The sequence below is a fragment of the Dichotomicrobium thermohalophilum genome (assembly GCF_003550175.1).
Taxonomy (GTDB): domain Bacteria; phylum Pseudomonadota; class Alphaproteobacteria; order Rhizobiales; family Rhodomicrobiaceae; genus Dichotomicrobium; species Dichotomicrobium thermohalophilum.
Genome location: NZ_QXDF01000004.1, coordinates 55,550 through 110,540, shown reverse-complemented (window position 1 = coordinate 110,540; position 54,991 = coordinate 55,550). Strand labels below are relative to the sequence as shown.

Annotated in this window: 57 protein-coding genes and 1 other RNA gene (2 of these 58 cut by a window edge); 24 read left to right on the top strand and 34 right to left on the bottom strand. The window is 65.2% G+C overall.

Annotated elements, in window-relative coordinates; genetic code table 11:
• The 5 genes from BXY53_RS13165 to meaB all read right to left on the bottom strand — a co-directional run.
• Positions 1 to 140: the beginning of a potassium channel family protein gene (locus BXY53_RS13165; protein WP_119062469.1), read on the bottom strand. It extends 622 nt beyond the left edge of the window; the window shows 140 of its 762 coding nt (coding positions 1–140); its start codon is at positions 138 to 140; its stop codon lies off the left edge, out of view.
• Positions 141 to 226: 86 nt separating this feature from the next.
• Positions 227 to 1,621 carry an SLC5/6 family protein gene (locus tag BXY53_RS13160; protein ID WP_119062468.1) on the bottom strand — a complete coding sequence of 465 codons (1,395 nt, stop codon included), beginning with the start codon at positions 1,619 to 1,621 and terminating at the stop codon, positions 227 to 229.
• 72 nt (positions 1,622 to 1,693) lie between these two features.
• Positions 1,694 to 2,815: a cell division protein ZapE gene (zapE, locus tag BXY53_RS13155; protein WP_119062467.1), complete on the bottom strand. Its 1,122-nt coding sequence runs from the start codon at positions 2,813 to 2,815 to the stop codon at positions 1,694 to 1,696.
• Between the two features lie 13 nt (positions 2,816 to 2,828).
• Positions 2,829 to 3,434, bottom strand: coding sequence for a pyroglutamyl-peptidase I (locus tag BXY53_RS13150; RefSeq protein WP_147361565.1), 606 nt, complete (start codon positions 3,432 to 3,434; stop codon positions 2,829 to 2,831).
• A complete protein-coding gene (meaB, locus tag BXY53_RS13145) occupies positions 3,431 to 4,477 on the bottom strand; it encodes a methylmalonyl Co-A mutase-associated GTPase MeaB (protein ID WP_119062465.1) in 1,047 nt (348 codons plus the stop codon). The genes BXY53_RS13150 and meaB overlap by 4 nt, the downstream gene beginning before the upstream one ends.
• Positions 4,478 to 4,673: 196 nt before the next feature.
• On the opposite strand from meaB, the gene BXY53_RS13140 reads away from it, so the two are divergent.
• Together BXY53_RS13140 and BXY53_RS13135 are read left to right on the top strand one after the other, a co-directional pair.
• Positions 4,674 to 4,904, top strand: a complete 231-nt coding sequence (locus BXY53_RS13140; RefSeq protein WP_119062464.1) for a hypothetical protein — start codon at positions 4,674 to 4,676, stop codon at positions 4,902 to 4,904.
• Positions 4,905 to 5,199: 295 nt separating this feature from the next.
• Positions 5,200 to 5,817 (top strand): hypothetical protein, encoded by a 618-nt coding sequence (locus BXY53_RS13135; RefSeq protein ID WP_147361564.1) that lies wholly within the window; start codon positions 5,200 to 5,202, stop codon positions 5,815 to 5,817.
• 12 nt (positions 5,818 to 5,829) lie between these two features.
• Here BXY53_RS13135 and BXY53_RS13130 read toward each other — a convergent pair whose 3' ends face one another.
• The 3 genes from BXY53_RS13130 to BXY53_RS13120 all read right to left on the bottom strand — a co-directional run bounded on the left by BXY53_RS13130 (position 5,830) and on the right by BXY53_RS13120 (position 9,104).
• Complete coding sequence (locus BXY53_RS13130; RefSeq protein ID WP_170144459.1) at positions 5,830 to 6,402, bottom strand: ActR/PrrA/RegA family redox response regulator transcription factor; 573 nt, start codon at positions 6,400 to 6,402, stop codon at positions 5,830 to 5,832.
• Positions 6,403 to 6,516: 114 nt separating this feature from the next.
• Positions 6,517 to 7,854, bottom strand: coding sequence for an ActS/PrrB/RegB family redox-sensitive histidine kinase (locus BXY53_RS13125; protein WP_119062461.1), 1,338 nt, complete (start codon positions 7,852 to 7,854; stop codon positions 6,517 to 6,519).
• A gap of 35 nt (positions 7,855 to 7,889) precedes the next feature.
• A complete protein-coding gene (locus BXY53_RS13120) occupies positions 7,890 to 9,104 on the bottom strand; it encodes a D-alanine--D-alanine ligase (protein WP_119062460.1) in 1,215 nt (404 codons plus the stop codon).
• Between the two features lie 139 nt (positions 9,105 to 9,243).
• Between BXY53_RS13120 and BXY53_RS13115 the strand changes: the two genes are divergently transcribed.
• From BXY53_RS13115 to BXY53_RS13105, 3 genes are read left to right on the top strand one after another with little or no spacing between them, the layout of a single operon-like run.
• On the top strand, positions 9,244 to 10,008 hold the full coding sequence (locus BXY53_RS13115) for a M15 family metallopeptidase (protein ID WP_170144458.1): 765 nt from the start codon (positions 9,244 to 9,246) through the stop codon (positions 10,006 to 10,008).
• On the top strand, positions 10,005 to 10,802 hold the full coding sequence (locus tag BXY53_RS13110; protein ID WP_119062458.1) for an alpha/beta fold hydrolase: 798 nt from the start codon (positions 10,005 to 10,007) through the stop codon (positions 10,800 to 10,802). The genes BXY53_RS13115 and BXY53_RS13110 overlap by 4 nt, the downstream gene beginning before the upstream one ends.
• Entirely contained in the window at positions 10,799 to 12,403 is a 1,605-nt protein-coding gene (locus BXY53_RS13105; RefSeq protein ID WP_119062457.1) for a Mur ligase family protein, read from the top strand. Before BXY53_RS13110 ends, BXY53_RS13105 begins: the two co-directional genes overlap by 4 nt.
• A gap of 3 nt (positions 12,404 to 12,406) precedes the next feature.
• Here BXY53_RS13105 and BXY53_RS13100 read toward each other — a convergent pair whose 3' ends face one another.
• The 11 genes from BXY53_RS13100 to BXY53_RS13050 all read right to left on the bottom strand — a co-directional run bounded on the left by BXY53_RS13100 (position 12,407) and on the right by BXY53_RS13050 (position 20,013).
• Positions 12,407 to 12,691, bottom strand: a complete 285-nt coding sequence (locus tag BXY53_RS13100) for a DUF6665 family protein (protein WP_119062456.1) — start codon at positions 12,689 to 12,691, stop codon at positions 12,407 to 12,409.
• Positions 12,692 to 12,745: 54 nt separating this feature from the next.
• On the bottom strand, positions 12,746 to 13,123 hold the full coding sequence (locus tag BXY53_RS13095) for a DUF2237 family protein (protein WP_119062455.1): 378 nt from the start codon (positions 13,121 to 13,123) through the stop codon (positions 12,746 to 12,748).
• 24 nt (positions 13,124 to 13,147) lie between these two features.
• On the bottom strand, positions 13,148 to 13,480 hold the full coding sequence (gene hspQ, locus BXY53_RS13090) for a heat shock protein HspQ (RefSeq protein ID WP_119062454.1): 333 nt from the start codon (positions 13,478 to 13,480) through the stop codon (positions 13,148 to 13,150).
• A gap of 40 nt (positions 13,481 to 13,520) precedes the next feature.
• Complete coding sequence (locus BXY53_RS13085; protein ID WP_119062453.1) at positions 13,521 to 14,570, bottom strand: HpcH/HpaI aldolase/citrate lyase family protein; 1,050 nt, start codon at positions 14,568 to 14,570, stop codon at positions 13,521 to 13,523.
• A 43-nt stretch (positions 14,571 to 14,613) separates the two neighbouring features.
• On the bottom strand, positions 14,614 to 15,501 hold the full coding sequence (locus BXY53_RS13080) for a lysophospholipid acyltransferase family protein (protein ID WP_119062452.1): 888 nt from the start codon (positions 15,499 to 15,501) through the stop codon (positions 14,614 to 14,616).
• 80 nt (positions 15,502 to 15,581) lie between these two features.
• The gene (gene recR, locus BXY53_RS13075) at positions 15,582 to 16,190 is read right to left on the bottom strand and encodes a recombination mediator RecR (protein ID WP_119062451.1); all 609 of its coding nucleotides are present in this window, start codon (positions 16,188 to 16,190) and stop codon (positions 15,582 to 15,584) included.
• Positions 16,191 to 16,200: 10 nt separating this feature from the next.
• Positions 16,201 to 16,518, bottom strand: a complete 318-nt coding sequence (locus BXY53_RS13070; RefSeq protein ID WP_119062450.1) for a YbaB/EbfC family nucleoid-associated protein — start codon at positions 16,516 to 16,518, stop codon at positions 16,201 to 16,203.
• The gene (locus tag BXY53_RS13065; protein WP_119062449.1) at positions 16,442 to 18,286 is read right to left on the bottom strand and encodes a DNA polymerase III subunit gamma/tau; all 1,845 of its coding nucleotides are present in this window, start codon (positions 18,284 to 18,286) and stop codon (positions 16,442 to 16,444) included. Before BXY53_RS13065 ends, BXY53_RS13070 begins: the two co-directional genes overlap by 77 nt.
• Before the next feature lie 75 nt (positions 18,287 to 18,361).
• Positions 18,362 to 18,459: signal recognition particle sRNA small type (ffs, locus tag BXY53_RS13060), an RNA gene on the bottom strand.
• A gap of 166 nt (positions 18,460 to 18,625) precedes the next feature.
• Positions 18,626 to 19,447, bottom strand: coding sequence for a nicotianamine synthase family protein (locus BXY53_RS13055; RefSeq protein WP_119062448.1), 822 nt, complete (start codon positions 19,445 to 19,447; stop codon positions 18,626 to 18,628).
• 77 nt (positions 19,448 to 19,524) lie between these two features.
• Positions 19,525 to 20,013 carry a sterol desaturase family protein gene (locus BXY53_RS13050; protein WP_245410474.1) on the bottom strand — a complete coding sequence of 163 codons (489 nt, stop codon included), beginning with the start codon at positions 20,011 to 20,013 and terminating at the stop codon, positions 19,525 to 19,527.
• Positions 20,014 to 20,096: 83 nt separating this feature from the next.
• On the opposite strand from BXY53_RS13050, the gene obgE reads away from it, so the two are divergent.
• The 8 genes from obgE to BXY53_RS13010 all read left to right on the top strand — a co-directional run bounded on the left by obgE (position 20,097) and on the right by BXY53_RS13010 (position 26,359).
• Complete coding sequence (gene obgE, locus BXY53_RS13045) at positions 20,097 to 21,134, top strand: GTPase ObgE (protein ID WP_119062447.1); 1,038 nt, start codon at positions 20,097 to 20,099, stop codon at positions 21,132 to 21,134.
• A gap of 60 nt (positions 21,135 to 21,194) precedes the next feature.
• Positions 21,195 to 22,379 carry a glutamate 5-kinase gene (proB, locus tag BXY53_RS13040; protein WP_119062446.1) on the top strand — a complete coding sequence of 395 codons (1,185 nt, stop codon included), beginning with the start codon at positions 21,195 to 21,197 and terminating at the stop codon, positions 22,377 to 22,379.
• Positions 22,376 to 23,671, top strand: coding sequence for a glutamate-5-semialdehyde dehydrogenase (locus tag BXY53_RS13035; RefSeq protein WP_119062445.1), 1,296 nt, complete (start codon positions 22,376 to 22,378; stop codon positions 23,669 to 23,671). The genes proB and BXY53_RS13035 overlap by 4 nt, the downstream gene beginning before the upstream one ends.
• A 10-nt stretch (positions 23,672 to 23,681) precedes the next feature.
• Positions 23,682 to 24,101: a GFA family protein gene (locus BXY53_RS13030; RefSeq protein WP_119062444.1), complete on the top strand. Its 420-nt coding sequence runs from the start codon at positions 23,682 to 23,684 to the stop codon at positions 24,099 to 24,101.
• Positions 24,098 to 24,784, top strand: coding sequence for a nicotinate-nucleotide adenylyltransferase (locus BXY53_RS13025; RefSeq protein WP_119062491.1), 687 nt, complete (start codon positions 24,098 to 24,100; stop codon positions 24,782 to 24,784). Before BXY53_RS13030 ends, BXY53_RS13025 begins: the two co-directional genes overlap by 4 nt.
• 144 nt (positions 24,785 to 24,928) lie before the next feature.
• Complete coding sequence (rsfS, locus tag BXY53_RS13020; RefSeq protein WP_119062443.1) at positions 24,929 to 25,342, top strand: ribosome silencing factor; 414 nt, start codon at positions 24,929 to 24,931, stop codon at positions 25,340 to 25,342.
• 24 nt (positions 25,343 to 25,366) lie between these two features.
• A complete protein-coding gene (gene rlmH, locus BXY53_RS13015) occupies positions 25,367 to 25,849 on the top strand; it encodes a 23S rRNA (pseudouridine(1915)-N(3))-methyltransferase RlmH (RefSeq protein WP_119062442.1) in 483 nt (160 codons plus the stop codon).
• 132 nt (positions 25,850 to 25,981) lie between these two features.
• Positions 25,982 to 26,359: a hypothetical protein gene (locus tag BXY53_RS13010; RefSeq protein ID WP_119062441.1), complete on the top strand. Its 378-nt coding sequence runs from the start codon at positions 25,982 to 25,984 to the stop codon at positions 26,357 to 26,359.
• Between the two features lie 152 nt (positions 26,360 to 26,511).
• Here BXY53_RS13010 and BXY53_RS13005 read toward each other — a convergent pair whose 3' ends face one another.
• The 6 genes from BXY53_RS13005 to BXY53_RS12980 form a co-directional block, all read right to left on the bottom strand.
• Positions 26,512 to 29,781 (bottom strand): error-prone DNA polymerase, encoded by a 3,270-nt coding sequence (locus BXY53_RS13005; RefSeq protein ID WP_119062440.1) that lies wholly within the window; start codon positions 29,779 to 29,781, stop codon positions 26,512 to 26,514.
• Positions 29,778 to 31,355 carry a Y-family DNA polymerase gene (locus tag BXY53_RS13000; protein ID WP_170144456.1) on the bottom strand — a complete coding sequence of 526 codons (1,578 nt, stop codon included), beginning with the start codon at positions 31,353 to 31,355 and terminating at the stop codon, positions 29,778 to 29,780. The genes BXY53_RS13005 and BXY53_RS13000 overlap by 4 nt, the downstream gene beginning before the upstream one ends.
• Positions 31,252 to 32,112 (bottom strand): ImuA family protein, encoded by an 861-nt coding sequence (locus tag BXY53_RS14190; protein WP_170144455.1) that lies wholly within the window; start codon positions 32,110 to 32,112, stop codon positions 31,252 to 31,254. The genes BXY53_RS13000 and BXY53_RS14190 overlap by 104 nt, the downstream gene beginning before the upstream one ends.
• 146 nt (positions 32,113 to 32,258) lie before the next feature.
• Complete coding sequence (locus BXY53_RS12990) at positions 32,259 to 33,029, bottom strand: SDR family NAD(P)-dependent oxidoreductase (RefSeq protein WP_119062437.1); 771 nt, start codon at positions 33,027 to 33,029, stop codon at positions 32,259 to 32,261.
• 192 nt (positions 33,030 to 33,221) lie between these two features.
• Complete coding sequence (gatB, locus tag BXY53_RS12985) at positions 33,222 to 34,700, bottom strand: Asp-tRNA(Asn)/Glu-tRNA(Gln) amidotransferase subunit GatB (RefSeq protein WP_119062436.1); 1,479 nt, start codon at positions 34,698 to 34,700, stop codon at positions 33,222 to 33,224.
• A gap of 353 nt (positions 34,701 to 35,053) precedes the next feature.
• The gene (locus BXY53_RS12980) at positions 35,054 to 36,079 is read right to left on the bottom strand and encodes a LacI family DNA-binding transcriptional regulator (RefSeq protein WP_119062435.1); all 1,026 of its coding nucleotides are present in this window, start codon (positions 36,077 to 36,079) and stop codon (positions 35,054 to 35,056) included.
• Between the two features lie 144 nt (positions 36,080 to 36,223).
• On the opposite strand from BXY53_RS12980, the gene BXY53_RS12975 reads away from it, so the two are divergent.
• From BXY53_RS12975 to BXY53_RS12945, 7 genes are all read left to right on the top strand, one after another.
• Entirely contained in the window at positions 36,224 to 36,415 is a 192-nt protein-coding gene (locus BXY53_RS12975; RefSeq protein ID WP_119062434.1) for a hypothetical protein, read from the top strand.
• 64 nt (positions 36,416 to 36,479) lie between these two features.
• Complete coding sequence (locus BXY53_RS12970; protein WP_119062433.1) at positions 36,480 to 37,652, top strand: TRAP transporter substrate-binding protein; 1,173 nt, start codon at positions 36,480 to 36,482, stop codon at positions 37,650 to 37,652.
• A gap of 96 nt (positions 37,653 to 37,748) precedes the next feature.
• A complete protein-coding gene (locus BXY53_RS12965; RefSeq protein WP_119062432.1) occupies positions 37,749 to 38,255 on the top strand; it encodes a TRAP transporter small permease in 507 nt (168 codons plus the stop codon).
• Positions 38,256 to 38,266: 11 nt separating this feature from the next.
• Positions 38,267 to 39,595, top strand: coding sequence for a TRAP transporter large permease (locus BXY53_RS12960; RefSeq protein WP_119062431.1), 1,329 nt, complete (start codon positions 38,267 to 38,269; stop codon positions 39,593 to 39,595).
• A gap of 6 nt (positions 39,596 to 39,601) precedes the next feature.
• A complete protein-coding gene (gene hisD, locus BXY53_RS12955) occupies positions 39,602 to 40,915 on the top strand; it encodes a histidinol dehydrogenase (RefSeq protein ID WP_119062430.1) in 1,314 nt (437 codons plus the stop codon).
• Positions 40,912 to 41,667, top strand: a complete 756-nt coding sequence (locus tag BXY53_RS12950) for an SDR family NAD(P)-dependent oxidoreductase (protein ID WP_119062429.1) — start codon at positions 40,912 to 40,914, stop codon at positions 41,665 to 41,667. Before hisD ends, BXY53_RS12950 begins: the two co-directional genes overlap by 4 nt.
• Positions 41,664 to 42,644 (top strand): zinc-dependent alcohol dehydrogenase, encoded by a 981-nt coding sequence (locus tag BXY53_RS12945; RefSeq protein WP_119062428.1) that lies wholly within the window; start codon positions 41,664 to 41,666, stop codon positions 42,642 to 42,644. Before BXY53_RS12950 ends, BXY53_RS12945 begins: the two co-directional genes overlap by 4 nt.
• Positions 42,645 to 42,662: 18 nt before the next feature.
• Here the strand turns inward: BXY53_RS12945 and BXY53_RS12940 are convergent, their stop codons facing one another.
• The 9 genes from BXY53_RS12940 to BXY53_RS12900 all read right to left on the bottom strand — a co-directional run bounded on the left by BXY53_RS12940 (position 42,663) and on the right by BXY53_RS12900 (position 50,665).
• Entirely contained in the window at positions 42,663 to 43,688 is a 1,026-nt protein-coding gene (locus BXY53_RS12940; protein ID WP_119062427.1) for a peptidoglycan -binding protein, read from the bottom strand.
• Positions 43,689 to 43,722: 34 nt separating this feature from the next.
• Positions 43,723 to 44,778, bottom strand: coding sequence for a flagellar motor protein MotA (locus BXY53_RS12935; protein WP_119062426.1), 1,056 nt, complete (start codon positions 44,776 to 44,778; stop codon positions 43,723 to 43,725).
• Between the two features lie 112 nt (positions 44,779 to 44,890).
• Complete coding sequence (locus BXY53_RS12930; protein WP_119062425.1) at positions 44,891 to 45,691, bottom strand: inositol monophosphatase family protein; 801 nt, start codon at positions 45,689 to 45,691, stop codon at positions 44,891 to 44,893.
• A gap of 21 nt (positions 45,692 to 45,712) precedes the next feature.
• Positions 45,713 to 46,153, bottom strand: coding sequence for a VOC family protein (locus tag BXY53_RS12925; protein WP_119062490.1), 441 nt, complete (start codon positions 46,151 to 46,153; stop codon positions 45,713 to 45,715).
• A gap of 36 nt (positions 46,154 to 46,189) precedes the next feature.
• Positions 46,190 to 46,753 carry an elongation factor P gene (efp, locus tag BXY53_RS12920; protein ID WP_119062424.1) on the bottom strand — a complete coding sequence of 188 codons (564 nt, stop codon included), beginning with the start codon at positions 46,751 to 46,753 and terminating at the stop codon, positions 46,190 to 46,192.
• 159 nt (positions 46,754 to 46,912) lie between these two features.
• Entirely contained in the window at positions 46,913 to 48,196 is a 1,284-nt protein-coding gene (locus BXY53_RS12915) for an O-acetylhomoserine aminocarboxypropyltransferase (RefSeq protein ID WP_119062423.1), read from the bottom strand.
• A gap of 98 nt (positions 48,197 to 48,294) precedes the next feature.
• Entirely contained in the window at positions 48,295 to 49,494 is a 1,200-nt protein-coding gene (gene rlmN, locus BXY53_RS12910) for a dual-specificity RNA methyltransferase RlmN (protein ID WP_245410477.1), read from the bottom strand.
• 42 nt (positions 49,495 to 49,536) lie between these two features.
• Complete coding sequence (locus BXY53_RS12905; RefSeq protein WP_119062421.1) at positions 49,537 to 50,040, bottom strand: invasion associated locus B family protein; 504 nt, start codon at positions 50,038 to 50,040, stop codon at positions 49,537 to 49,539.
• A gap of 91 nt (positions 50,041 to 50,131) precedes the next feature.
• Positions 50,132 to 50,665 (bottom strand): RNA methyltransferase, encoded by a 534-nt coding sequence (locus BXY53_RS12900; protein WP_119062420.1) that lies wholly within the window; start codon positions 50,663 to 50,665, stop codon positions 50,132 to 50,134.
• 100 nt (positions 50,666 to 50,765) lie between these two features.
• Here BXY53_RS12900 and BXY53_RS12895 point away from each other — a divergent pair, with 100 nt between their 5' ends.
• The 4 genes from BXY53_RS12895 to pth form a co-directional block, all read left to right on the top strand.
• Positions 50,766 to 51,740, top strand: a complete 975-nt coding sequence (locus BXY53_RS12895) for an NADPH:quinone oxidoreductase family protein (protein WP_119062489.1) — start codon at positions 50,766 to 50,768, stop codon at positions 51,738 to 51,740.
• 238 nt (positions 51,741 to 51,978) lie between these two features.
• Complete coding sequence (locus tag BXY53_RS12890; RefSeq protein WP_425359190.1) at positions 51,979 to 53,610, top strand: DEAD/DEAH box helicase; 1,632 nt, start codon at positions 51,979 to 51,981, stop codon at positions 53,608 to 53,610.
• Between the two features lie 226 nt (positions 53,611 to 53,836).
• Positions 53,837 to 54,466, top strand: a complete 630-nt coding sequence (locus tag BXY53_RS12885) for a 50S ribosomal protein L25/general stress protein Ctc (RefSeq protein ID WP_119062418.1) — start codon at positions 53,837 to 53,839, stop codon at positions 54,464 to 54,466.
• A gap of 47 nt (positions 54,467 to 54,513) precedes the next feature.
• Positions 54,514 to 54,991, top strand: the 5' portion of a protein-coding gene (gene pth, locus BXY53_RS12880) for an aminoacyl-tRNA hydrolase (protein ID WP_119062417.1). The gene runs 221 nt beyond the window's last position; only the first 478 of its 699 coding nucleotides appear in the window; the start codon lies at positions 54,514 to 54,516; its stop codon lies off the right edge, out of view.

Here is a 54,991-nt window from a genome sequence, read left to right as displayed (position 1 = left end):
CGGTAGATGTCTGACGGCGGCAGCGCCGTAACGGCTATGAAATAGATCAGCGTCGCCGTGTCGATCGCCAGCAGCGTGAAGCGAAACGCGCGGGAATAGGGATGCGTCCCGTAATAAAGCTCGCGGATGAATTTTTTCACGGCGGGCTCACCGGCATTGGCTGGATGGCAAAACGCCGCGATCTTTCAAAATCCTGGCCTGCGGCGCAAGCGCAAACCACCGCCTCTCAGGCCGTATCCGCAGGCTTTGCCGTGGCTGGCCGCCTCAACCATGCCCCAAGCGCGAACGCGCCGTTGCCGATGATCATGACGGTCGCGGAGATCAGCAGCAACTTGTTGTATTTGATCGTAATGCCGGTGAGCGGAGCGATGATGTCGGCGTGTCCGCCGCTTTCCGCGTAATAAAGCGCCGCGCCCGCGATCGCCGCAATGAAGGCGGTCAGATAGCTCCACCGCGGGATGGCCATGTTGCCCCAGATCGAGAAGAAGATCACCGGCGCAAGGAATAGTGAGGCCGTGCCGCTGACCGCGACGGCGGCATAGAGGTCGTCGGTCCCGAGCGCGAGAAACACCAACCCGCCGAGCGCGAACAGCGCCATGGCGATGCGCCCGTTAGCGACCGTCGGCTGGCCGATGCGCATGTCGGCCACGGCCAGCTTCGCGGCGCTGGAGAACGTGGAATCGAGCGTGGAGACCGCCGACAGAACGAGCGCGAGGTTGACGAGGGTCATCGTTGTGTCGCCCAGCAGCCTGGCGAGCACAGCCATCATCTCCTCGCCCTGCTGCGCTTCCACGCCGGCGATAACGCCCAGCAGCGAAAAGCCGAGGATACAGATGACGCTGATCCACGCCGCGTGCAGGAAGCTCGCCCGCGTGGTGCGGCGGTCCGCGATGAAGCCGCGATCCATCATCACCGGGTCGTGCATCGGGTAGCTCCACACCTGCAAAAGCGCCACCAGCAGCAGATTCCAGCCGTTTTCGAGGACCAGGGGGCTGCTTGCGCCGATCGCCGCGACGGAGGTCGCGGGAAGATCGATCAGCGCGAACATGATGAGCACCATCAGTGCGAGGAACAGGCTCATTTGCAGAACGTCGGTGCGCAGCGAGGCGCGCAGGCCGCCGATCATCGAATAGGCGAGGGTGACCAGCGTGGTGACGCAGACCGCCAGCAGATAGATGGTCGAGCCGGCGGTGCCGAAGATGATCCCGACGACCAGAAGATTTGCGAAAACCTCGCTGATGAGGCGCAGCGCGATCAGGAAGTTGTAGCTGCTGGTACCCAGCGTGCCGAAGCGTTCGCGCATGAAATCCTGGATGCTGCGCGCGCCGTGGCGAAAGCGGAGTTGGTCAACGATGGCCCAGCCGGTCAGGAACGAAAGGTAATAGGCCGCGTAGGCGATGCCGCCGGCGATGCCGAAATAAAAGCCGAGGATCGCCGCGGTCAGCAGCGAGCGGGCGAAGATCCACGTCGTGACCTGCGAGAAGGTGAGCGTGAGCACGCCCGGCGGGCGTCCGCCTTCGGCCCAGCCGCGATAAAAGCTCTGGCTGTCGCGCGCAAGCGGCGCGACGAAGAAGCTCAGCAGGATCAGCGCGGCCAGCGCGGTCACAAGGATTTCGGTCATGAGGCACACCCTTGCCGTTGGGACCGCTCGAACTTGAGCATGAGCGTCAGTGCGGCGCGAAGTGACAAGTGTTCACGAATGCGTCAGCCGGCGGCCGCGTGAGAGATAATCGCTGGTGCGCATCTCCATCAGACGCGAGACGGTGCGCTCGAAAAGCAAGGCGCCGTCGCCGGCTTCATAGAGCGCTTCGGGTTCCGCGTCGGCTGTCATGATCAGCCCTGTGCCGGCGTCGTACAACGCGTCGATCAAGGTGATGAAGCGGCGGGCCTCGTTGCGCTTTTCCGGCCCCATCACGGGCACGCCTTCAACGAAAATGGTATGAAAGTCGCGGGCCAGCGCCAGATAGTCGTTTGCCCCGAGCGGCTGCTCGCACAGATCAGCAAACGTAAAGCGCGCCGCGCCCATTGCCGCCTCGGGGACATCCAGGCAGCGCCCAGCCACGGCGATCTCGCGGGGCTCGCCGCGTTCCGTACCGGTCAGGCTGATCCAGAGCGCCTCGATCCGTGCGCGCGCGTCTTCATCAAGCGGGTAAAAGTAGAGCGGCGAACCGGACAGCTTTTCCAGCCGGTAATCCCGCGCCGAGGACAGCTCCAGAACCTCCACGCGCTGCTCCAGCTCGGCGATGAACGGCTCGAACAGGTTGCGGTTCAGCCCGTCCTTGTAGAGATCGCGCGGCGGCACGTTGGAGGTCGCCACCAGCACGAGGCCGGTCTCGAACAGCACGTTGAACAGCCGCCCCAGAATCATGGCGTCGGCGATGTCAGTGACGTGAAACTCGTCGAAGCACAGCAGGCGCGTGTCCTTGGCGATCTCCTTGGCCACCTGCTCGATCGGGTCGCCTTTCGCCGTCTTGCGGAAATGCGCGGCACGCTCATGCACTTCGGCCATGAAGGCGTGGAAGTGGTCGCGCCGCTTCTCGCGGATGTCGACGCTGTCAAAGAACAGGTCCATCAGCATCGTCTTGCCGCCGCCGACGCCGCCGAAGATGTAAAGCCCGTAAGGCACTTCGCCGCGCTTGCGGGTGAAGAAAGACAGCGGGTCGGTGCGTGTCGGCCGGCGATAACGCGCGATGCGGTTGGCGAGAAGTTGCAGCTTCTCCACCGCCATCGCCTGCGCAGGGTCGGGCCGGAGCGCGCCGGACTGAAGCATTTCACGGTAGCGCTCGCGAAGTTCTGCCGGCGGGTTTGGTGACATGGTATTCCGTGCTTCAGGCGGTAACGGGTGCGGTTTGCTCGGCACGTGCGGCGGTTTCGACGATGAGCCGCGCGCCTCTCAAGGCCTGAGCGCGCGTGAGTGGCCCCGACTCGGCGATGTGAGGGATATGGACGAAGCCGACGCGGGTTGAGGTGCCGTGCGCCCAGTGCAGGGTATGAAAGAACAGGGCGTTGCACAGGTAGCGGCCTGGATCTTCCGACAGGGCGACGGGAATGTCCGCCGCCGCTACGGTCGAGGCGATCGGCTCAAGCGGCAGCGTCGCGTTGAGGGTCTCGACCGGCGACGGCAGCAATCGGTGATCCTTGGGCGACGCGCCGTCCACATCGGCATGAGGCCCGCGCGCGTTGTAGGCCCGCTTTTCCAGACAGAAGCCGGTTGCCTCCTGCGAGACGCCAAACAGGATCACCTGACGCGGTCGCGCTGCCTCCAGCAGCGGTTCCAGCGCGGCCCAGGCGCTTTGCCAACTCACCGGCAGCACCGCACCCGTCAGCGGGCGCGCATGTGTTCGCGCCAGCGTCTGCACCAGCCAGCCCGAAGGGTTCCACCCCACGCCGGGAAACGGGCCGAACCCGGTGACCAGCATCCCCGACGCGCTCACCTCTCCCCCTCCGCCGTTCCCGTCGCGAGCGCGCTGAGCCCCAGGGCGGACGCAATCTCTTCCGCCGCCAGGCTCGGCACGAGCTCGCCAGCGCGCACGCGCGCCTCCAGGCCCTTCAGTTTCTCGGCAATCGCCGGGTCATCGGTCAGCGCCTGACGCAGGCGCGCCTCGATCAGATCATGCATCCACGCCACCGCCTGTTCCCGGCGCTTCTCCTGCCACTCGCCGGATTTGGTCATCGTGTCGTGATAGCTTTCGATCTGATGCCACAAAGCGTCTAGCCCGATGTTCTGCAGGCCCGATATCGTGATGACCGGTGCGCGCCAGTTCGGGCTTGGCGGGGTCAGAATTTGCAGCGCATTCCGGTAGTCGTTTGCGGTTCGGCGGGCGCGGTCGACATTATCGCCGTCGGCCTTGTTGACAGCGATCATGTCGGCCAGTTCTAGCACGCCCTTCTTCAGGCCCTGCAGGTCGTCGCCGGCGCCAGGCAGCAGCAGGACGAGGAAGAAATCGACCATGTTGGCGACCGCGACCTCCGACTGCCCCACGCCGACCGTCTCGACGATGATGACATCGAACCCGGCCGCTTCGCAGAGCAGCATCGTTTCGCGTGTGGTGCGCGTGACGCCGCCGAGCGTGCCCGCTGAGGGCGATGGACGAATGAAGGCTTGATCATCTGCGGCGAGCCTGGCCATGCGCGTCTTGTCGCCGAGGATCGAGCCGCCGGTGCGCTGCGAGGTGGGGTCGACGGCGAGCACGGCGACGCGGTGCCCCCGTGCAGTCAGGTTGGTGCCGAGCTGGTCGATGGTCGTGGATTTTCCCGCGCCGGGCGAGCCGGTCAGCCCGATGCGATAGGCCCCGCCGGTATGGGGCAGAAGCCTCTGCAACAGCTTGGCCGCGGCGGCGCGGTCGCGCCGTTGGCGGCTTTCGATAAGCGTAATGGCGCGCGCCAGCATGGCGCGGTCACCGTCGCGTACGCCGGTCACGTATGCGTCAAGCCTGGGGCGTGGCCGCGGCGGGGTGCCGGTCTCATTCGATCCCATGGTTTTCGGATACGCGAAAAGCGCCCGGCGTGGCAAGGATGCCGGCCTCGTTCGGGGCAGTCGCGCGGATGCCATGAAAATTGTTCGGAACCGCCATAAATCCGGCCACGTGTCGCCGAAAAGGTCGGTAAAAAACACGTATCAGTTGTGGTGCGTCGGTGATTCGTTTTGAGACAGTGAGAACAGGTGGGACGATATGGAGACCCAACCGTCTGATCAGAAGCGGCATATCCGCCAGGCGCTCGCTGACCTCGTGTTCGGCCTGGCGCTGTTTGCGATCTTCGTCTTGCTGGGTGTCTTCGGCGTCAAGCAGGCCTCCTCCGAAGTGGGCATCCACCCGCCGCCGGCGCAGGAGGCGCCGTTGCCAAAAGACAACCCCGGAAGCGTTGTTCGTGATATCCTGCTTCCTCTCGGCGGAAGAACGTGATAGCTGTATTTTTGTTCTTGTGGTCTGACTGGCCGATGAACGGCGCGCGCAAATGCGCCGGATCGCGGCGGGCATTCCCAAGAACCAGACCCCTGGCGGAACTGGTGTTGCGTACGCCAGGTGGTCCTGCTTTCGGAGCGGTCGCGTCTGTGCGTCTGGCGGCGTTGTTTGTCAAAGTTTCCGCGTTTCTTCACGAAAAGGTCAGATCGTCGCGCTATCCGGGAGGAACCTTTTCCGGAGCGTGCCGGTTACGGTATTATTATCATCGCCGTTGCCGCATCAGGAGACCGATGACATGACGTATCTACGCCGCAGACTGTTCTCATCCAGCCGCGTAATGCGCTGGCGCGGAACGCGGGCGATCCTGTTGGCGGCCGCGGTTGGTTTCAGCGGATGGCAGACGGCGCAGTTTGAGTGGTCTGAGGCAGGCCGCGCGCTCGATCAGGCGCTATGGACCCATGCGCTTGAGGACAGGGCGACGGTCTCCGATTTGCAGGCAGCCGCGCCACTCTGGCGCGAACGGGAAGGGGCCAGCGGCGACAAAATTGTTGAGCGCGTGGACCCTTCCAAGCCAGCGAAATCCAGCGTAGCCGTGCTCGATGAGGTCAGCGGCCACGCGATTCCCGCGCCGGTTCTCGCGGAGCAGGCTGCAGAGAAGAGCGAGACCGCCTCCTTGCCCGTGAAGCCAGCCCGCTTCAACGGTCTCACAGCCGGCGACCGTCTGACGGTCACGACAACCAGCGGCGACGTCTACACCTTCGAAGTCGTCACGGGCCAGGAAGACATAACCGCTGACGGCAAGATCGCCATCCGGGTGATGGCACCCGATGGCGACCAGGGTCCGGTGCTCTATACGGTCCGGCCGGTGACGCCTGGAGAGCCTGGGGCGCTGACTCCACAGCAGGAACTGTAACGCGCACTGCGCTTATTTCGGTGCGCGCTTGGCCAGGATGCGCTGCAGCGTCCGGCGGTGCATGTTCAGCTTGCGCGCCGTCTCCGACACATTGCGATCGCACAGCTCATACACACGCTGGATGTGCTCCCAGCGCACGCGGTCAGCCGACATCGGGTTTTCAGGCGGCGGCGCGTGTGCCTCCTGGGTCGCCATGAGCGCGGCGTAGACGTCATCCGCATCCGCCGGCTTCGAGAGATAATCGACAGCGCCCATCTTCACCGCAGCCACAGCGGTGGTGATGTTGCCATAGCCTGTCAGCACGATCGCACGGCTATCCGGGCGCAACTCATGCAGAAGCTGCACCACATCCAGCCCATTGCCGTCTTCCAGGCGCATGTCGATTACCGCGTAAGCGGGCGGATTCGAGCGGATTTCCTTCATGCCTTCGGCCACGCTTTCGGCGCTGCGCACGTCGAAGCCGCGCGACTCCATGGCTCGCACAAGACGGTTCAGGAACGGCTTGTCGTCATCCACCACAAGCAGGCTGTTCTCTGCCCCGATGTCGACCTTGTTTTCGGGTTCCACGACGGTCATCTCACGCATTCCTTCCATTTGATCTGATAATACGCGAGCTGCCCTATACATGGATTACCCGACCCTCGGGGTAAAGAGCCAGCCGATCGACGCTTCGATGACCGCTGCACGCGAAAAGCCGGCTCAGGCCGTCTCGGCAAGGTCCTTGGCGCGGTAGAAGGCTTCGCGCGGCCAGGTAATTTCCACCACGGCCCCTGTCTTGGGCGGACGGGCATTGCGCAGGGACAGCCGTGCGCCGGAGCGTTCCAGCAGTGTCTTCGCGATGAAGAAGCCCAAGCCAAGACCGGTCTCGGGAACGCCGCCGCGCCGCTGGGCCTGTGGACGGGTGGTGACATAAGGCTCGCCCAGCCGGCCCATGATGCCGGCCTGAAAGCCTGGGCCGTCGTCGCGGATCGTGAGGTAGACGTTGCGGCGGTCCCACTCAGCCGTGATCTCGACCTTTTTGCGGGCAAAATCGACCGCGTTCTCCACAAGATTTCCCAAGCTGTAGATAATGCCTGGGTTGCGCCGCATGACCGGTTCGCCTCCCGCCTTGTCGTCCCCGCCTTCGACCGCGTGCACGTTGACTTCGATGCGTTTGTCGGATTGGCGATAGGGGTCAATGACCTCTTCGATCATCTGGCCGATGGGCATCCGCTCGAACACTTCGTCCTGTTCCTGCGTGCGGCCGGACAGCCGGCCCAGGATTTCGCGGCATCGCTCGGCCTGGCTGCGCAGCAGCGCCACGTCCTCGTAATGCGGCGAGTCCTCCGGCACAGAGCGCAGCAGCTCCTTGGATACCAGCGTGATGGTGCCAAGCGGTGTGCCCAGCTCATGCGCGGCGGCGGCCGCCAGCCCGTCGAGTGCCGAGAGCCGCTGCTCGCGGGCCAGCACCATTTCCGCGGCCGACAACGCCTCGGACATCTGCCGCCGCTCCTGTCCAACCCGCCAGGAATAGACCGCCGAAAACACGATGCAGCTCGTGAGCGCGGTCCACACGCCGTAGATGTAGATCGACGGCAGGACGGGAGCCGGCTGCCCCGACCAGGGGAGGGGGAAATGGAACCAGATCAGGACGGTGGCGCACAGGATCGCAAAACCGGACAGCAGCATCGTCTTGGACAATGGCAGCGACGATGCCGAGACCGCGACAGGCACCACGATCAGCAGCCCAAACGGATTCTGCAGCCCGCCCGTAAGGAACAGGAGCACGCCGAGCTGGAAAATATCGAAGCCCATGAGCCACATGGCCGGGCCTTCGTCCAGGCGCTTGCTGGCCGGATGGCGGGTCAGGAAGAGATTGAGCAGTGCCGAAAGGGCGATGACGATCAGGCAGGCGACGATCGGGAAGTGGAACCCGAGCAGCTGATCGACGAAAAAAACGGTGAGAAGCTGGCCGGCGACCGCAACCCAGCGCAGGCGTACAGTCGTCTGAAGCCGGAGGCCGCTGCTTTCGTGAGCCGGGTTCACGGGGCCTGTCAAAGGGAGTTGGTCCTTAACTTGCAAACGCTGGACGCTCAGCTCCGTCGCGGGAACAAACGCGCGTCTTCCGGTGTCGGATCATCGGGGAGTTCCGCCGCGGCGCGCTGCTCGGCCGCTTCAGAGATGAGATGTTCCAGCAGGTCCGGGAACAGCATTGGCTGCTCCGCCGCTTCCCAGAGAAAATAGCCGAACGAGCCCGGGCAGGGGTTCACCTCGTTCAGCCAGAACTCGCCGGTCGCTTCGTTGCCGATGAAGTCGAAGCGCGGTGCGCCGGTGCCGTGGAAATGGTCGTAGGCTGTGCAAGCCCATGCGCGCAGACGCTCCTCGACCTCTGTCGGCAGTTCCGGATTCAACTCGCGGGTCAGGGAGAGCATGCCCTCGCTTGCGCGTCCGCCGCCGGGCGACTTGCTGCCGGCTTCCTTGCCGCCGCCTGAGAGATACTTTTGCTTGAAGTCCAGTAGCTCCTCCGCGCGCTTCGGCTTTTCGATAGCGGAGGTCCGCAGCTCGCCAGCAATCCGCGCAACCGACAGATTGTATTCAACCATGTTCTCCACAAAAGGCTCAAGAATTGCGGCCGTGTCATACTTGAACAGGCCAGGCAGGACAGCGCTCAATTCCTCCATAGTGTTCACACGTGCCACGCCGATGCTGCTGCCCAGGTGCGAAGGCTTGACGATGCAGGGGAAAGCGAAGTCGCCGACCTGCGCTTTCAGTTCCTCCTCAGCCAGCAGCAGCCCCTGCGCCGGCCGCTTGATCTCGCGGAAGGGGAGCATCGCGATATCGGTGTCGGCGAGGAGGCGCTTGGTCGCAACCTTGTCCATCGTGATGGTCGAGGCGAAGGCGCGCATCCCCGTATAGGCGATATCCGCCATTTCCAGCGCGCCCTGCAGGCGGCCGTCCTCGCCATAGAGCCCGTGAAAGGCGAGCAGCGCCGTGTCAAACTCGATGACTTTCGCGCGCTGGAACAGCGAGCCGCCCGTTGTCATCAGCCGGCCGCGATCGCCCGGTGTCAGGTCGAGACGCACATCGGTCAAGTTAGCCCGCGCGCTCGGGCCGGGGATGTAGGTGTCGCGGCTCAGCAAATCCTGGCCGGTGAGCATCTCGCCGCGCGCGGTGATGTAGACCGGGATGACCTCGTAAAGCTCTGGGTCCAGAGCCTCGGCGGCCTGAAGCCCTGTGACGATGCTCACGTCATGCTCGGGCGAGCGCCCCCCGAAAAACACCGCGATGACTTGCTTTTCCGTCGCCATTTCCGCTACGCCGAATGCTTCTAATGATTGCTCGCGCCGATATTAGAGGGTTGAGCCTGCTTTGCCAGTCCCCGCCTGGACATCGCTGCCCCCGGTGCCCCATGCCTGTTGTAAACTTGATGCGGGCGGCTACGGTAGCGTGGCAGTCGATGAAGCGGATCCGCGGGCAGCCGAGCCGCTTGTCGATCTCAGCGATTATGGCCTCGCCGGGAAAAACTACTATGCCCGCACCGATGGCGGAAATGCGCCGTATCACCGCGCCATTGCCGGGCATATCAACGGCCTATGGGCGCGACGATCGGTTGCAGAAAAACTGGTGCGCGTCAATCGCGGATTGCAGGAGTGGGGCTTTCGCCTTTTTGTCTGGGATGCTTACCGGCCCGCGGCCTGCCAGCAGGGCTTGTGGGCGTTCTGGTGGGAGCAGGCGCGGCAGGACCGACCGGATGCGGATGACGCGAGCATTCGCGCCCGCGTTCTGGAGTTCGTGTCCGATCCCTCGCGTTTCGACCCCGGCGACCCCGCGACCATCCCGACGCACGCGACCGGCGCGGCGATCGACCTGACGCTGCAGCATCTCGATACCGGCGCGCTCGCCGAGATGGGCGCCGGGTTCGACGAGATGAGCCCGCGCGCGGCGAGCGACTATTTTGAGCGCGCGCTGGAGCGCGGCGATATCGCGCCTGACGATCCGCAGCTTTTGCACAGGCGGCTTCTGCATTTTGCTATGCGCGCCGAGGGCTTCGTCAATTATCCGCCAGAGTTCTGGCATTTCGATTGGGGCAATCAGATGTATGTGCGCAACCTCGCCGCGATAGGGGGTGACGCGCCGAGGGCCGCTTGGTATGGCTATGTCCGCCCGCCGGAAGGGGAGAGCCGGACACTATCGGAGCCAGGGGAGAGATGACCGCGCCGATGACGCAAGTCGCGCCGGTGAGCGCCGCGCCATTTGCCTTCGAGGAAATCGGCCTGCCGGCGGATGGCGACACGACGCGCTTCGTCTGGGCGCATGGCTGGGGGCAGAGCCGGCGCGCGCTCGCGCCGCTGGCCGAAGGGCTGTCGGGGCAGGGTACGCATCTGCTGCTGGATTTCCCCGGCTTCGGCGAGTCGCCGCCACCGCCCGATGCGTGGGATACCGGCGATTATGCTGACGCAACGGCCGAGCTTCTGGCGTCGCGTCCGCCGGCCGCGAAGACCATCTGGGTCGGGCATTCCTTCGGCTGCCGTGTCGGGCTGCAGATCGCCGCGCGACATCCGCAGAGCGTGAGCGGGCTGTTCCTGATTGCCGGGGCCGGTCTCCCGCGCCAGCGCAACCTGGGCGAGCGCGTTCGGCTTGGCGCGCGGGTGCGGACCTTCAAGGCGCTGAAGCGCGCTGCGCCGGTCCTTGGTCTCGACGAGGAAAAGCTGCGCCAGCACTTCGGCAGCAAGGACTATGCGAATGCCGGCGAGATGCGCGGGGTGCTTGCGAAGGTCGTGTCCGAGGATCTGAGCGACGTCGCGCGCCAGATCACGTGCCCTGCGCACCTCGTCTACGGCGAAAACGATACGGAGACCCCGCCCGAGATCGGCGAGCGGCTCTCGCGCCTGATCCCGCGTGCGGAATTGACGATCCTGCCACGCCACGACCACTACACGGTACTAACGACCGGGAAGCACCAGGTCCTGAAACGACTGCGCGATTTCGTGGGGACGATCGCATGATTTGGCTCGGAGGAGCGGTGACCGCCGTCGCGTTCCTGTTCTTCGCGCTGCGGCGGCTGCGCCGCTATCTGCACATCTACCAGCAGGAGGAATACGACTCGCTTCGGTTCCTGCGCTGGCTGGTCCGCTCCTTCGCCTTTGACAAGCGCGTGGCGGTGGCGATCGCGGTTATCGCACTTTTCGTGACGCTGGCTGGCCCGATCCTGCCCGCAATCTGGCAGGGCGCGCTTGCCGGCCTTTTCATACTCGCTGCCGTGCTGGAGCCGGACCCGCGCAAGAACGCCAAAAAGAAGCTGGCGATGACGAAGCGCGCGCAGCGCATCTACTGGACGGCGCTGGTGCTGACGGTCCCCGTCGCTGGAATTGCGGCCTTCGCACCCGCGCCGCTCTGGTGGGTGGCGCCGCTCTGGGCGCTGCCGCTCGTTCTGGTGCTCGGCAACCTGATCCTCATGCCGCTGGAGAGCCGGACGCAGCGCAAGTTCTGGAACGAGGCGCACGCCAAGTTGAAGCGCCTTCGTCCGACCGTCATCGGCATCACCGGGTCATTCGGCAAGACCTCGGTGAAGCACATCCTTGGCCACATTCTGAGCATGCACGCCCGCACGCTGTATACGCCTGGCAGCGTGAACACGGTGATGGGCAATACGCGCATCATCCGCGAGCAGCTCAAGCCCGGTACACGCTACTTCATCGCGGAGATGGGCGCTTACGGCATCGGCTCGATCAAGCGCCTGTGCGACCTTACGCCGCCGGACCTCGGCATCCTCACGACGATTGGGGAAGCCCATTACGAGCGCTTCAAGTCGCTGGAGACTGTCGCGCAGGCCAAATTCGAGCTGTCCGAAGCGGTGGTCGCCAAAGAGGGCAAGATGATCGTCGGCGAGGAGGTGCTCGCGCAGCAATACGCCGTCGATTACATGAATGCGCACCGCGACAATTTCATCATCTGCGGTGAGGGCGAGTTCGCGGACCTCAAGATCCTGAATGTCGAACAGAGTAAGGACGGGCTGAAAGTCAGGGTCACATGGCCGGAGATGTTCGGCGCCGAAGAGTTCGCGTTGTTTGCGCCGCTTTATGGTCTGCATCACGGGACCAACATGGCCCTGGCATTCGGCGCAGCGGTGCTGGCGGGGGTACCGGCGAAAAAGGCCATCGCGGCGATGGCGACTGTACCGCAGATCGAGCACCGGCTGGAGGTCAAGCCGCAGGGCGACGGCAGCATCCTGATCGACGATGCCTACAATTCGAACCCGTCGGGTTTCGCGGCGGCGCTGGAACTGACGGACAAGCTGCGCAACGGACGCGGCCGGCGCATCCTCATCACCCCGGGCATGGCCGAACTGGGCGAGCGCCACGATCAGGCGCATGCTGAGTTGGGCCTCAAGGCGGCGCAGTGTATCGACGTGGCGCTGGTGGTGCGGCCGGACCGCATCCCCACTTTTGTCGATACCTTTGAGCGGCGCGCGGCAAACGGCCGGGTCGTCAAGCTCAACAGCTTTGCCGAGGCTGAGGACTGGCTCAAGCGCAATGTGAAAGAAGACGACGTCGTCCTGATCGAGAACGACCTGCCGGATATCCTCGAGCGCGAATTCCGCGTTTGACCTCTAAATACGTCCGACGCGGACCATCACGTCGCGCGGGATGTCGTACTGCTCGATCGTGCGCTTTTCGTCGCGAAAGCCACACAACTCGCGCTGGATCAACAGCGCCCACACGGCCCGCGCGGCCTCATCCAGCAATTCGCCGCGGTCGGCGTCCGGCTGTTCGCCGGCGTCGTAGGCGCGGATCGCTTTCAGCGCTGTTTCGACACGCCGTCCGGCGCGCGTGAGTGAGGCAGCCTTTTCTTCGAGGATTTCCTGGTCAACCTGCTCGGCGGCGGCCTCGCGCAAGGCCGAGGCCTTCTGTGATCGCGGCGGTCGGTGCAAGAGGCAAACTCCCGAACGCTAGCTCAAGTCAATGGCGTAGCGTTTCAGTTCTTCCAGCGGCACGATCTCCAGTGCGGCTTCGTTCGTGGCCGAGAGTACCACGCGAGGCGCCGCGCCGGCAGCATGTGCCTGTTTCCATCGCGCGGCGCACAGGCACCAGCGGTCTCCCGCCTTCAGGCCGGGAAAGCCGTAGGCCGGGATGGGGGTGGAGAGGTCATTTCCGACCGACTTCGTATAGGCCAGGAATTCGTCCGTCATGATCGCGCATACGGTGTGCGAGCCCACATCCTCCGGCCCGGTGTCGCAGCAGCCATTGCGGTAAAAGCCCGTGACCGGCGAGTCGGAACAGGATGCGATCGGTTCGCCGAAGACGTTCTTCTGCTGCTCCTCGCTCATGGTGCTCCCTGACTGGCTGCGCGATCAATGATCCTGCGTGTAACGCACGCGGTACACGCCGTCCTGCAGTTCATCGAAGAATTCCATCACCTGCGGGTGGCGCACCGGCTCGCCGCTGTCATCCGGCAACAAGTTCTGCTCGGAGACATAGGCGATGTATTCGGTCTCGGCGTTTTCCGCGAGCAGGTGGTAATAGGGCTGATCCTTCGCGGGGCGGATTTCCGGCGGGATCGAAAGCCACCACTCCTCGTCGTTGTCGAATTCCGGGTCGATGTCAAAAATCACGCCGCGAAAGGGATAAAAACGATGACGGACAACTTGGCCCAACTGGAACTTGGCGGTTCTGATTTTTTCCATCAATCGTCCTTCCTGCAAAAGGCCCAGGTTGGGCGACGGTCTACAGCCCGTAAACCGAGGCCATCTCCGGGTCTTTGGCCACGACCAGCTTGGCGAGGTCGACAATGACCTTGGCCTGCTTCCAGGTCGCGTCGTCTTGCATCTTGCCATCCACCATCACCGCGCCGCTGCCGTTCGGCATGGCGTCCAGAATGCGTTTGGCGAAGGCGACTTCGTTGGGATCCGGGCTGAAGACCCGCTTGGCAATGTCGATCTGGCTTGGATGCAGCGACCACGCGCCCACGCACCCCTGCAGGAACGCGTTGCGAAACTGTGCCTCACAGCCTTCCGGATCGGAAAAATCGCCGAACGGTCCGTAAAACGGCTTGAGGTCATACATCGCGCACGCATCCACCATTCGCCCGATCGTGTAGTGCCACAAGTCCTGCTGGGAGAAATGCCTCTGCTCGCCCTCTTTGGGGTCCGAAAGGACCCCGTAGGATGGATGACCGCCGCCGACTCGCGTGGTCTTCATCTGGCGCGAGGCGGCGAGATCGGCCGGCCCCAGACTCATGCCATGCATGCGCGGGCTCGACCCGGCAATAGTTTCGACATTGTTAACGCCCTCGGCCGTTTCAAGGATGGCATGGATCATGATCGGGCGCGAGATGCCATACTTCACTTCAAGTTGAGCCAGAAGCTGGTCGAGGTAGTGGATGTCCCAGGGGCCCTCCACCTTGGGCAGCATGATGACGTCGAGCTTGTCGCCAGCCGCGGCGACGATCTCGCAGACATCATCGAGCGCCCAGGGGCTGTTGAGCGCATTGATGCGGGTCCACAGGCCCGTGCTGCCGTAATCATGAGCCCGCGCCATGTCGATGAAGCCGTAGCGCGCGGACTCCTTGGCGTCGGCCGGGACGGCGTCTTCCAGATTGCCAAGGACCACATCGACCTGAGGGATCATTTCGGCGATCTTCGCGCGCACCTTCTCCACATGCGGCGGCACGAAATGGATCATCCGCTCCAGCCGCACCGGTTTTTCACGCCAAGGCGCGGGCGCGCCGGCGGCCAGCGGTGCATAGAATTTGGCTGGCGTGCGTGTCTGCGCCATTTTGTCCCTCCCGTCGGCTTTGCGTTCGTTCGGCGGGCGCGTGTCAGCTATAGCGCCGGTTCGACCACATCCACTGCTCGGGATGTTCGCGGATCCAGGCCTCGAACTGGGCCTGCATCTGTTCGACGATCCATTTGATGTCGGCGTCGGGGTCGTCGGTGCGCGGCACCTTCAGCTCCTGCACCTTCACCCTGAAATGCGACCCTTTGCCGACACGGATGCAGCGCCCCAGCCACAACCGCGCGCCCAGTCGCCGCGCAAGCATGGCCGGCACGGCGTTCGAGCGAGCCGGGTGACCGAAAAAAGGCACCTCGATTCCACTGCGATCGTACCGGTCGGCGAGGAATCCCAGCCGGCCGCCCTGGCGGATATAGCTGCCGATGACCCGCGCTGTGGCATACCCGGAGCGTGCTCCGCGGGCGAAGAGGCCCCCCGGATACAGCTTTTCGCGCTGCGTCCTTAGATACAGATCAACGTACGGATTGTCCACGAGCCGGTAGACAGCCGCCGGTTTCGCCTCCGCGCGCGTGAGGGGCAGCATCGCCAGTTCCCAGTTCCCCATGTGCATGGACGCGCAGATCGCCGGCCCCATGCGCCCCCGGTAACGCTCCAAAAGCTGCGGGTTCTCGACCTCAACGCGTTCCGGCTCATCGAGGATTTCATCCAGCCGCATGGTTTCCGCCATGACGCGGCCGAGATTGGCCCACATCTCCCGCGCGATCCTCTCACGTTCTTCCGGCGATTTCTCCGGAAAGGCTTTTTCGAGATTGGCCAGCGCGCGTTTGTGGCGGCGTGTTTTCGGCGCGATGAAGGCCCAGGTCTTTGCCGACCAGGATGTCGCTGTGTCCAGCGGGAGAGCGCGGACCAGCGCGATCACGCCGCGCAGCAGCAGATACTCGGCAAAATGGCGGGCCTTGAGCAGGGTGGACATACGCTCGACTGAGGATGAAGGGGACGTTTACTGCGGAGGTGTTTGTTGCCCCGAAAGGCGCGCCCGCGTCAAGCGGCGCTTCAGTCGATCGGCCGGCGCGAGCGGATGGCGGCCGCAAGCGTGCCGTCGTCCAGATAGTCGAGTTCGCCGCCGACCGGTACGCCGTGCGCGAGAACGGAGACTTTCACGCCGGCGTTCTCGATCCGGTCGGTGATGTAATGCGCGGTGCTTTGGCCCTCGACCGTTGCGTTCAGCGCGAGCAGCACTTCGTTGATCTCGCCGGTATTCACGCGCGCGATCAGCCTGGCGATGTTGAGGTCATCCGGGCCGATGCCGTCCAGCGGCGAGAGCACGCCGCCGAGGACATGATAGCGCGCGTTGATCGCCTTGGCGCGCTCCAGCGCCCACAGATCGCCCACCTCCTCGACCACGCAGATGACGCTGGCATCGCGACGCGGATCGGCACAGATCGCGCAGGGGTTGACCGTGTCGATATTCCCGCAGTTGTCGCAGGTCACGATCTTTTCGGCTGCCTCGCTCATTGCGGCCGCGAGCGGCGCGAGCAGCTTGTCCGGCTTCTTCAGCAGATGTAGCGCGGCGCGGCGGGCCGAACGCGGCCCAAGTCCGGGCAGACGCGCGAGCAGCTTGATGAGCTGGTCGATTTCCGGCCCAGCGGCAGGATGATCCATGCGGCGCGGCCTAAAACTTCATGCCCGGCGGCAGCGGTAGGCCCCCGGTCATGTCCTTCATCTTTTCCTGCAACGCCTCTTCCATCTTCGCCTTGGCGTCCGCGTGCGCCGCGACGATCAAGTCCTCAAGGATTTCCTTTTCGTCTGGCTTCATAAGGCTTGGATCGACGCTAACCGCGCGCATCTCGCCCTTGCCGTTGATCGTCACCGTGACAAGCCCGGCGCCGGCTGTTCCATCGCGCGTAAGCTGCTCAATCTCGGCCTGCATTTCGGCCATTTTGCTTTGCAGCTCCTTGGCCTGCTTCATCATGTTCATAAAGTCTTTCATGTCCGTCCTCGCTGTTGGCAGCGTTCCGTTCTTCCGGTGGCGGCGCGGTCCCCGTGTCCAGCTCCTCTACGCCGACGATCTCTGCGCTGGGGAAGTGCTGAAACACTTGGCGCACCAGCGGGTGTTGTTCAACCTGCGCGCGGATTGTCGCTTCCTGTTCACGGCGCTTCTCACCAAGGGTTTTCTCGCCCGGCTGATCGCTGACCGAGACCATCCAGCGCTCGCCGGTCCAGGCCTTGAGCTTGTTGCCGAGCTGGTTCGCCAGATCTTGCGGCGCCCCGTCGAGCAGGTTCAACTCGATATGCCCCGGGCGAAAGCTCACCAGCCGGACATTCTCTTCCAGCGCCAGCTTGAGCTTGATATCGCGGTGCTTGCCCGCGAGCGCGGCGACGTCCTCGAAACTTTTCAGGCTGACGGGTGTCGATTCCACCTTGACAGGATTCGCTGGTGGCGCCGTTTCGGCGCGAGACGAATCAGGAACATCGGTTGGTGCTGATTCGTTTTGCTTCTGTTCGCGATTCGTGCGGGGCGAAGCACCCGGCTCCGCAAGTTCGCGAATGAGCTTGTCGGGGGGCGGCAGGTCAGCGGTATGGCTCAGGCGGATCAGCACCATCTCGGCGGCGGCCAACGCGTTCGGCGCGCGGGAGACCTCTTCCAGCCCCTTCAGAAGCATCTGCCAGGCGCGGGCCAGCTTTGGCACGCCGATCACCGCGGCAAGCGCGCTCGCGCGCTCCCGCTCGGTCTCGCTAAGCGCCGCCCCGCCGCCATCGCCCGTCACGGCGAGCCGGCTGGCTGTGTGCACCGCCTCGGCCAGATCCTGAATGACACGCTCCGGCTCCGCGCCGTCGGCATGCAGCGCGCCCAATTCATCGAGGGCCTTGTCCGGTGCGCCGCGTAGCGCCGCCTCCAGCAGATCATAGATTCGCGCGCTGTCACCAAGGCCCAGCATCGCGCGCACATCGGCGGCCGTGACTGCGTCGTTCGCGTGGGCGAAGGCAGTGTCGAGCAGCGACAGCCCGTCGCGCACCGAGCCTTCTGCTGCGCGGGCAATCAGCCCCAGCGCCTCATCCTCAATTCTACGGCCCTCGCGTTCGGCGACGTCAGCGAAATGCGCGATCAGCTTGTCGGCATCGACCCGGCGCAGGTCGAAGCGCTGGCAGCGCGACAGGACCGTCACCGGCACCTTGCGCACTTCGGTTGTGGCGAAGATGAACTTCACATGCTCCGGCGGTTCTTCGAGCGTCTTCAGAAGGCCGTTGAACGCGGCCTTCGAAAGCATGTGGACCTCGTCGATGATGAAGACCTTGTAGCGGGCATAGGCGGGCTTGTAGCGGATCGCGTCGGTGATCTCGCGAATGTCGTCGATGCCGGTATGGGACGCCGCGTCCATTTCCATGACGTCCATGTGCCGGCCTTCCATGATGGCGCGGCAATGCTCGCCCTCTTCTGCGAGGTCGAGGGTCGGGCCGTTGTCTTCGCCGGGCTTGGAATAGTTGAGCGCACGCGCGAGAATGCGGGCGGTCGTGGTCTTGCCGACGCCGCGCACGCCGGTGAGCATGTAGGCCTGCGCGATGCGCCCCGTGGCGAAGGCGTTGCGCAGCGTGCGCACCATCGCGTCCTGGCCGATCAGGTCCTCGAAGGTGTGCGGACGGTACTTCCGCGCCAGCACGACATAGGGCATACTCGGCTGGCCCTCGGTCTCTCCGGCGTCGGTTTTGCGGGAATTGCCGGCGGCCTTGCCGCCCGGCTGTTTGGTGGATCGGCTCATCGCTCGCCCGGGAGCCTTTTCAGCGAAAGTGGAAACCTGAGGCGCGACTGGGCGCGGTGCCACTGAAGCTCATGGGGTGGGAAGCTGGACACCGACCCGCTTGGAACTCGTTAGGGCTGCTTCCTTCCGGACCTGACCCGGTTGGCGAGGCAAACGTCCGGCACCAACTTCCCGTCTCGACTATATCAGGCTATCCCCGCGACAATGCAAGGTCAGTCTGCGGCTTCGGCCCAGGGATTGTCGCGCCGGATGGCACTGTCTTGGAAATCGCGCAGGTTGATGCTGGCAAGCGTCGCGCCGAGGGCGGCTCGATCTTTCACGTTGATAGCATGATCTCGCTCAGGGGCCTGGCCAGCCAGCTCCAAGCCCTTGCGAACTGCAACGCCGCTCGAAGTGCCGGGTGATGTTGATTCGCGTGGACGACGGGGCTGTTCGCGCGCGCTGACGGAACGGCGGCCCGGGCCGGTCGGCGGGCCGATAGAGCCAACAATAGACGCCTTCCACATCGCGGACCAGCAGCCGCGCCACCCCGGAAGCCGCCAAATGCGCATAAAGACCCGGTGCGTCCAACAGGCTCGCGCAGATCACGGCTGCGTCCTTCGGCACGTCACACGCTTCTCCGCGCGCGTGCTGGACCGCGATGCGATCCTGCAGACCAAGCGCGCCGATCAATGCTTCCGCCAGCGCGCAGGCCTCCCAGTCCATGTCGACGCAGCGCACTCGGGCGCGCTCGTCCGCCTGCGCCAGCAGGATTGCGGTCAGCGGCAGCGCGCCGGAGCCCAAGAACACGGTTTGCCGAAGGGGCGCCGGGCCGGCCAGCGCGGTTTCTGCATTGTGCAGGCTCAGGTAATTCGGCAGATACCAGAACTCCCAGAGGACACGTTCCGGCGCGTCGCTTGCCAAAGCCTTGCGACACCACCATTTTTCCATTTGACATTCTGCAGCGCCGCAGAGCCTGGGCAATTCCGTCCGCGCTTCGGCCAGCGCCGGGTCATTTGCCAAATCGGCCCCGAACGCATCCCGGTGCCACGTCCGCAACGTCGCCACCAGGCAGCGCAAGGTCTCCGTCACCTGAGGGTTGTCGGGGCTGAGGTCGTCCTGTTGGCGGAGGGTGTTCAGGGTTTCGTTGAGATAGACGATAGCCCTTTCGCGCGTCCACACGACAGCCCTCGCGCCATTCCTGACCTCTGCGCTAGGATAACTGAAATGGTTAACTGCGCCTAGCGCCGCGTTGGGGGTTACTCAGCCGGCGATCGCTGTGGGGCACGCTCCCGGAGCTTCTTTGCCAACTTCTCGGGGCGGGGCGTCATCAGGAAGCCGAAGGACACGGCTCCGTCGCGCTCGCGCACGGCGTGATGCATGTGGTGCGCCTGATGCACACGGCGCAGATAGCCGCGCGCCGGCGTAAAGCGGTGCCCGATGCGGCGGTGGACCAGCACATCGTGCACGAGAAAATAGGCCAGGCCATAGCCGATCATGCCGAGCGCGATCCCGAGCAGCGGCGGATAGCCCCGCGCGCCGAAATAGAACAGGGGCGCCGCGATGGCGGCGAACAGAAGGGCGAAGAGATCGTTTAACTCGAACAGCCCGTGGCGCGGCCGATGATGCGTTTTATGGATAAACCACAGTGGGCCATGCATGATGTAGCGGTGAAAGCACCAGGCGAACGCTTCCATGCCGACGAAACTGACAAACGACACGCCCAGGACGATCCAGAATTGCGACACGTACACACTCCATATGCTGACAGGCGGCGTTCAGCCGACGCCGTATGCCATACGCGTCGCGCCCAGTTAAGGACCGGTTCACCATGAAATTCCTCGACCAGGCCAAGGTCTACATACGCTCGGGCAACGGCGGGAATGGCTGCGTGTCGTTCCGGCGCGAGAAGTTCATCGAGTTTGGCGGCCCGGATGGTGGTGACGGCGGGCGCGGCGGCGATGTCTGGGCCGAGTGCGTCGATAATCTCAACACGCTCATCGACTTCCGTTATCAGCAGCACTTCAAGGCCGGGCGTGGGATGGACGGTGCGGGGCGGAACCGCACCGGCGCGAGCGGCAAGGATGTGACCCTGAAGGTGCCCCCGGGCACGCAGATTTTCGCCGAGGATAACGAGACGCTGCTGGCGGACCTCACCGAGCCGGGCGAGCGCGTGCTGCTCGCGCGCGGTGGCAACGGCGGGTTCGGCAATGCGCATTTCAAGACGTCCACGAAACAGGCGCCGCGCCACGCCAATCCGGGCCAGCCGGGCACGGAAATGACGATCTGGCTGCGGCTCAAGCTGATCGCCGATGCCGGGCTGGTGGGGTTGCCGAATGCGGGCAAGTCGACCTTCCTGGCGGCGGTGAGCGCGGCGAAGCCGAAAATTGCTGATTACCCGTTCACGACGCTCCACCCGAATCTCGGTGTGGTGAAGATCGACGACATCGACTTCGTTCTCGCCGACATCCCGGGCCTGATCGAGGGCGCGCACATGGGCGCGGGTATCGGCGACCGCTTCCTCGGCCATGTCGAGCGCACGCGCGTGTTGCTCCATCTCGTGGATGCCACCGGCGAGGACCCCGCGCAGGATTACCGCGTGGTGCGCGCCGAGCTTGCGGCCTATGACGCCGGGCTGACCGAGAAGCCGGAGATCGTCGCGCTGAACAAGTGCGATGCGGTGGATGACGAAGAGGCCGCGCGCAAGCAGGCGCTGTTGGCGGCGGAATGCGGGCAGGAGCCGCTTTTGCTCTCCGCCGTATCGGGGCTGAACGTGCGCGCTGCGCTGTTCCGGATCGGGCACGAGATCCGGCTATCTAAGGAGCGGGAAGCGTCCGAGGCCAGGCCGCGCGCGTCCTGGCAGCCCTGAGCGCCCTTGCGTCCGCGCGTGCATCCGCTCATAGATGGCGCCAAAGCACAAGGACATGCGATGCCTGAAGTCAGACCGGAATGGCGCAACGCGCATTTGATCGTCGTGAAGATCGGCTCGGCGCTGCTGGCCGATTCCGCGACGGGCCGGCTGAACGAAGCGTGGCTCGGCTCGCTGATGGACGACATTGCCGCGCTGAAGGCTGAAGGCAAGCAGATCGTTCTGGTCTCATCCGGCGCGATCGCCTTGGGGCGTCATGCGCTGCGCCTGCCGAGCGGGCCCTTGAAGTTGGAGGAAAGTCAGGCCGCCGCGGCTGTCGGGCAGGTCGATCTTGCGCACGCTTATCGGCAGATGCTGTCGGATCGTGGTCTCGCAGCCGCGCAGATCCTGTTGACGCTAGGGGACACCGAGCAGCGCCGGCGCTATCTCAACGCCAGAAGCACGATGCGCACGCTGCTTTCGTTAGGCGCGGTGCCGGTCGTGAACGAGAATGACACGGTGGCGACGACGGAAATCCGCTACGGCGACAACGACCGGCTGGCTGCCCGTGTCGCTTCCATGATCAGCGCGGATTGCCTTGTGCTCCTGTCGGATGTCGATGGGCTTTACACTTCGCCGCCGGACCGCGATCCCGGTGCCCAGCGGCTCGAAGTGGTGCAGCACATCACGCCGGAGATCGAGGCGATGGCCGGCGACGCCGGGACGGAACTGTCGCGCGGCGGCATGGTCACCAAGATCGAGGCGGGCAAAATCGCGGTCGCGGCCGGCACAAACATGATCGTCGCCCTGGGCAAGCGGCAGCACCCGCTCGCCGCGCTTTCTGAAGGGGCGTCGTGCACCTGGTTCCTGGCGCATTCCACGCCGTTGGCCGCGCGCAAACGCTGGATCGCCGGGCGGCTGGATGCCGCGGGGGCGCTGGTGATCGATGATGGCGCCGTGGCCGCGCTAAAATCCGGGCGAAGCTTGTTGCCGGCAGGGGTCGTTGATATCGAAGGGGTTTTCGAGCGCGGCGACACGGTGATAATCCGCGACAGGCGGGGCAACGTGATCGGGCGCGGGCTCGCGGCCTATTCCAGCAGCGATGCGCGGTTGCTCGTTGGGCGCAAGACCCGCGAGATTGAGCAGATTCTCGGCTATCGCGGACGCGACGAGATGATCCACCGGGACGACATGGCGCTCACCCCGAGCGCGCGCGAAGACGAGAACGCCGAGTCGTTGCTCAGTCCGAAGGCGGGAGAAGCATGATGCAGGAGAAAGCGGACAAGACGGCGGGCAAACCGCTCGCCGCCGTCATGGCGGAACTGGGCGAAGCTGCGCGCGCGGCGGCCTGGGTGCTTGCCACGACGGATACAGCGACGAAGAACGCCGCGCTGCGCGCGGGCGCGGCCGCGCTCCGCAGAAGCGCCGAGGACATCTTGGCCGCCAATGCGCGCGACGTGGCCGCTGCCGAAGAGCAGGGGCGGCCAAAAGCCGCGATCGACCGGCTACGGCTCGATAAAAAGCGTATCGAGGGGATTGCCAGCGCGCTGGAGGATATCGTCGCTCTGGACGACCCGGTGGGCACAGTGATTGCGGAGTGGACGCGGCCGAACGGGCTGGACATCCAGCGCGTCCGCACGCCGATTGGCGTCATCGGCATCATCTTCGAGAGCCGCCCGAACGTTACCGCCGATGCGGGCGCGCTGTGCCTGAAATCGGGCAACGCCGCGATCCTGCGGCCCGGCTCGGACAGCATTCATTCCAGCCGCGCGATCCATGCCTGCCTGCTGGAAGGGCTGCGCGCCGCCGGTCTGCCCGAAGCGGCAATCCAGATCGTGCCGACCACGGACCGCGAGGCCGTCGGACACATGCTCCGCGGGCTGGGCGGAAATATCGACGTGATCGTCCCGCGCGGCGGCAAGAGCCTCGTGGAGCGCGTGCAGACAGATGCGCGCGTGCCGGTGTTCGCGCATCTGGAGGGCATCTGCCATGTCTACGTTGACAAGGCGGCGAAACTCGACATGGCGCGCGAGGTCGTTGTCAATGCCAAGATGCGCCGGCCGGGCATCTGCGGCGCGGCAGAGACATTGCTGGTCGACCGCGCCTGCCCCTCGGATTATCTGCCCGCGCTTATCGACGCGCTGATCGGGGCGGGCTGTGAGGTGCGCGGCGACGACTCGGCGCAGCGCGCTGATGCCCGCGTCAGGCCGGCGAGCGAGGAGGACTGGCGCACCGAATATCTCGATGCGATCATTTCGGTGAAGGTCGTCGATGGCGTCGAAGGCGCGCTTGCCCATATCGCCCACTACAGTTCCCACCACACCGAGGCGATCCTCACCGAGGATGCCGTGGCGGCCCAGGTTTTCCTGAACGGCGTCGACAGCGCCATCGTCCTCTGGAACGCCTCCACCCAGTTCGCCGATGGCGGCGAGTTCGGCATGGGGGCGGAGATCGGCATCGCAACGGGCAAGATGCATGCGCGTGGACCGATTGGCGTCGAGCAGCTTACGAGTTTTAAATATGTCGTTCGCGGCAGCGGCCAGACCCGCCCCAAGTGAGGAGACGGCAATGAGCGAGCAGCGCGAAGGCGGGTGCCTGTGCGGCAGCGTGCGGTTCCGGACCGCCGGCCCTTGCCGGCCGGTCATGGTCTGTCATTGTCGCCAATGTGCACGCTGGAGCGGCTATCTCATCGCCGCAACGGCCGTCCCCGCGGAGAGCTTCGAAATCCTCGATGGTGCAGATCGACTGCGCTGGTATCGCTCATCCGGGACGGCAGAGCGGGCGTTCTGTACGATATGCGGCTCCAGCCTTTTCTGGCGGCCGAAGGACAACAACTACGTGGCCATCATGGCGGGCGTGTTCGATCAGCCAAGCGGGTTGAAGCTGGACTGCCACGTCTTCGTGGGGAACTGCGCGGACTACGAGGTCATTGCCGACGCTCTGCCGCAGCATGAAGGCTATCCCGTGACTTATCCCGAGTGGTCATGACGCTGGTCACGGATGTCGAAGCGGGCGCTGCAGCTGGGTTGCGGTTCGACCGCGAGACGCTGGGCCCGCCGCCGGCCTGGCCGGGGATGCGGATCGGGCTGCTGGGCGGCTCGTTCAATCCGCCGCACGAGGGCCACCGCCATATTGCCGAGACCGCGCTGCGCCGGCTTGGTTTGGATCAGGTGTGGATTGTCGTGACTCCCGGCAACCCGATCAAGGAGCATGGGGACCTCGCGGCGCTGTCTGAACGTCTCTCCGCGACGCAGTGCATCATGAACCATCCGCGCATCAAGGTGACCGGCTTCGAGGCCGCGCTGCCCACGGCCTACACGGCGCGGACGCTGGACTTTCTGCATCGGCGCTTTCCAGGCGTGCACTTTGTCTGGATCATGGGCGGGGATAATCTCGCGAGCTTTCATCGCTGGCAGGAGTGGCGCGGGATCATGCGCGGCCTGCCGGTCGCGGTGCTGGACAGGCCGGGCTTCCGCTTCCGCGCGATGGCCTCGCCTGCGGCCATGACTTTCCGACGCGCGCGGGTGGATGAGACGCAGGCCGGCGCGCTGGCGCTCATTTCGCCGCCGGCCTGGACCTACCTGACGATTCCGTTGGCCGATATCTCCTCGACGCAGCTGCGCCGCCAGCGCCAGGCCGCCGGTACGGGCGCCGAAAGCTCCGGGGATTGAATTCCCGGGTCGATTCATGCACATTTCCAAGTAGAGGGCGAAAATGTCACAGACCGACGTGGTTCTGACAGCGTCCTCGGGCTTGGCCTCGCAGTCGGGAGGCCGGCTCATCAGGGTCCAGGATGGAGGGACATTCAACTGCTCATGCCGACATCAGCCGAGGGCGCCTCACGCGGCGCGCCTCATCACGTTGACCCCGCGCAGGAAAGCGTGGGCGCGACGACGTTGCTGGAGATCGTTCAGTCCTCACTTGAAGATTCCAAGGCCGAGGACGTGGTTACGATCGATCTCGCGGGGAAAACCCTGATCGGCGATTACATGATTGTCGCCTCGGGTCGATCTGAGCGGCATGTCGGTGCGATCGCCGACAATCTCGCAAAGCATCTCAAAGAGGCTGGGATCACGGACGTCTCGGTCGAAGGCATGCCCAAATGCGACTGGGTGCTGATCGATGCGGGGCCGGTGATCGTGCATCTCTTCCAGCCGGAAGTGCGCGAGTTCTACAATCTCGAAAAGATGTGGCTGGCTGACCGCCCGGACAGTCCTCAGTCCGCGTAAAGACGTGCGGCGGCGAGGCAGGCTATGCGCGTGAGCCTGATCGCCGTTGGGCGCCTCAAGGACAAGGCCGAGCGCGGGCTGGCCGACCGCTATATCGAACGTTTCGACCGCGTTGGTCGCAGCATCGGGCTTGGGCCGGTCGAGGAGATCGAACTCGGCGAAAGCCGCAAGGACAACGTCGCCGCGCGGCGCGCGGAGGAAGGTGCCGCGATGCTGTCGCGGGCACCCTATGGAGCGCGCCTCGTTGCTCTGGACGCCGGCGGCAAGCAACTTTCCAGCGAAGATTTTGCCGCGCTGATGGGCGAGTGGCGCGATGCGGGTACCTCCCGAGCATGCTTCCTTATCGGTGGGCCTGATGGTCAAGGCGAGGCGGTGGCGCAGGCGGCCGACCTCACGCTTTCGCTGGGGCGTATGACCCTGCCGCACGGCTTGGCGCGCATCGTGCTGGCCGAACAGTTCTACCGCGCGGCGACGATCCTCGCCGGGCATCCTTACCACCGCGCCTGAGCGTCGTGACAGCGCGTTTCACGCAAATTTCATCGCGACGTGGGCGTCTTGACAGCCTATCGTCTCAGGGCTTGGAACGGCCTGACGCGCCGGCGCTGCGCGACGCGGGTGCGGCTGGCAGGGGGTCGCGTCATGGAAACGCTTGGCGAAATTCTTGGGCTGGTTTGGTGGCTGATCAGCTTTGTACTGTCGATGATCTGGTCCCTGGCCTGGTTCATTGTCCGCGATCTTATTTCCACCCTGGTCTGGGCGGGCCTTGTGGCGTGGATCGTACTGGCTTTGCGGTATCGCAGTGCGGTGCAGGGCTCGATGGCGATGGTGCGCTATGCGCGCGCCGGGGTTGGCTATGGCTGGCGCTGGGTGCGCGGCAGGCCGGCCGATGCGCCGGTGGCGGTGAAGACCAAGATCGAGATTCAGCGCCTGCCCTATGTTCCGTTCGGCTTCGTTTCGGTTTCTGCGCAGCTCAACGCGGCCGTGGTGATGCTGCTGGTGCTGATGGGGCACCTTTGACGCATTTGTTGACGTCATGCCCGTGCTTGCCTGTCCCCGGACAGGTGATCCGGGGAACACGGGCATCCATCGGCCGGCGCAGTTTCGGGCAGCACATTCTGGATTGCCGGGTCAAGCCCGGCAATGACGTATTGCGCGCGATCTGAGCCGCGTCAATGGAAGTCGCGGGACTTCGGCACGACGCGGACATTGCGCGGATGCGCGCGCGGGTTCTGCGGGTCGATCGGTTTGCGCACTTCGTCGGCGTGGGCAAGCGGCATGTTCACCGGCCCGCCATGCCCGGCGAGCGCCATGAGCGCCGCGGTATGATCCTCCAGCCGGCGCGCGATCAGGTGGATAACGCCGTCCTTCGCCTGTACGGCACCATGAACCAGCATCAGCCGCGCGCCCATCACCACGCTGCGCTGCGCCTCGAACACTTTGGGCCAGACCACGACATTTGCCGCGCCGGTCTCGTCCTCGATGGTCATGAAGATCACGCCCTGCGCCGTCCCCGGCCGCTGGCGCACCAGCACCAGCCCGGCGACCGAGGCGCGCGCGCCGTTGCGCATCTCGTGCAGCCCCGCCGCCGTGACCACGCCGCGCTTGTTCAGCCCCGGCCGCAGAAACGCCAGCGGATGCGCCTTCAGCGAAAGGCTCAGGCTCTGATAATCCGCGATGACGTGTTCATTGAGCGGCATTGGCGGCAGTGTGACCTCCGGCTCCGGCCCCTGCTCGCTGGTCTCCGCGCGGGTGAACAGCGGCAATTCCTTTGCCTTGCCGAGCTGGCGCACCTGCCAGAGCGCCGCGCGCCGGTCCAGCCCCAGCGAGCGAAAAGCATCACCCTCGGCCAGCCGCTCCAGCGCCGCGACGCGCACGCCCGCGCGCCGGCGCACTTCAGCGATGTCGAAATAGCCGTTGCCGCGCGCCTCGGCGATCGCCCGCGCGGGCGCCTCGCCCAGCCCGTCGACATTGCGCATCCCCAACCGCAGCGCTAAGCCGCGTTCGCCCGGCTCTAGCGTGTTGTCCCAGTCGCTGGCGTTCACATCAACCGGGCGCACCTCCACGCCGTGTTCGCGCGCATCGCGGATGATCTGCGCGGGCGCGTAGAAGCCCATCGGCTGTGAATTCAGCAGGCCGCAGGCGAACACTTCCGGGTAGTGGCACTTGATCCAGCTTGAGACATAGGCGAGCCGCGCGAAACTGGCCGAGTGGCTTTCGGGGAAGCCGTATTCGCCAAACCCCTTGATCTGGTTGAAACAGCGCCGCGCAAATTCGGGGTCGTAGCCGCGCTCGCTCATGCGCTGGACCATCTTGTCCTCGAACTTGCCGATCGTGCCGCGCCGGCGGAAGGTGGCGAGCGCGTGACGCAGGCCGTTCAGCTCCTCCGGCGTGAAGTCCGCCGCGACCATCGCCAGCCGCATCGCCTGCTCCTGGAACAGCGGCACGCCCAGCGTCTTGCCGAGCACGCGGTGCAGTTCGTCCGGCGGCCCGTGATCCGGCGACGGCGAGGGGAACGTGACCTCTTCAAGCCCGGCGCGCCGGCGTAGATAGGGGTGCACCATGTCGCCCTGGATCGGGCCGGGCCGGACGATGGCGATCTCGATCACGAGGTCATAGAACTCGCGCGGCTTCAGGCGCGGCAGCATCGACATCTGCGCGCGGCTTTCGATCTGGAACACGCCGATGGTGTCGGCGCGCGAGATCATGTCGTAAACTGCCGCGTCGTCGTTCGGGACGCTCGCCAGCGTGTGTGTTTCGCCATAATGCGCGGCCAACAGGTCGAAGCATTTGCGGATGCAGGTCAGCATTCCGAGCGACAGCACATCGACCTTCATCAGCCCGAGCGCATTGATGTCGTCCTTGTCCCACTCGATGAAGGTGCGCTGATCCATCGCCGCGTTGCCGACCGGCACGGTCTCGGTCAGCAGCGTGCGCGTCAGCACGAAGCCGCCGACATGCTGGGACAGGTGGCGCGGGAAGCCGGTCAGTTCGGCGGCGAGGCGCAGCGTCTGCAACAGGCGCGGATCGGACGGGTCGAGGCCCGCCTCGCGCACATGGTCTTCCGGGATCGGCCGGTTGCCCGAGCCCCAGATGGTACCGGCGAGCGCGGCGGTGACATCCTCGCTCAACGCAAACGCCTTGCCGACTTCGCGGATGGCCGAGCGGGAGCGGTAGCAGATCACCGTCGCGGCGATGCCGGCGCGGTCGCGGCCGTAGCGCTCGTAGATGTACTGGATGACCTCCTCGCGGCGCTCGTGCTCGAAATCCACGTCGATATCCGGCGGCTCGTTGCGCTCGGCGGAAATGAACCGCTCGAACAGGAGGTCGATCTCCTCCGGGTTCACCGAGGTGATGCCAAGGCAGAAGCACACGGTCGAGTTCGCCGCCGAGCCGCGCCCCTGGCACAGGATCGGGTCGTGGCGGCCCTTGTCGGGCTGGGGCGTGCGCGCATAGGCAACGATGTCGTGGACGGTGAGGAAGTAGGGCGCATAGTCCAACTCGGCGATCAGCGCCAGCTCGCGCCGGATGTTCGCTGCGACCTTGTCCGGTACGCCGGTCGGGTAGTGCCGCCGCGCGCCTTCCCAGGTCAGGTCTTCCAGATGGCTCTGCGGCGTCTTGCCGGCCGGGACCGGCTCCTCGGGATATTCGTATTTCAGCTCATCCAGCGAGAAGCGGCAGCGTTCGGCGATCTCTACGCTGCGCGCGACCGCGTCCTCGAAGCCGCGGAACAGCCGCACCATCTCGGCGGGCGATTTGATGTGGCGTTCGGCGTTCTTGGTCAGGCGGTAGCCGGCTTCGTCGATCGTACATTTCTCGCGGATGCAGGTGAGCACGTCCTGCAGCGGGCGGCGCGCGGGGTCATGGTAGAGCACATCGTTCGTGGCGACCAGCGGCACACGCGCGCGCTTGGCGATTTCGGCGCGGCGAGCCAGCCGGGCGCGGTCGTTCCCGTTCAGGTGGTTTTGCGCGGCGAGGTAGACCGGCGCGCCCAGCATGTCGGTGATGCCGCGCAGTTCCTCGGCAAAGGCGAGATCGGCCGGCTCCGGGGGCAGGACGATGAAGATCTGCCCTTCGGCATGTGTCGCGACATCGGCCAGGTCGAGTGTGCAGTCGCCCTTTTCCGCGCGCATCTTGCCCACGCTGAGCATACGGCAAAGCCGGCCATAGGCCGCGCGGTCGCTCGGGTAGCACAAGAGGCTCGGCGCATCGCGCAGGTCCAGCCGGCAGCCGACGATCAGCCGCAGCCCCTCGGCCTTCGCGGCGATATGCGCGCGCACCACCCCGGCGAGACTGTTGCGGTCGGTGACAGCGAGCGCGGCGAGCCCCTGCGCCTTGGCGGTCTGCACCAGCTCTTCGGGGTGCGAGCCGCCGCGCAGGAAGCTGAAATTGGTCGTGACCTGCAACTCGGCATAGGCCGGTTCCGAAAACCACGCGCTCATGCGAACAACCCGTGCATATACCAGCGCGGCGGCGGGCCGTCGCCGGTTTCGTCGTACTGGCCTTCGCGGAACACCCAGTAGCGCCGCCCGCTTGTGTCCTCGATGTCGTAATAATCGCGCGGGCGCGCGGATGGCCCGCTGGCGCGCCACCATTCCGGCGCGATGCGCTCCGGCCCGCGCGCGCGGGCGACGCGGCGCAGCACCCGGCGCCAGCGGAACAGCAGCGGCGGGCCGTCGGGCACCTCGGCAACCGCCTCGATCGGCTCGGGGCGGTCCAGCAGGCGCAGCGGACGCGGCGGCATGTGATCCGGCCATGCCTCAGGCGGCGGGTCGCTGTCCGCCGGGTGCTGGGTCTGCGCGCTCTCGGGCAGATGGCTTTCCAGCGGCGCGAGCCAGTGGATGTTCTGCGCGCCCAGCCGGTTCGACAGCCGGTCGATGAGCTGCGCCAGCTCCGCCTCACTCGTACCTGTTTTGTTCTCCAAAACAGCCTGATGCGGGCCGAGCGGTTCGGTGCGATCGGCTGAGAGGATGAACAGGTCGATACCGAAATCCGGGTCGAGGCTTTCCAGCGGCTGGCGGAACAATCGCGCCAGATGCTCCGCATCGCGCGATGGGCGCGCCGTACCGATGCGCCGGCGGCTGATGCGTCCATCGGTGTGGCAGGCGGTGAGCGTGATGCGCCGCGCGCCCTGGCCCTCACGTTCCATTTGCCGGCACAGATCGTCCAGAAGCGCGCGCAGGATCGGCGGCAGACCCTCGCGCGCCACGCAGGGCTCGGCGAAATTGCGCCGCGCCTCGAACACCGGCGGCGGGCCGAGCGGCGAGATCGGCTCGCCCTTCAGCCCCAGCGCCTGATCGAGCCGGGTGAGCACGCTCTCGCTCTGGGCGCTGCTCTGGAAGCGGCGGGCGAGGCTCGCGCGCGGGATCGGCAGCACATCGCCGATGGTGCGCAGGCCGAGCCGGCGCAGGAGCGCGGCAGGCCCGGGGTCAAGCCGCAGCGCCTCCACCGGCAGGTCGCGCAACAGCCCGTCGAGCCGCTCGCCCGCCGGGGCGATGCGCTTTTGCACCGAGCCGGACGGGCCATACCGCGCCAGCGCCCAGGCGGCCCCTGGCGTCCCCGCCGCGCCCACGCGATTGGTGAAGCCCAGCCTGACCAGGTCGGCGTTGATACGGCGCAGCATCGTCACCTCGCCGCCGAACAGGTGCGCCGTGCCGGTGATGTCGAGCCACAGCCCGTCCGCGCCGTCGACATTGGCCCAGGGCGTATAGCGCACGCACCAGCGCGCCAGATCGTGCAGGGCGCGGCGGTCGCGCTCCGGCTGGGCCGTATGCGTGCCCAGCGCGGGCAGCATGGCGAGTGCATCGGCCACGCCCATGCCGGGCGTGATGCCGGCCTCCACCGCCGGACGGTTTGCCGCCGCGACGACGAGGCGCTGGCCGTCCTTCGCGGTCAGAGCAAAGGGCGCACCGTCATGAAGACCGCTCAGCCGTTCGCTCTGGGGCTTGCGGCAGTCGTCGCGTCTCAGGCGATCGATCGGAAACTCCGGCAGCCAGATCGAAACGATGCGCCTCATCATTCCACTCCATGAACCAGTCCTTCGGGCACCCGCCCCGGCAGCGGGTGAGCATCGTGTGCCAGCGTGCAGGACCGGGCGCGCGGGCGTCGTAAGCATCCGGCGGGCCGGGGGCGCGAGCGATGCGCCAGCGTGTGGCGGCAGTGCTCGGCCGGGCGCTGTCCGGCGGGATCAGCAGAAGGACCGGGGTCTGGGTGAGTGCGGCGGCGCGGCTGAGGCGCTGGGTCTGCTTGAAATCCGGCGCGCTGGTCTCGCCCACAACGGCCAGCAGGCAGCCGGCGCGCGCGCCTTCTTCCATCGTCCAGAGCACGTCCTGCGCCTTGTCCGCATCGACGAACAAAAGGCTCGCAGGGTCGAGGCCGAAGCTGCGCAGGCCGTGGCCGTAGAGCGCGCCGAACTCGCGCCGGGCGAAGCGGCTGCGGCTCCACAGGACCGTGCGCGCGGCGGTGCGGGGGGCCGGCGGCAGCAGCTTTAGAAGGCCAAGGCAGAAGCCGACCGCCGCCATCATGTCCGGGTAAGCGTCCGCGGTGATCTCATGCAGCGCGCCGCGGGGCAGTTGGCGCTCAGGCAGGGCGGCGTCCACCTCAGTGAGATCGAAATGCCACGGCGCGGCCGCGGTCTCGCCGGTGTTCGCCTCCGGCGCGGCTTCGAGCGCGCCCACCTCCCGGCGCAGCTCATCGAGCAGCCGGGCGCGGTCGCTGCGGGGCGCGGCGTCGCGCGTGTTTTGCGCCTCGTGCGCGGGGGTTGATCGGCTCATGCAGGTAAAACAATCCGTTCAGGCGATGTGCCCATGTTCTCTTTTTGTTCTACCCAAACTTGGACCGCTTATCAAGCGCTCCTCAGTGTCGCAGTGTCTCAGGCTGATTTCGACTATGGGGCAGCGAAGGAATGCACTCCGCGGCGTTACTGCGCGATGTAGCCACCGTCTATGACAAGCTCTGCGCCCGTGACGAAGCCTGCGTCATCGGAGGCGAGATAGGCGATGCCGGCTGCGATGTCTTCGGGTTTGCCGACGTGGCCGATCGGGTGGCGCTTGTCGAGGGCGGCCCGGAACTCCTCGACGCTTTGCCCCGATCTTTTCGCCAAATCCTCCACCAGCGGCGTCCAGATGAAGCCCGGATGGACCGAATTCACGCGAATCTTCTCCTTCGCGTAGAGCACGGCGTCCGTCTTGGTCATCTCGCGCACCGCGCCCTTGGAGGCGTGATAGGGCGGAATGTCCGGCGCGCCGATGATGCCGTAGATCGAGGACAGGTTGATGATGCTGCCACCGCCGGCTTCGCGCATGAGCGGGATGGCATGCTTGGTGCAGTAGAAGACACCGCTGACGTTAACGGCCATGACCTTGTCCCACTCTTCGGCCGCGACGTCGTGGGTCGGCTTGTCCGCGCCGGCGATGCCGGCATTGTTGACCAGTACGTCGAAGCGCCCCCAGTGGTCCTTGACCTCCGAGAACACCCGGTCCACCTCATTCTCGTCGGTGACGTCGAGATGCCAGAACCGCGCCTCGCCACCGTTAGTCTCGATCTCCTGTGCGACCTTCTGTCCGTCCTGGTCGCGGAGGTCTGTGACGGCAACCTTCGCGCCTTCCTCGGCCAGACGCTGGCAGGTGGCCGCGCCGATCCCGAGTCCGCCGCCCGTCACGAGGCAGACCTTTCCTTCCAGGCCTCTCATCGCGCTACTCCCTTCATCGACTCCCCGACCAGGCCCAACGGCCTCTCCGGAGAAATGCCTGTGACGATGGGAACGCCGACCCCTGGGCGACGGTTCCGGGGTAACGGTTGTAGGAAGGGCGATACGGTGCGGCAGTCGGCCGAGCACGCAAGCCCGATGCCTTCGTGACGTTACGCGCCAAAGAGGCCGCGCCTACTCCGCGACCTCCAGCTTCTTGCGCAGGATTTCGTTCACCGTGGCCGGGTTGGCCTTGCCGCCGGTGGCCTTCATCACCTGGCCAACGAACCAGCCGATCGCCTTGGGCTTGGTCTTGACCTGCTCGACCTGTTGCGGGTTGGCGGCGATGATCTCGTCGACGATCTTCTCGATCTCGCTGGTATCCGTGACCTGCTTCAGGCCGCGCTCCTCGACGATCTTGCCGGGCGAGTCGCCGCTTTCTAGCATGATCTCGAAGACGTCCTTCGCGATGCGCCCCGAGATCGTTTCATCGGCGATCAGGTCGATGAGTTCGCCGAGCTGCTCGGCGCTCACCGGCGGATCGGTCACGTCGCGATCCAGCCGGTTCAGCGCGGCGAAGAAGTCGCCCATCACCCAGTTGGCGGCCAGCTTAGGGTCACGGCCCTTCGCAACCTTCTCAAAAAATTCGGCGGACGCCTGATCGGCCACCAGCACGCCGGCGTCATAGGCGGTGAGGCCGTACTCGTCCATCAGCCGGGTCTTCTTCTCGTCCGGGAGCTCGGGCAGAGACTTCTCGACCTCCTTCACATAGCCGCTGGTCAATTCCAGAGGCAGCAGATCCGGGTCCGGGAAATAGCGGTAGTCATGCGCCTCTTCCTTGGTGCGCATGGACCGCGTTTCGCCCCCGCGGGGGTCGAACAGCCGGGTCTCCTGCTGGATGACGCCGCCATCCTCCAGAATCTCGATCTGCCGGCGCGCCTCGTGCTCGATCGCCTGGCCGATGAAGCGGATGGAGTTGACGTTCTTGATCTCGCAACGGGTGCCGAACGGCTCGCCGGGGCGGCGCACCGACAGGTTGATGTCCGCGCGCAAGGACCCCTGTTCCATGTTGCCATCGCAGGTGCCGAGGTAGCGCAGGATGGTGCGCAGCTTGTTAATGTAGGCCTTGGCTTCGTTCGCCGAGCGCATGTCCGGCCGGGAGACGATCTCCATCAGCGCAATGCCGGAGCGGTTAAGGTCGACGTAGGAGTAATCCGGGTGCTGGTCGTGCAGGCTCTTGCCGGCATCCTGCTCCAGATGCACACGCTCGATGCCGACCTCGACGGTGTAGCCTTCCGGCATGTCGAGGATCACGCGGCCCTCGCCGACGATCGGGTGTTTGTACTGGGAAATCTGATAGCCCTGCGGCAGGTCCGGGTAGAAGTAGTTCTTCCGGTCGAACACCGAATAAAGATTGATATGCGCGCGCAGGCCCAGTCCGGTGCGGATTGCCTGGCGGATGCATTCCTCGTTGATGACCGGGAGCATGCCCGGCATCGCGGCGTCGACGAGGCTCACATGGTTGTTGGGCGTGCCGCCAAAGTCCGTCGATGCGCCGGAGAACAGCTTGGCCTGCGACACCACCTGGGCATGGACCTCCATGCCGATGACCATTTCCCAAGGCCCGGTCGATCCCTCGATCAGGTTATCCGGCTTCGCTTCGTTCATTGCCATTGGCTTTCATCTCTTGGCTGCGCTTGAAACGGAAAAGCGCGCGCGGATGGCCGGCTGCGCGCCGTCATGGCGAACCCAACGCCGTTCCCGGATCCGAGTAAATACGCCATCTGGCATACTGCGGCGCTATCGAACTGTTTTCGTTATGGAAATCGCCCTGTCCAGACGCGCCAACAAGCAGATGGTCGGTTACGCAGCTGGCGAACTCACTCGGCACGGATGCGAACTTTACGTGACTTGCATTGGCCGCCGCAAGCCCTGTCGCGAACAGCGTGTTCAAGACTGACAGCAAAGGCGAGCCGTAGGCGACACCGGCCATGAAACCATGCGTCTCTTGCAGGCTGAAGCGCGCCTCAGGCGGATTGCGGCTGCGGGAGCCGTCCCAGTGACGCGCGGTCCACGATCTCGGTTTCCAGCTCCACGCTGTGCCCTGGCCCTTGATCGCTGATCATCTCCAGCAGCACGCGCGCGCCTTCATGGCCCATGCGCCGATGCGGCACGTGAACCGTCGTGAGCGGAGGCTGGGCTACCCGCGCCAGTTCGACATCATCGAATCCGACGATGGAAACATCCGCCGGCACGACGAAGCCCGCTCTGCGGGCGCCTTCAATCGCCCCTGCCGCGAGCACGTCGTTCCCGCACAGGATCGCCGTCGGCCGCTGTGGCAGCATCAGCAGATGCGCTGCCGCTTCAGCGCCCTGATCCAACCCATAAGGCGTCTCGGCCAAATGCGCGCCGTCCAGCGCCAGACCGTGCAGGTGGAGTGCATCGCGGACGCCTTCCAGCCGCAGCTGCGCGCGATCGTTGCTTTCCGTCAGGCCGGAAATCATGGCGATCCGTCGATGTCCCGCGCTGATCACATGCTCAGCCATGGCGCGCGCTGCGGCGCGGTTGTCGAAGCCGACGCAGATGTAGGGGCTGTCCGCGCGCCAGGTCCACAGGATGACAAAGGGTGTGCCGTGGCTGTTGAGCAGATCGTAGCTTTCGCGCGGGCGCGCTTCCCCGATCAGGACGATACCGTCGACGCTGCGGGACAGGAGCGTGCGAATCTGTTCGGCCTCCCGGGCTACATCGTAACCGGAGGTCGCGATCAGGAGGTTGATCTCGGCCTCGGCGAGCGTCTCCTGCAGCGCCTGCAGCCCGCGGGCGAAAATCGCGTTGGCCATCGTCGGGATGACGACGCCGACCGTGTTGGTGCGGTTCAGCGCCAGCGCCCGTCCGCCGAAATGAGGCAGGTAGCCAAGCCGCGCGATGGCCGCTTCCACGCGAGCGCGGGTTTCGACGCGCACCTGTCCCGGCGTGTTCAGCACGCGGGAGACGGTGGCAGTGGAGACGCGGGCCGCGCGGGCCACGTCCTGCAGCGTGGGGCGGTCGCCCATCTTGGCTTGTCCTTTGCCTAACGATCTTGCAAACGTCGTGCCAGTTTAACCCGAGATTGACCAATGTTAAGAAACTTGCAATCCTGCTGAAAGCGTTTACACTTCTCGGCGTTTCAACAGAACCAGCACGATGGGTCGCATTCGATGATCAAGTCGGACACGGTCGCTCTCACCGGAGCGCTGCTGCTGTTCCTTCTGTTTTTCGCCAATGTCGCGACCGGAGCGGCTGGCAAGCCAGTGTTTCTCGGCGATGTCTCCGAGATGCTGGTGCTCTTCGCCAGCTGCACGCTCTTCGTGATCGGGGTGCTCATCCGCGAGGCAAGGAGCGCGCGCTGACTCCGTTGAAACCAAATAATTGGGCTTCGCCAGCGTTGCCAAGCCTGTAAAGGGAGGAAATGACATGACAGACTATGAGTTCGAGCACGAAAATGAAGAGGCGCGCGAACTCGCCAACGAAGAGCGACGCAACTTCCTGAAGCTCGCGGGGGCGGGCAGCGTCACCGCGGCCGCCGTGGCAGCCGGTGCCGGCACCCTGTGGTCCAGCGAAGCTGCGGCTCAAACCGCTCAGGAAGAAGCCGAGCGCGAGGCGGCAGCCGAGCATACCATGACGATCGCCACGGCTTACGCGATTGGCTCGACGCGCAGCTATCCGGTGATGCAGCTCGACCTGAAGGAAAACATCCAGAACACGACGAATGGCCGCATTTACGTGAAGCTTGCGCCCGGCGGCCAGCTCGGGGTCGGCAGCGCGATCGTGCAGAAGGTGCAGGCCGGCACGGTGCAGGCCGGTCAGCACTCGCTGTCAAATTTCGCGCCCTATGCGCCGGCTGTGGACCTCATCAACCTGCCGTATCTCTGCGGCGCGAACCAGCGCTTCGTGAATCTGGTCACCTCGGATATCTGGAAGGCCGAGGTGGACCGCCGCGTGGAAGAGCGGGGCTTCAAGCCGCTGCTTTATTTCTGCATCGACCCGCGTGTCGTTGCGGTGCGCAAGGGCGCGGGCGATCCGATCATCACGCCGGACGACATGCCGGGCGTGAAGTTCCGCGTGCCAGGCTCCAAGATGCTGCAGCAGTATTATCGGATGGTCGGCGCCAACCCGACGCCGGTTGCCTGGGGCGAGACGCCTTCCGCGATCAAGCAGGGCGTCGCCGATGCGCTCGACCCGGCGGTGGGCGCGCTGTTCGCCTTCGGCTTCCGCGACATCCTCAGCCACGTGACCTTTACGCAGGCGGTGCCGGACAGTCAGGTCTATTCGTGCAATCTCGAATGGTACAGTTCGCTTGCGCCGGAGCTGCAGGATGCCATCGACTGGGCCTCGGAGATGACGTTCCACCAGAACCTCGCAAAGGTGCCCTCGGCCCGCGCCTACGCCATGGCCGAGATGCGCAAGTCTGGCGTGCAGTTCCATTCGCTGAACGAAGACCAGCTCAACCAGTGGAAAGAAGCTGGCGGCTACCAGCGCAGCGAGTGGGACGACTTCAAGGTCGAGCTGGCGGGCTCCATGGACACCTTCAACAAGCTCTTGGAGGCGGCCGGCACGCGCGGCAAGTACTACGTGCACGACGCTTAAGCTCCTCCCAAGCCAGGCGCCGTAACAGCTCTCCGCGGCGCCTGGTCCCTTTCTGGTTGATATAACCGTTCTCCCGCCACGGCGGAGTGCTGTGCCATGCTGAAGGCCCTGGACCGCAATCTCGAACGCTGGGCGCTGCTTGTGTTCTACACGATGCTGGTGGCGACCATGGCGATCGAGGTGCTGCGGCGCGAAGTCTTCGCCTACTCCTCGATCTGGGGCGAAGAGATTGTGCGCTACAGCTTCATCTATCTTGCCTGGATCGGCGCCTCCGCCGCGGTGCGCGAGCGCGCGCATATCCGCATCGACGTGATCTTCCACTACATCGGGGCGCGCGCGAAGGCGCTGCTCTACATTTTCGGCGATCTGGTGATGCTCGGCCTGGCGCTGTTGGCCGTCTATTGGTCGATGGAGACGATCGCGGTGTCCTGGAAATTCGGCTCGGTCAGCCACGGCCTGCGTGTGTCGATGGTCTGGTTCCTGTTGGCCGTCCCCATCGGTTTTTCGCTTATGACGTTTCGCCTGGTGCAGTCGCTCATTCGCGATATCGCCGATTTTCGCGCTGGCCGGCCGCCCTATGAGGGCGAGCGCCTGTTCGACTGAGGAACCCGGCGATGTGGCAACAATTCCAGCAGCAGGGCGCGCAGATCGGCTGGGACTTCTATGGACCGGTCATCCTGTTCCTGGCGCTCATCGTGCTCGGCGTGCCGGTCTGGGCGTCCATCGGTATGGCGGCGGTGGCGATGCTGCTCGCTTCCGGGGTGCTGCCGCTGTCCTTGCTGGGCGAGAGCCTGTTCGACGGCATCGACGCCTTCGCGCTGACGGCGATCCCGCTATTCATCCTCACCGGCGACGTGCTCGTGCGCACGGGTCTTTCGCGGCGCTTCCTTGACGTGGCCGATGCGCTGACTTGCTGGGCGCGCGGCGGCTTCGGCGCTGCCACGGTGCTGGTCTGCGGCATGTTCTCGGCGATTTCCGGCTCGGACGCCGCGGGCGCGGCGGCGGTCGGGCGCATGACGATCGACCGGCTGGTGGAGTCCGGCTATCCGCGCCCCTATGCTTGCGCGCTCGTCGCGGCGGGTGCCTGCACCGGCATCCTCATCCCGCCGTCGATCGCCTACATCGTTATCGGCCTCGTGCTCGGGATCTCGGCGGCAACGCTGTTTCAGGCCGCACTGATTCCCGGCCTGCTGATCCTTGTCTCACTGCTCGTCACCCATAGCATCGTCAACTACCGCTGTGCCTATGAGGGCCGCAACGCCATCACCGTGCGCGAATGGCTTAGCAATGTCTGGGGTGCAATCCGGCGCGGTTGGTACGCCTTCATTGTGCCGGGCATCATCTTCTGGGGCATCTTCTCCGGCCGCCTGACCCCGACCGAGGCCGGCGCGACGGCGGTGGTCGTTACCATCATCATCGGTTTCATCATCGGCACGCTGCGCCTGTCGGACTTTCCGAGCATGATGGCCAGTTCCGCCAAGGTGAACGGCGTCATCCTGCCGATCATCGCGCTGTCGCTGCCGCTCGCGCAGACGCTCGCCGCCCTGCAGGTGCCGCAGAGCTTCGTCTTCGCGGTCACGGCTCTGACCGAGAACCCGTATATCCTGATCCTGCTGATGATCGGCGTGCTGATCGCCGCCGGCTGCGTGATGGAGACGACTCCGAACATCGTCATCCTCGCGCCGATTCTCAAACCGCTCGCCGACGAGATCGGCATGAACGAGTTCCACTTCTGTGTAATGATGATTACCGCGCTGGGCGTCGGGTTCATCACGCCCCCGCTCGGGCTCAATCTGTTCGTGGTCTCAGGTCTGACCGGCGAGCCGATATTGCGGATCGCAGCGCGGGCGGTGCCGTTCGTATTCTTCATGCTTCTCGTGGTGCTGCTGATCGCCTATGTGCCGTCGCTCTCCACGTTTCTGCTCCCCGAAATCTACAGGTGAGGCGTCATGACGGTGGAATATCTCAAGAAGGCTTCGAAAACCTCGGTCAGCGACGCCAGTGATGTGCGCGAGACCGTTCTGAACATCCTGGGCGAGATCGAAGCGGGCGGCGAGGCCGCGGCGCGCGCCTATGCCGACAAGTTCGACAAGTACGACGGCAATATCGTCCTCACGCGCGACGAGATCGACGCTGCGGCAGCGACCGTGCCCGAGAAGCTCAAGGACGACATCCGCTTCGCACATGAAAACATCAGGCGCTTTGCCGAAGCGCAGAAGGAGAGCATCGGTGATGTCGAGGTCGAGATCCGGCCGGGCCTGATCGCCGGGCAAAAGGCGATTCCGTGCAACGCGGCGGGATGCTACGTGCCGGGCGGGCGCTATGCGCACATCGCCTCGGCGCTAATGACGCTGACGACCGCGCGGGTCGCAGGCTGTCCGAACGTGGTCGCCTGCTCGCCGCCGCGTCCGGGGCAGGGCATTCATCCGGCGATCGTCTACACGGCAGACCTGTGCGGCGCGGACACCATCCTCGCGCTCGGCGGCGTGCAGGGCGTTGCGGCGATGGCCTTCGGCCTGTTCGGCCTGCCCAAGGCGGACATCCTTGTCGGGCCGGGGAACCAGTTCGTCGCGGAGGCCAAACGCATCCTGTTCGGCCGTGTCGGCATCGACATGATCGCCGGTCCGACCGACAGCCTCGTCATCGCGGATGACAGCGCGGATGCCGAGATCGTTGCGGCAGACCTCGTGGGGCAGGCCGAGCACGGCTACAACTCGCCGGTCTGGCTGGTGACGGACAACCGCCCGCTGGCGGAGACGGTCATGGCGCGCGTGCCGGAGCTGATCGCCGCGCTGCCCGAGCCGAACAAGAGCAGTGCCGAGGCCGCCTGGCGCGATTATGCCGAGGTGATCCTCTGCGGCGATCGCGAAGAGATGGCGCAGGTCGCGGATGATACCGCGCCGGAGCATCTGACCGTGCTGGCGCGCGATCTCGACTGGTGGCTTGACCGGCTGCGGTGCTACGGGTCGCTGTTCCTCGGCGAGGAAACGACCGTGGCCTTCGGTGACAAGGCGTCCGGGCCGAACCACGTTCTGCCGACCTCCGGCGCGGCGCGCTATACTGGCGGGCTGTCGGTGCACAAATACATGAAGCTGGTGACCTGGCAGCGCGCCACGCGTGACGGCGCTCGGCCGATCGCCGAGGCGACCGCGCGCATCTCCCGGCTGGAGGGCATGGAGGGCCATGCCCGAACCGCCGATATCCGGCTGGCCAAGTGGTACCCCGGGACGAATTTCGATCTGAGCGCCGAGGACGCCTCATGAGTCTGACGCCGGACTTCTCCGTCGCAGGGCGTGTCGCCTGCGTCACCGGGGCTAGCTCAGGTCTGGGCGCGACCATTGCGCAGGCGCTGGCCGAGGGCGGCGCGCAGGTCGTCGGCGTCGCGCGTCGCGCAGGCGAGATCGCCGCCTGGGCCGCGACGGGCGGAGAGGTGACGCCGATCAGCGCCGATCTGGCCGATCTGGATGCGATCCCCGACGTCGCGCGGCGCGTGGCAGAGCCTTACGGCCCGCCGGAAATCCTCGTGAATGGCGCCGGCATCAATACGCGCGAGCCGGCGGACGAGGTCACGCGCGACGGTTGGCAGAAGACGATGGACCTGAACCTGTCCAGCCCGTTCTTCCTCGCGCAGGCGCTGGTCCCGGCCATGAAGCAGAAAGGCTGGGGCCGCATTATCAACTTCGCCTCGCTACAGACCGTGCGCGCCTTTCCCGGTGGCATCGCTTACGGCGCGTCGAAGGCCGGCGTCGGCCAGCTCACCCGCGCGATGGCCGAGGCGTGGTCGGGCCACGGGATCACGGTGAACGCGCTTGCGCCCGGCTTTTTCCCGACCGCGCTTACCGGCCCCGTGTTCAGCGACCCCGAACGGGCGGCCCAAGCCGCAGAGCGCACCTGTATCGGCCGCAATGGCCTGCCCGCCGATCTTGTGGGACCGGCGCTGTTCCTGTGCTCGCCGGCAAGCGACTACGTCACCGGACAAATCCTGTTCGTCGACGGGGGCTACACTGCGAAATGAAGGCGCTTGTCTACACCGGCCCGGAGACGCTGGCGTATCGGGAGGTGCCCGACCCCGAGCCGGGCGGCGATGCGCTGATCGAGATCGCACATGTCGGCATCTGCGGCTCGGACCTGCATGCTTATGCCGGGCATGACGAGCGCCGGCCCGCGCCGCTCATCCTCGGGCACGAAGCGGCGGGCCGGGTGATCGCGGGGCCGGGCGCGGGCACGCGGGTGACGATCAATCCCCTGGTTACCTGCGGCGCGTGCGAAGCCTGCCGCGCGGGACGAGACAACCTTTGTCCGGACCGCCAGATCATCTCCATGCCGCCGCGCGAGGGCGCGTTCGCCGAGCGGGTGGTCATGCCAGGACGCAACCTTGTCCCCATTCCCGACCACGTGCCGACCGAAAAGGCCGCGTTGACCGAGCCGCTGGCCTGCGGCTGGCACGCGGTGCGTCTTGCCGAAGCGGCGCTTGACCGGCCCGTGGCCGCGGCTCGGTGTCAGGTGATCGGAGCCGGCGCGATCGGGCTTGGCGCGGCGCTGGTGCTGGCCGCTTGGGGGGCGCGCGAGATCACGGTCGTCGAGGCGAACCCGGCGCGGCGCGAGGTGGGGGCTGCGGCGGGGGATTTCCGCGTCGTCGCACCAGAAGGGGCAGAAGGGGATGTCGATCTCGTCATCGACGGCGTCGGGATCGAGGCCACTCGCAAGGCAGCCAGCGCTGCCGTGCGGCCCGGCGGCGTCATCATGCATATCGGCCTCGGTTCCGGCGCTGGCGGCCTCGACATCCGCCGGATGACGCTGCAGGAGATCACCTTCATCGGGACCTACACCTACGCCGCGGACGACTTTCGCGACACGGCGGCGGCCATCTTCGACGGGCGGCTCGGCGCGCTCGACTGGCCGGTTATGCGCCCGCTGAGCGAGGGCGCGCAGGCCTTTGCCGACCTCAAGGCGGGGCGCGTGGCCGCGCCGAAGGTTATCCTCGTGCCGTAGACCGGCCAGGACCGCCAGCTATTTCCGCGTCAGCTTCAACTCGATCCGGCGGTTCCGGCGCAGCGCCTCCTCGCTTTCGCCTTCCGCCAATGGCTGAAACTCCCCGAAGCCCGCAGCCACCAGCCGGTCGGCCGGCACGCCCTTGTCGATCAGGAATTTCACCACGTTGACCGCGCGCTGGGCGGAAAGCTCCCAGTTCGACGGGAACTCCGGCGTCGTGATCGGGCGCTTGTCGGTGTGGCCATCGACGCGCAGAACCCAGTTGATCTCATCCGGGATCTCGCCTTCGAGCTGGTTCAGGATCGCCGCCAGCTTGATGAGTTCCTGCTCGCCGGCGGGGTTAATCTCCGCAGAGCCGGTGTCGAAGAATACGCCGGCCTGGAACACGAAGCGGTCGCCGACGATCTCGATGTCCTCGCGGTCACCGAGCACCTCGCGCAGACGCCCGAAAAAGTCGGAACGATAGCGCGACAGTTCCTGCACCCGTCGCGCCAGCGCGGCGTTCAGCCGGCGACCGAGATTGGCGATTTTTGCCTTGGCCTCCTCCTCGCGCTCTTCGGCGGCTTCCAGCGCGGATGACAACTCGGCAATCTGTCGGCGCAGCGCGGCAAGCTGCTGGTTCAGAAGCTCGACCTTCGCCAGGGCGCGCGCGGACACCTCCTGCTCGGCTTCCAACTCTTCGCGCAGGGCGGCCATCCGCTCTTCCGCGCTTTCCCCACGCGCGCCGGCCTGGCTAAGCCGCGTGCGCAACTGGTCGCGCTCCTCGCGCGCCTGGTTGAGTGAGGCGCTAAGGGCGGCCAGCTCCTCCTCCAGTGAGCGTTTCTCCGAGCGCTCAAGCGCCAGCATCTCCGTCAGTTCGGCGATCTGAGCGTTGAGGCGCTGCAGCGCTGTGTCCTTGCTGCTGGCTTCCTGCGAGACGAAATACTGCGCCAGCATGAACAGCGATAGCAGGAACGTCATGACCAGCAGCAGCGTGGCCATGGCGTCCACGAAGCCTGGCCAGTAATCGCCGCCGATGCGCCGGCCTGTGCGCCCGCGTGGCATGATGCGGTCTCCTCAAGGTCGTTAGGCCGGGTGCTTAACGCTCCCGACGCGGGGCGCGCGCAGCGATGTCGCGCAGGGCGCCCGCAAGCTGGTTCTGTTCGCGCAGCACCGCGGCCAGTTCGGACTGCTGCTGCGCCTGTTCATCGACCCATTCGCGCACGATCTTCTGCTCCGCGCGCATCTGCTTGACCATCCGGTCGATACCGTCCGACAGTTCCCGGATCGCCTCCGTGGTCTCCGAATTGCCGCCCCCGCCGACGCCGCTGTTTTCGATTTTCTCGCCGAGATCCGTGATACTGCGCTGCATGTCGAGCATGGCGAAGCGCAACTGCGCCGGCGTGCCCTGCATTGCGCCCGCAGGACTGCCTTCCGGCGCCATCTCCGTGATCCCCGACAGCCACTCCTCCAGTTCGTTGTAAAAGCGGTTTTGCGCCTGCGAGGCCTGAAGATCGAGAAAGCCGAGGATCAGCGAGCCGGCCAGACCGAACAGCGAGGAGGAAAACGCCGTGCCCATGCCGCTAAGCGGTGCCTGCAAGCCGGATTTCAGTTCCTCAAAGATCAGCGCGGTTTCCGTCGTCGTCGTATTCAGCGACGAGATCGTCGTGCCGACCGACTGGATCGTCTGCAGCAGTCCCCAAAACGTCCCGAGCAGGCCGAGAAAGATCAGAAGGCCCACGAGATAGCGCGTCGTTTCCCGCGACTCGTCCAGGCGCGAGCCGATCGAATCGAGGATGGAGCGCATCACCACCGGCGAAACCTGCGCCTGTCCCTGTCGGCGGCTGAACATTGTCGCCATCGGTGCGAGCATGACCGGTGGCCGCTCGGTCGCCAGACCCGGGTCGGAGATGCGGAAACTGTTGACCCAACGGATTTCCGGGTACAGCCGCAGCACCTGCTGAAGCGCATATATGATGCCGAGCAGAAGAACGCCGAGGATCAGGCCATTCAGCGCCGGGTTTGCCATAAAGGCGTTGACGATGTCCTCGTACAGCAAGGCGGCGACGAAGCCTGACAGGACGATGAACAGGAACATGCGCCAGACAAATACCTGCGGACGCGAGAGAGTGGTCTCAAACCCCGTTTTCGCCATGATCCGTGCTCTGCCTATTCATTCCACGAAGCCTGCGCGATCCGCATGACAGCCTCCGGGCCTTCTTAACGGATTTCACCGCACAGCAAAATGTTAACTTGACGGCCGCGCCCTACGGACGAGTCGGCCGGCGGCTGACGAGCTTGACCAGATCGCGCTGGATGGCCTCGTTGCCGGCGACAATGCTGCCCGTCGTCAGCATCTCCTGTCCGCCGTCCGCGTCCGAGACAAAACCGCCAGCCTCACGCACCAGTACGATGCCGGCGGCCATGTCCCAGGCGGAGATGCCGCGCTCCCAGTAGCCGTCGAAGCGCCCGGATGCGATCCAGGCGAGGTCGGTGGCCGCCGAGCCAGTGCGGCGGATACCGGCGACTTGAGGCATCACCGCCTCGAGTTCGGCAAGGTAGCGCTCGTGTCCCTGCTTGCCATGATGGGGGATTCCCGTCGTGATTACGCTCTCGCGCAGGCGCGCGCGCGCAGCCACCCGGATGCGCCGGTCATTCAGGAACGCGCCCTTGCCTCGTTCGGCGGTGTAGGTGTCGCCCGTGACCGGATTATAGATCAGCCCGGCGACGAGCTGACCCTCCCGCTCCAGTGCGATCGAGATGGCAAACAGCGGTATTCCGTGCATGAAGTTCGTGGTCCCGTCGAGCGGATCGACGATCCAGGTGTGCGTCCTGTCCGGCCCTTCGACGCGGCCGCGTTCTTCCATCAGGAAGCAGTAGCCTTCGCGTGCGCGGGACAACTCCTCGAACAGGATTTTCTCCGCGCGCATATCGGCGGCCGTGACGAAATTCGCCGGACCCTTCTTCGAGACCTGCAGGTTTTCGACCTCGCCAAAGTCGCGCGCGAGTCCGCGCCCGGCCTTGCGGGCGGCGCTGATCATCACGTTCATCAAGGCAGATGCCGGCATGGCTCAACCGTCACTTGTCGTCTAGGACTGCGCCTGGTCGGCGATGACGTTGCCGTCGGCGTCGAACCAGAACGGGTTGTGGGCGATTTCCCAGACATGCCCGTCCGGGTCGGCGAAATAGCCGCTGTAACCGCCCCAGAAGGTCGGGGCCGCAGGCTTGAGGATGCTCGCACCCGCGGCTTCGGCGGCCGCCATCGCGGTGTCGACTTCGCCGGGGCTCGCAAGGCACTGCGCCAGCGTGATCCCGCGAAAGCCGTCACCCTTGTTCGGTAACGTGGCGTCCCCAGCCAGCAGCGTCCAGTCGTAGAGCGCGAGAAGCAGCCCTGCGCCGACCCTGAAGATCTTTGGCGCCTGCGTGCCGCCGCCGTGCTCGATGCGCTGCCAGCCGAGCGCCTCGTAAAACGTAACCGCCCGGTCAGGATCGGCCACGCCCAGCGTAATTACGCTCAGGCGCTGCTTCACGATACCCACCCGAATGCCAGCGCGGCGGCGCGCCGCTCAGTCGGCGCGGCGTACATAGCTCAGGTCGCTGGTGTCCACGACGATCTTCTCGCCGGAACTCACGAAGGGCGGCACCATCACGCGCACGCCGTTTTCCAGAACCGCCGGCTTGTAGGACGACGAAGCCGTCTGGCCTTTCACGACCGGCTCGGCCTCCGCCACCTCCACCGTGACCTGGTCCGGGAGCGTGACGCCGATCGGGCGCCCCTCGTGCATCTCGACCGTCACCTGCATGCCTTCCTGGAGGAAAGCCTTGCGCTCGCCGACGAAGTCTGCGGGAATTTCGATCTGCTCGAAGGTCTCCATGTCCATGAAGACAAGCATGTCGCCTTCCTCATAGAGGTACTGGAAATCCCTCTGCTCCAGACGGACGCGCTCGACGGTTTCGGAGGAGCGGAATCGCTCGTTAAGCTTCGTCCCGTCGAGGAGATTCTTGAGCTCGACCTGCGCATAGGCCGGGCCCTTGCCAGGCTTGACGTGCTGGATCTTCACCGCCGCCCAGAGGCCGCCCTTGTGCTCGATGACATTGCCGGGGCGAATTTCGTTTCCGTTGATCTTCATGAGCCTGCTGCTCGAACCTGTGTTGGACGTTGTGCTGCCCCGTTAGGAGCCGGTTATTTGCGGGCGAGTCAAGAGGATTGCGCCCCGCTGCGGCGAGGCGCCCTTGAGATTGCGGAGAGGTCCGGGCGGCGATACGTCAAGGCCGGCCGCCCGTGCGGCTTAGCCGGTCAGCGCCTGTTCCAGGTCAGCAATGATGTCATCCACCGACTCGAGCCCGATTGACAGCCGCACCACGTCATCCGCTGCCCCGGCCTGCGTGCGCTGTTCCGGCGTGAGCTGACTGTGCGTGGTTGAGGCCGGGTGGATGATCAGACTGCGCGTGTCGCCGATATTCGCCAGGTGAGAGAATATCTTGACCCCGGAGACGAGCGCCACGCCCGCATCGTATCCGCCTTTCAGGCCGAAGGTGAAGACCGCGCCCGCGCCGTTGGGGCAGATCCGCTGCATCAGGCCGTGGTAGCGACTGTTCTCCAGACCGGCATAAGACACCCAAGCGACCTCGGGGCGTGACTCGAGCCAGCGTGCGACCTCCAGGGCGTTGTCGCAATGTCGCTGCATGCGCAAGTGCAGCGTCTCGATGCCGGTCAGGATCAGGAACGCGTTAAACGGTGAGATCGCCGGCCCGAGGTCGCGCAGCCCGAGTGTCCGGCAGGCGATGGCGAAGGCCATGTCGCCAAAAGCATCGGCCATCACGATGCCATTGTAGCTCGGGTTGGGCTGGGTGATCGAGGGATAGCGACCCGAGCCTTTCCAGTCGAAGGTGCCGCAATCGACGATCACGCCGCCAATCGAGTTGCCATGGCCGCCGAGAAACTTGGTCAGCGAATGCACGACGATATCCGCGCCGTGCTCCTTCGGCCGGCAGAGATAAGGCGTTGCCATCGTGTTATCGACGATGAGCGGGACGCCGGCGCGGCGCGCGATCGCGGCGATGGCCGGGATGTCCACCACAACGCCGCCCGGATTGGCGATTGATTCGATAAAGATGGCGCGGGTCTTGTCGCTCAGCGCGCGCTCGAAGCTGGACGGGTCGTCAGCGTCGGCCCAGACAACGTTCCAGTCGAATTTCTTGAAGGCATGGCCGAACTGGTTGATCGAGCCGCCGTAGAGCTGGCGCGCGGCGATAAACTCGTCGCCTGGCTCCAGCAGCGTGTGCATGGTGATAAGCTGCGCCGCGTGCCCGGAGGCGACCGCCAGCGCCGCCGTGCCGCCCTCCAGCGAGGCCACCCGCTGCTCCAGCGCGTCCTGCGTCGGGTTCATGATGCGGGTGTAGATATTGCCGAACTGCTGGAGGCCGAATAGCGCGGCGGCGTGCTCGGCGTTCTCGAAGACATAGGAGGTGGTCTGGTAGATCGGCGTGACGCGCGCGCCGGTGGCCGGGTCGGGCTGGGTTCCGGCATGAATCGCGCGGGTCTCGAAACCGCGTTGTTCCTGATCTGACATGAGCGCCTCCTGTTATGGATTATGACCTGCGCATAGCGACAGCGCGACCGTCACATCGTCATGCGCCGGAGTGCGGTTTTCAAGGCCCCTTGGCGGCCTCACGCCGTCGGGCGCTTGCGCAGCTCGCTGGCGCGGACTTTCTTGCTTTCGGATTTGAGTTGACCGCAGGCGGCCATGATATCGCGACCGCGCGGTGTGCGCACCGGAGAAGCGTAGCCCGCGCGCTGGATGACCGCCGCGAAGCGTTCGATCTGGTCCCACTCGGAGCAGTCGTAGGGGGCGCCCGGCCAGGGGTTGAACGGGATCAGGTTGATCTTCGCCGGGATGCCGGCCAGCAGCCGAACGAGTTCCTTCGCCTCATCGAGCGAATCGTTCACGTTCTTGAGCATCACGTATTCAAATGTGATGCGGCGGTTGTTCGCCAGCCCCGGATAATTGCGGCAGGCTTCCAGCAGCTCGGCGATTGGGTATTTCTTGTTGAGCGGCACCAGCTCGTTGCGCAGCTCGTCGTTGACCGCGTGCAACGAGATCGCCAGCATGACCCCCATCTCGTGGCCGGTGCGCGGGATCATCGGCACCACGCCAGAGGTCGACAGCGTGATGCGGCGCTTGGAGATCGCGAGCCCGTCGCCATCATTGGCGATATCCATCGCCGTCTTGACATTGTCGAAGTTGTAGAGCGGCTCGCCCATGCCCATCAGCACGATGTTGCTGATCATCCGTTCGGCTTCCGGCAGGCCGGTCGGGTTGTCCGCGTCAAGGCCCGGCCAGTCGCCCAGCCGATCGCGCGCGAGCATGATCTGGCCGACGATCTCCCCCGGCGTCAGGTTACGCACGAGCGGTTGCGTGCCGGTGTGGCAGAAGCTGCAGTTGAGCGTGCAGCCGACCTGGCTGGAGATGCACAGCGTCGCCCGGTCGGTATCGGGGATATAGACGGTTTCGACCTCCGGACCCGGCAGGCCGGGCTGGGTCGCGGCAAGGCGCGAGAGCCATTTGCGGGTGCCGTCGCTGGAAATCTGCTCCGAGACGATCTCCGGGCGCTCCAGCGTCGCCGCCTCGCTAAGGTCGCGGCGCAGCGCCTTGGAGATGTTCGTCATCGCGTCGAAGTCGCGCACGCCCTGGGTGTAGATCCAGCGCCAGAGCTGGCTCACGCGCATGCGCCGCTGCCGCTCGGGCACGCCGATTTCGCCGAGGAAGGCCGCCATCTCCTGCCGGCTCATGCCGATCAGGCTCGGCTTTTCCCTGGCTTTGGCAGCCTGGCGCGCGGCGTCTGCGGAAACGGAGCCGGACGGCGCGATGATATCGAGGGACACCTCAGTCTCCAGTCAAGGTTGGGGTCGTTACGGGCATTCCTCGTTCAATCTATTCACGGAGGCCGTCAGACCAAAGAGCGAATAGGTGTCGGTGGTCTGATTTCCGTCCGCGGTCTCGCCCGAAACGGTCATCTTTGCGCCTGCCTTCATCAGCTGGAGAAGCCGCTTCTCTTCCTCCGGGTCACGCAGGAAAGCATTGTCGCCGCGCGTGAACATGGCGAATTCCGTTCCGCCAACATTGACCGTGGGCTGCGTGCCTTCCTTGAACTCGTAGCCGTTTTTCACGCTGAGCTCGTTCTTGATGCCGTCGTTGACCCAGTTGGTCACGTAAAAATAGACGCCGCTGCGGTCCGGGTCATTGGGAGAGCTGTCCGTAGGCTCGCTCGCGGCAAAGCAGATCTTGTTGCCGTCCTCGCCTTCATGCACGTAGACCGCCCAGTCCCGGTTTTCGGCGACCTTCGTCGTGTTTTGCGCCGCCGCCGAAGCGGTCATCAGGGCGATCAGCAGCGATGAGAAAAGAACGATCCTCATAAGGCTTGCTCTCTCTTGCATTGCGTTGGTCAAGAATCAGGCTCCGTATATAGCTTCGCCGGCGTTTTGGCCAGCATCGCCGAGCAAAAAACTAGCGCCCGGCCGTGCGGCTGCGCGGGCGTCCGTGTTCATGGTCCGGCAGGGGTGGCGCGCCGCCTTCGGTCAGCGGCCGGGGCGCGAATCGGCCGAGGCTGCGCACGCGGTCATACATCACGATCGCGCCGGCCATCGCGACATTGATGCAAAAGGCGGTCGGGATTTTGACGACGTAATCGCACCGTGCCAGCACCTCATCGCTCAAAGAACCGCGCTCGGGACCGAGGACGTAGGCCGCGCGCGTCGGGTGGCGGAAGCTGGGCAGATCGACCGCCTCGTCGAGCAGTTCCACGCCCACCAGCCGGCAGTGCCGCGGAAGTTGCATCTCCTCCACGCTGGTCCAGTGATAGGCCGGCAGGTGCTCCGCGGCCTTTGAGGTATCGGATTTCGCTTCAAAGGCGCGCGAGTCCGCGTTGACGGTGAAGACGAAGCTCGCCCCGAAGCCGTAGGCCGAGCGCATCAGATTGCCCAGGTTCATCGACTTGGAAATCCGTTCCACGCCGATGGCGAAATAGCCTCTTGTCGTCATGGCCTGTTGTGGTGAGGTTCTGTTCCGCGCCGGGCGCTTTCAAAAACGCCAGATAAGCCAGCACCGGCGCAACGTGAAGATGCAGGTGGCGGAGACTGCCATGAAAGCGATTGTTTGTCATGCTTTCGGAGAACCGGATGATCTGGCGTTGGAGGACATCGCCGAACCGGAGCCGGGCGACGGCGAGGTGCTGATTCGCGTGCGCGCGGCCGCGCTTAATTTCTTCGATACGCTCATGATCCGCGGCAAGTATCAGCACAAGCCGGAGCATCCGTTCTCGCCGGGCGGCGAGGTGGCGGGCGAGATCGAGCGGCTGGGGCCGGGTGTGACCGGGCTGGAGGTCGGGCAGCGGGTGATGGCACATGTGCGCTGGAACGGCTGTCGCGAGAAGACGGTGGCCAAGGCAAGCGCCGTCGTACAGGTGCCGCCGGAGGTCATCGACGAGATCGCCGCAGGCGTCACCATCACTTACGGCACAGCGATGCACGGGCTGAAGGACCGCGGACGCATCGCGCCTGGCGAGACCGTGGCCGTGCTCGGCGCCTCGGGCGGGGCAGGGCTGGCGGCGGTCGAAATCGCCAAGGCGCTTCGCGCCCGGGTCATCGCCGTGGCGTCCTTAGCCGAGAAACTGGCGGTCTGCCAGACACATGGCGCGGACGATCTGATCAATTACAGTTCCGGGGATCTGCGCGATCAACTCAAGGCAGCGACCGGCGGGCGCGGCGTGGATATCGTTTATGACTGCGTTGGCGGCTCTCAGACGGAGCGAGCGCTGCGCGCGCTGGCCTGGGACGGGCGGCTGTTGGTCGTCGGCTTCGCCTCGGGCGAAATCCCCCACATGCCGCTGAACCTCCCTTTGCTCAAAGGCTGTTCGATCGTCGGGGTGATGTTCGGGCGATTCGCCGAGTTGTTCCCGGAGACGCAGCAGGAGAACATGCGCCAGGTTCTCCAGTGGTGCGCGAACGGCACGCTCAAACCGCACGTCCAGGAGGTGGTCCCGCTGGAAGAGACGATCCGCGCGCTCAAGATGATCGACGCACGACAAGCCGTGGGCAAGATCGTGGTGCGTCCTTGAGCCGCAGCCTCCAGGTCTTGCATCGTGGACAATTTCGTTGGAGGAGGCCGGAAAACCCTTGCATATCCGCGTGATTGCGCCATGTGTCGGGTAACGCGAATGACAAAGCGTGTTGATACAGCCCCAGCGCCCAAGAAATAGGCACAGGCGCGAGTCGGTTCGCTTTGACTTCGCATGCAAGCGCGTTATCGTCCGCTGTCATTAATGCATGCATGACGATCGCAGGAACGAAGAGTCCATGGAGCAGGCCACTCAAGGGCCGCCCTCAGTACAGAATATGAAATTTACCGATCTCGGCTTGAGTGACAAGGTTCTGGCGGCCGTCCAGCAGGCGGGCTACCAGGAACCGACCCCGATTCAGGCCAAAGCTATCCCGATCGCAGTGGAAGGCCGCGACGTCGTCGGCATCGCCCAGACGGGCACCGGCAAGACGGCGTCCTTCGTGCTGCCGATGCTGACCCGGCTGGAACGCGGCCGGGCACGGGCGCGTATGCCGCGCTCGCTCATTCTTGAGCCCACGCGCGAACTGGCGGCACAGGTCGCCCAAAGCTTCGAGGAGCTTGGCGGCAAGCACAAGCTGACGGTGGCGCTGCTGATCGGCGGCGTTTCGTTCGAGGAGCAATACCGCAAACTGGACCGCGGCGCGGACGTGCTCATCGCGACGCCGGGCCGGCTGCTCGACCATTTCGAGCGCGGCAAGCTGCTGTTGACCGCCGTTGACGTCTTCGTCATCGACGAGGCGGACCGTATGCTCGATATGGGCTTCATCCCGGACATCGAGCGGATTTGCGGACTCCTGTCGCCGGCGCGGCAGACGCTGTTCTTCTCCGCCACCATGCCGCCGGAGATCGAGAAGCTCACCCACAAGTTCCTGAATGCGCCGGAGCGTGTCAGTGTCGACCGGCAGGCCACCGCCGCGCCGACCATCGAGCAGCGCCTCAAGGCAACCGACCCGGAAGCCAAGGCCAAGCGCGCGGCGCTGCGCGACCTGATCCGGGAGCAGGACGTCAAGAACGCGATCATCTTCTGCAACCGCAAGCGCGATGTCGGCATCGTCTACCGCTCTCTTAAGAAGCATGGGTTCAATGCCGGCGAGTTGCACGGGGACATGGATCAGCGGACGCGGATGCAGACCCTGGAGTCGTTCCGCAACGGCGACATCAAACTGCTCGTCGCCAGTGATGTGGCCGCGCGCGGGCTGGACATCCCGGAAGTGAGCCACGTCTTCAACTACGATGTTCCGACCCACGCGGAAGATTACATTCACCGCATCGGCCGCACGGGCCGCGCCGGGCGCGAGGGGTTCGCCGCCATGCTGGTGACCCAGAAGGAAATCCCGGCAGTCAAGGACATCGAGAAGCTGCTTGGCGGCGAGATCGAATGGATGGGCGAGAAGCCGGAGGCCGACTCCGAGGCCGAAGAAGGCAAGCGCCGCAAGCGCGGCGGGCGGAAGCGCGGCGGTCGCAAATCCGCCGGCGCTGAAGACAAGCCACAGGCCGAGGACAAGCCAACGGCCGAAGAGAAGCCCAAGGCCGCGGAAAATGCCAAGGCGGAGGACAGAGGCGAAAGCAGAGGGAAAGCCAAAACCGAGGGCGAAGCGGATCAGGCCGGTTCTGGCCGCCGTCGAGGCCGTCGCGGCGGACGTCGCCGGCAGCAGCAGGAACAGGCCGAGCCGGCCCTGGCGACACCCGAATACGGCGCGCCCGCTCCGTCCAACGGTGAAGAGAAGGCCGAGCCATCGCGTCGCAAGGCGTCGCGCAAGCGCGAGCTGGTCGAGGCCGACGCCAGCGAAAGCACCGCATTCGGCATGAGCGATCAGGTGCCGGCTTTCCTGATGCGCCCAATCCGGCGTCCCTCGTCCTCGCGTTAAGCCGATCGGGACGGGACCGGTGGCCGAAATTGTCCGTTGTCTTGCCCCGACACGGGCGATATAACCCTAGCCAATTCGCAACGACGGGCGGTTTTCCGAAAGACGCGGCTGCGCGGCCGCGCCCGTGTTGACGCTTTCATGTAAGGAAGGGCTGAGCGGCTGGCGCTCCCACGGCGGAGGGCACAGCGAACGCTCGCGGCGCCAGCGAGAGATTTTGGAGACGAGGATGGCCGAATTGTTGGAACTCACGGCGGAGCCGCGCGACAAGACCGGAAGCACGGCGGCGCGCGCCATTCGCAAGAACGGCGGCGTGCCGGCGGTCGTTTATGGCGGACGCGGCGGGCCCGAAAAGGTGACGCTCAACTACAAGGAAGTTTGGAAGCAGGTCGAGACCGGGACCTTCCTGAGCACCGTGTATCTGCTCAATGTTAACGGCAAGAAGACCCGCGTCATTCCGCGCGATGTGCAGTTTGACCCGGTGCGGGACTTCCTCGAGCATGTCGACTTCCTGCGCCTGGCGAAGGACGCCGTGGTGGAAGTGGATGTGCCAGTGCATGTCATCAACGAAGAGGAGTCGCCCGGCCTGAAGCGCGGCGGCGCGCTGAACATGACGCGCCACGAGATCGGGCTGACCTGCCCGGCAGATGCAATCCCCGAATATATCGAAGTGGACGTGACCGGGTTGGATATCGGCGATTCGCTGCACATCTCGCAGGTAGCGCTGCCGGAAAAGGTGACGCCGACCATCACGGACCGCGACTTCACCGTTCTCAGTATCGCCGGCACGGCAGCGGCGGAGCCAGAGGAAGAGGCTGAAGGCGAAGCCGAAGAAGAGGCCGAGGCGGCGGAAGAGTAATCGCGCCGCAGGCGAACGCGTCCCGGCAGGGCGGCTGGGGAGACAGCATGAAGCTGCTGATCGGGCTGGGCAATCCGGGCGCACGCTACGCCCGCAACCGCCACAATGTCGGATTCATGACGGTCGACGCGATCGCGGAACGCCATGGGCTCGGCCCCTGGCGCCGGCGATTTCAGGGCGAGGCCGCGGAAGGGCGCATCGGCGGCGAGAAGGTGCTGCTTCTTAAGCCCCAGACCTACATGAACGAGTCGGGCCGCGCGGCCGGCGAAGCGGCGCGGTTCTTCAAGCTTTCGCCCGCAGACATGGTCGTCTTTCACGACGAACTCGATCTTGCCCCAGGCAAGGTCAAGGTCAAGCAGGGCGGCGGTCATGCGGGGCACAATGGCTTGAAATCGCTGACTGCGCATTGCGGCGCGGAGTTCTGGCGGGTGCGCATCGGCATCGGTCACCCCGGCGACAAGGCGAAGGTCACGGCGCACGTGCTGGGTGACTTCGCAAAGGCAGATGCCGAGTGGCTCGATCCGC

Excerpts from the sequence above, each read along its gene's own strand:
- efp (WP_119062424.1), bottom strand. The coding sequence starts at position 46,753 with ATGAAGATCAACGGAAACGAAATTCGCCCCGGCAATGTCATCGAGCAC.
- BXY53_RS13095 (WP_119062455.1), bottom strand. The coding sequence starts at position 13,123 with ATGAGCGAGGAGCAGCAGAAGAACGTCTTCGGCGAACCGATCGCATCC.
- BXY53_RS13005 (WP_119062440.1), bottom strand. The coding sequence starts at position 29,781 with ATGAGCGCGTGGTTTTCGGAACCGGCCTATGCCGAGTTGCAGGTCACG.
- BXY53_RS13010 (WP_119062441.1), top strand. The coding sequence starts at position 25,982 with ATGGAAACGCTTGGCGAAATTCTTGGGCTGGTTTGGTGGCTGATCAGC.
- BXY53_RS12895 (WP_119062489.1), top strand. The coding sequence starts at position 50,766 with ATGAAAGCGATTGTTTGTCATGCTTTCGGAGAACCGGATGATCTGGCG.
- BXY53_RS12960 (WP_119062431.1), top strand. The coding sequence starts at position 38,267 with ATGTGGCAACAATTCCAGCAGCAGGGCGCGCAGATCGGCTGGGACTTC.
- BXY53_RS12915 (WP_119062423.1), bottom strand. The coding sequence starts at position 48,196 with ATGTCAGATCAGGAACAACGCGGTTTCGAGACCCGCGCGATTCATGCC.
- BXY53_RS12970 (WP_119062433.1), top strand. The coding sequence starts at position 36,480 with ATGACAGACTATGAGTTCGAGCACGAAAATGAAGAGGCGCGCGAACTC.
- BXY53_RS13030 (WP_119062444.1), top strand. The coding sequence starts at position 23,682 with ATGAGCGAGCAGCGCGAAGGCGGGTGCCTGTGCGGCAGCGTGCGGTTC.
- BXY53_RS13035 (WP_119062445.1), top strand. The coding sequence starts at position 22,376 with ATGATGCAGGAGAAAGCGGACAAGACGGCGGGCAAACCGCTCGCCGCC.
- BXY53_RS13120 (WP_119062460.1), bottom strand. The coding sequence starts at position 9,104 with ATGGCGACGGAAAAGCAAGTCATCGCGGTGTTTTTCGGGGGGCGCTCG.
- BXY53_RS13130 (WP_170144459.1), bottom strand. The coding sequence starts at position 6,402 with ATGCGTGAGATGACCGTCGTGGAACCCGAAAACAAGGTCGACATCGGG.
- BXY53_RS12885 (WP_119062418.1), top strand. The coding sequence starts at position 53,837 with ATGGCCGAATTGTTGGAACTCACGGCGGAGCCGCGCGACAAGACCGGA.
- BXY53_RS12965 (WP_119062432.1), top strand. The coding sequence starts at position 37,749 with ATGCTGAAGGCCCTGGACCGCAATCTCGAACGCTGGGCGCTGCTTGTG.
- BXY53_RS13110 (WP_119062458.1), top strand. The coding sequence starts at position 10,005 with ATGACCGCGCCGATGACGCAAGTCGCGCCGGTGAGCGCCGCGCCATTT.
- BXY53_RS12905 (WP_119062421.1), bottom strand. The coding sequence starts at position 50,040 with ATGAGGATCGTTCTTTTCTCATCGCTGCTGATCGCCCTGATGACCGCT.
- BXY53_RS13065 (WP_119062449.1), bottom strand. The coding sequence starts at position 18,286 with ATGAGCCGATCCACCAAACAGCCGGGCGGCAAGGCCGCCGGCAATTCC.
- rsfS (WP_119062443.1), top strand. The coding sequence starts at position 24,929 with ATGCCGACATCAGCCGAGGGCGCCTCACGCGGCGCGCCTCATCACGTT.
- BXY53_RS12980 (WP_119062435.1), bottom strand. The coding sequence starts at position 36,079 with ATGGGCGACCGCCCCACGCTGCAGGACGTGGCCCGCGCGGCCCGCGTC.
- BXY53_RS12945 (WP_119062428.1), top strand. The coding sequence starts at position 41,664 with ATGAAGGCGCTTGTCTACACCGGCCCGGAGACGCTGGCGTATCGGGAG.
- zapE (WP_119062467.1), bottom strand. The coding sequence starts at position 2,815 with ATGTCACCAAACCCGCCGGCAGAACTTCGCGAGCGCTACCGTGAAATG.
- BXY53_RS12900 (WP_119062420.1), bottom strand. The coding sequence starts at position 50,665 with ATGACGACAAGAGGCTATTTCGCCATCGGCGTGGAACGGATTTCCAAG.
- BXY53_RS12935 (WP_119062426.1), bottom strand. The coding sequence starts at position 44,778 with ATGGCGAAAACGGGGTTTGAGACCACTCTCTCGCGTCCGCAGGTATTT.
- BXY53_RS13025 (WP_119062491.1), top strand. The coding sequence starts at position 24,098 with ATGACGCTGGTCACGGATGTCGAAGCGGGCGCTGCAGCTGGGTTGCGG.
- BXY53_RS13140 (WP_119062464.1), top strand. The coding sequence starts at position 4,674 with ATGGAGACCCAACCGTCTGATCAGAAGCGGCATATCCGCCAGGCGCTC.
- BXY53_RS14190 (WP_170144455.1), bottom strand. The coding sequence starts at position 32,112 with ATGAGCCGATCAACCCCCGCGCACGAGGCGCAAAACACGCGCGACGCC.
- hspQ (WP_119062454.1), bottom strand. The coding sequence starts at position 13,480 with ATGGAAAAAATCAGAACCGCCAAGTTCCAGTTGGGCCAAGTTGTCCGT.
- BXY53_RS12950 (WP_119062429.1), top strand. The coding sequence starts at position 40,912 with ATGAGTCTGACGCCGGACTTCTCCGTCGCAGGGCGTGTCGCCTGCGTC.
- hisD (WP_119062430.1), top strand. The coding sequence starts at position 39,602 with ATGACGGTGGAATATCTCAAGAAGGCTTCGAAAACCTCGGTCAGCGAC.
- BXY53_RS12890 (WP_425359190.1), top strand. The coding sequence starts at position 51,979 with ATGGAGCAGGCCACTCAAGGGCCGCCCTCAGTACAGAATATGAAATTT.
- BXY53_RS13085 (WP_119062453.1), bottom strand. The coding sequence starts at position 14,570 with ATGGCGCAGACACGCACGCCAGCCAAATTCTATGCACCGCTGGCCGCC.
- proB (WP_119062446.1), top strand. The coding sequence starts at position 21,195 with ATGCCTGAAGTCAGACCGGAATGGCGCAACGCGCATTTGATCGTCGTG.
- BXY53_RS12940 (WP_119062427.1), bottom strand. The coding sequence starts at position 43,688 with ATGCCACGCGGGCGCACAGGCCGGCGCATCGGCGGCGATTACTGGCCA.
- BXY53_RS13000 (WP_170144456.1), bottom strand. The coding sequence starts at position 31,355 with ATGAGGCGCATCGTTTCGATCTGGCTGCCGGAGTTTCCGATCGATCGC.
- BXY53_RS12990 (WP_119062437.1), bottom strand. The coding sequence starts at position 33,029 with ATGAGAGGCCTGGAAGGAAAGGTCTGCCTCGTGACGGGCGGCGGACTC.
- BXY53_RS13080 (WP_119062452.1), bottom strand. The coding sequence starts at position 15,501 with ATGTCCACCCTGCTCAAGGCCCGCCATTTTGCCGAGTATCTGCTGCTG.
- obgE (WP_119062447.1), top strand. The coding sequence starts at position 20,097 with ATGAAATTCCTCGACCAGGCCAAGGTCTACATACGCTCGGGCAACGGC.
- gatB (WP_119062436.1), bottom strand. The coding sequence starts at position 34,700 with ATGGCAATGAACGAAGCGAAGCCGGATAACCTGATCGAGGGATCGACC.
- recR (WP_119062451.1), bottom strand. The coding sequence starts at position 16,190 with ATGGATCATCCTGCCGCTGGGCCGGAAATCGACCAGCTCATCAAGCTG.
- BXY53_RS12930 (WP_119062425.1), bottom strand. The coding sequence starts at position 45,691 with ATGCCGGCATCTGCCTTGATGAACGTGATGATCAGCGCCGCCCGCAAG.
- BXY53_RS13105 (WP_119062457.1), top strand. The coding sequence starts at position 10,799 with ATGATTTGGCTCGGAGGAGCGGTGACCGCCGTCGCGTTCCTGTTCTTC.
- BXY53_RS13160 (WP_119062468.1), bottom strand. The coding sequence starts at position 1,621 with ATGACCGAAATCCTTGTGACCGCGCTGGCCGCGCTGATCCTGCTGAGC.
- rlmH (WP_119062442.1), top strand. The coding sequence starts at position 25,367 with ATGCGCGTGAGCCTGATCGCCGTTGGGCGCCTCAAGGACAAGGCCGAG.
- meaB (WP_119062465.1), bottom strand. The coding sequence starts at position 4,477 with ATGGGATCGAATGAGACCGGCACCCCGCCGCGGCCACGCCCCAGGCTT.
- BXY53_RS12975 (WP_119062434.1), top strand. The coding sequence starts at position 36,224 with ATGATCAAGTCGGACACGGTCGCTCTCACCGGAGCGCTGCTGCTGTTC.
- BXY53_RS13070 (WP_119062450.1), bottom strand. The coding sequence starts at position 16,518 with ATGAAAGACTTTATGAACATGATGAAGCAGGCCAAGGAGCTGCAAAGC.
- BXY53_RS13135 (WP_147361564.1), top strand. The coding sequence starts at position 5,200 with ATGACGTATCTACGCCGCAGACTGTTCTCATCCAGCCGCGTAATGCGC.